Genomic DNA, 54,289 nt, shown 5'->3' with positions numbered 1-54,289 from the left:
CCGGGATCGCAAGGCGGTTATCAAAACCCTGGCCCGACTGATCATGGACAATGTCGAAGAGCTGGCGCTGCTGGAAACCCTGAACGTGGGCAAGCCCATTCAGGACTCGCTCAATATCGACATTCCCGGCTCGGCGGCCTGCTTTGAGTGGTATGCCGAAGCGGCCGACAAGCTCTATGGCGAAGTAGCGCCCACCGATGGCAATAACCTGGCGACTATCACCCGCGAGCCGGTGGGGGTGGTGGCGGCCGTGGTGCCCTGGAACTTTCCCCTCGATATCGCCGCCTGGAAACTGGGTCCGGCACTGATCAGCGGCAATTCGGTGGTGCTCAAGCCCGCCGAGCAGTCACCGCTGACCGCCCTGCGCCTGGCCGAGCTGGCCAAACAGGCCGGCCTGCCCGATGGTGTACTTAACGTGGTTACTGGTGACGGTCAGGTCGTGGGCAAAGCGTTGGGCCTGCACCAGGACGTGGACTGCCTGGCCTTTACCGGCTCCACACGGGTGGGCAAGCTGTTTATGGGTTATGCGGCCGAGTCCAACATGAAGCAGGTCTGGCCCGAGACCGGCGGCAAGAGCCCCAACCTGATCTTTGCCGACTGCGATCTCGACGGCGCGGTGGAAAACGCCATCAACGGTATCTTCTTCAACCAGGGCGAGGTGTGCTCGGCCAACTCTCGCATTCTGATCGACAACCGCATCAAGGCGCAATTTGTCGACAAGTTTCTTGCCGCTGCCGGCTCCCTCAAGGTGGGTGACCCGCTGGAGCCGGATACGCGGGTTGGCGCGCTGATCGACGTTAACCACGCCGAGCGGGTACGCGAATGCATTCGCAAGGCACAGGCCGAAGGCGCCCGCCTGCTGGCCGGGGGTGAGGGCGAGACCGGCACCACCCGGCTGGCGCCCACCGTGTTTGATGAGGTCACGCCCGACATGAGCATTGCCCGGGAAGAAGTGTTTGGCCCCGTGGTGGCGCTGATCGGTTTTGACAGCGAAGAGCAGGCAGTGAGCATCGCCAACGACTCCATCTACGGCCTGGCCGCCTCGGTATGGACCAATGATCTGAACCGGGCTCACCGGGTGGCGCGCAAGCTGCGGGCCGGCTCGGTGTCGGTCAACACCATGGACGCTCTCGATTTCAGCACGCCCTTTGGCGGCTACAAGCAATCGGGCTTTGGCCGGGATCTGTCCCTGCATGCCCTCGACAAGTTCACCCAGCTCAAGACCTCTTGGTTCAAGCTGAAGTAATTTTCGTTTCCGTCACGGCAGTACTACTTGTTGTTCCGCCCCGGCAGATGCCGGTGGCGGTTTTTTTATGCCTGCTTTACAGACACAAATATACCGGGCAAGCCCTTGCCGGCAATGCGGCTGGCGTTGTCATAGCCGATATGGGGTACCAGGGCGGTGACGATGCCAATGCTTTGCTCCATATGACGAGCGCACTGCTCACGATTGGCGGCAATGCCGCGAATGCACAGCCGGTCGAGCATGCGAATCGACGTGCTCAGCATGCGGCAGTTGTTGAGCAGGTTGTGGATGATCAGCGGTTCCATGGCGTTCAGCTGCAGCAGGCCGGCCTCGGCGGCCAGGCTTTGCTGCACTCTGTCACCGCTAGCTTCAGGCACTGGATGACCTCTGTTATGGCCAGGCTGAAGCGGTGGGGTAGACGTCGTTGCTGGACTGGGAGCGGTTAATATCGTTATAGGGGGAAGGTGCTACAAACCCAGGTTGGTGATCACCTCGCTGGCGTTCATCTTGTCCTCGACATGTGAGTGGGGGCAGTGTTAAAAAGCCGGAGTGAAGAGCCTCGAATGAGGACTTCACTCCGGCGATATTACAAAGAACGGATGTGTTTGTGGGGTCTTTTTACTCGGCTTGGGGCACTGCTTGCAGCGAGTCGGCTTTCTCGGCTTTGTGGGTGGCATACAGGGCGTACAGGCCCGACACCAGGGTCAGCAATACGGCGGCGGCGACGAAATAGCCCAAAGTGCCATAGCCACCCAGATCAAAGGCGTAACCTGCCAATACCGGGGCCACGGCGGTGCCGGCCATCACGGCGGAGCCGGCGGCGGCGGCAATGCGCCCCTTGGTGTCGGCCACACTGGCCAGGGCCATCATGCAGCTGTAGGTAAAGAAGTGGGCGGTAGACCAGAGCACCACGATGGCGGCGTAAACCGGGTAGCTGTCGGTCTGGGTCACCAGGTGAGTGATTACTCCGGTGCTGACGATGCCCAGGGCCAGCAGCCAGCCCCGGCTCAGGAACGTGCCGGCCCACAGCAGGATCACCGGACCCAGCAGGGAAGTGGCGCCGTGAATGCCGAACAGAAAACCCAGCGAGTCCGGGGTCATGCCAATGCGGCTGGTACCGATGTGCTCGGCGAACACCCACACCATGGTGTCACGAATAAAGTAGAAACCGACCATGGCGAGAATGGCCAGGGACACCGGCTTGAGCAGTACAGAGGTGGCAGACTGACCGGCGCTTTCCTGCTGTACCGCAGGCACGGGATGCTGGGGCAGCATCAGAATAAAGGGGAGCAGTAGCAGATGCACCAACGCCAGCACGCCCATGGCGCCAGCCAGCGACCAGTGACCGATGGCGGACGGTACCAGGTTAAGCAGTACCACCATCAGAATGGTGCCGATCAGTACGATTTTGTGAATGCTGTCGTCCGGGTTTTTATAACCTGCTACCACGGCGTTACCACAGGACAGGGCAATGCCGCTGCCGATGCCGGCAAATACAAAGGCGGCCACGCCCTGGGCATAGCTGTCGACAAACATCACCGCTACACTGCCGATAATGGCAATCAGGGTGGCCACCAGCGCCAGGGTGCGGCGCGGCGCCCTGCCGATAATGGGTGCTACCGCCAGTGAGGCGATACACATGGTGGCGATGTAGTAGGTGATCAGGCTGCCGGCGGCGGACTCGCCTACACCGAATTCGCTCATTACCGAGGTAAAAATAAAGGGCAATATCAGCAGCGGGGCCAGACCCACACCGTATATGGCGGCAAACGGCGCCAGGATGGATTTATCCAAGTAATTTCCTTTTATCATTTTCAACTTCTCCTTAAGTAACAAATTAACGGCGGTTGAAATGTTTTTATTATTCCATTGCCGTTTTTGAGCACGAGCTGGCCCACTGGGCCATGGGAAAATACATGGCCCGGTTAACAGAAGTTTTTAAATTCAGTGCCCGGTTAGTCCGGTGATATTTGATGTTTTTGCTGTTGAATTAATCAGTTATCGGAAGCCGATTGCTGCACCGATAACTCATGCCTTAAACAGCGGGCCGGTGACCGGCCCGCTACATGCTTTATTTGATTTTCAGGGCCTGCTCGTGAGCCTTTTGAATGACCTCTTCCTGGTGGGGCAGTACCGAATTGGTGTAACCCAGGGTGCTGCCAAAGACCTCAAAGGGGTTTTCGCTCATGAACTCGGCACCACACAGCCCTTCCAGCACACCCAGACCCATATAGGGGGTGGAAGCCAGGTCGTAACCGCCTTCCTGGCACATCACCAGACGGCCGCCACAGAGCCGGTCGGCGGCCGCAGCCACGGCGTTGCTCATGGCGCGGAAACCGTTGGGGGTGACGGCCATACGGCCGAGGGGATCGTAACAGCCCGCATCCAGGCCACAGGCCACGATAATGAAATCGGGCTTGAAGGCTTCAAGCGCCGGTACCACTACCCGGTTGATGACGTCGTTATAGACGGCGTTGCCGGAGCCCGGGGGCAGCGGCACGTTGAGGTTGTAGCCGGTGCCGTCGCCGTCACCGCGGTAGTCCAGGGTTCCGGTGTTTTCTTCCAGAAAGTAATAATCCTGGTGAATGGACAGGGTCAGCACGCTGTTGTCCTGCCAAAAGATCTCCTGAGCGCCGTTGCCGTGGTGTACGTCCCAGTCGATGATGGCCACCCGCTCGATGCCGGGATGGCTCTGGGCATGGCGGGCGGCCAGGGCGGCGTTGTTGAGCACGCAAAATCCGGCGCCCCGCTCGGTTTCGGCATGATGACCGGGCGGACGCACCAGCGCATAGGCGTTGTCCACCTCGCCCTTCATCACGCTGTCGACCGCCGCCATCACACCACCGGAAGACAGCAGGGCGATATCAAAGCTGTTTTCGGCAAACACCGCACCCGGGCCGGCCACACCGGCAGGCTTGCGACTTTGCTCGATCAGGGTTTCCAGGTAGCCCGGGGAGTGCACTCGCAGAATTTCTTTTGCCGTGGCAGGACGGGGTTTGATGGCGGTGAGCTGGTCGAGCACGCCCTGGGCCGACAGCAGGTTGTAAAACCGCTTTTTGATGTCGGGGCGGTCGGGGTTGGCGCCCGGCTCGATATAGAAAGGGGGAAATGCCTGGTTCAGGCTGTCGTACCAGAAATACTTTTCATGGAATACCAGGCCGGTGTTTCTCAACATGACTCTGCTCCGTGAGGTTGAGGGCGGGGGAAACCCCCGCCGTGTATCACTGTGGTATCGGGCTTACAGAAAGCTGTCCCGGTGCAGATCGCTGATGGTGGCCTCGATGCTTTCGCGCAGGGTGGCAACCAGGAAGTCGATGTGCTCCTTGGTCAGGGTCAGGGGCGGAGACAGCACGTTCATGTGCGCCAGCGGGCGAACAATCAGACCGCGCTGCTGACAATGGTCGGCAATACGGTTACCCACCTTGGCCTCGGGGGCGATTAGCTCCTTGGTTTCCTTGTTGGCCACGTTCTCGATACACATCATGAATTTGCGGCCGCGCACGTCGCCGACGATGGGCAGATCGAGCAGGGTCTTGAGCTGGTTCTCAAAGTAGGCGCCCATGTCACGCACATGGTCACACAGGTGCATGCGCTCCATGATTTCGATGTTTTTCAGACCGGCGGCACAGCTGACCGGGTGACCGGAGTAGGTGAAGCCATGAGTGAAGATGGCACCGTCTGCCTGAGGCTTGCTGATCACCTCGTAGATGTCGTCTGAGATGATGGTGGCACCCAGCGGCAGGTAGCCGGAGGTCAGGCCCTTGGCGCAGGTGATGATGTCCGGCACGAAGTCGAACTCATCATTGGATGCAAACATGTGGCCCAGGCGGCCAAAGGCGGTCACCACTTCGTCGGACACATAGAGCACGCCGTACTTGCGGCATACATCCAGAGTGCGCTTGTGGTAGCCCTCGGGCGGTACGATAACGCCGCCAGCACCCATGATCGGCTCGGCAAAGAAGGCGGCCACGTTGTCCGGGCCCAGCTCCAGGATCTTGTCTTCCAGCTCCTGTACCTTCTGGTCGCAGAACGCTTCCACACTCAGGCCGGCCGGACGACGGTAGGGGTTGGGGCAGGAAATGTGGTGAACCAGCTTTTCCTCGATGTCGAAGCCGATGTGGTCAAACTTCACACCGGTGATCGACATGGCCATGTAGGTGCTGCCGTGGTAACCGTCGATGCGGGAGATGATCTGCTTTTTGCTCTTCTTGCCGAGTTGGTTGAAGTAGAAATGGATCATGCGCACAGCGGTGTCGTTGGCCACGGAGCCGCCGCAACCGTAGAACACATGGTTCAGGTTGCCTGGGGCCAGCTCGGCCAGTTTGGCGGCCAGCTGTGCTGCGGGCACGGTGGTGTGGTGGCCAAAGCAGGAGTAGTAGGGGATCTTCCGCACCTGCTCGGCGATGGCCTCGGCCATTTCCTCGTTGCCATAGCCGATGTTCACACACCAGAGTCCGCCGATGCCGTCCAGGTAGCGCTTACCGTCACCGTCGACCACGTGTACGTTGTCGCTGTCGGCCAGTACCATGGAGCCGGTTTCCTTGAAGGTGGAAAAGTCGGTCCAGGGATGAATGTAGTGATCCCGATCCTGTTGCCATACTTGCTGCATGCTGGGGTTGGTAGGTTTGGACATTTTCAATAGCTCCTTTGAACGTACCTTGTTGTCGTTGCCGGCAACATGGGACTTCCCTTGGAAGTCGCGGGTCTGGCAGACCCTGTGATTAATAACTCATGGAACCGATGTTAAGAGTTATTGCGCTATTGTTAAAATATCTTTTTCCCCTTCCTTGGATTAATAAACTTTATTCAGAGGCCCGGCTTTCGGTGATTTCTTATAGGTTATTGATTTTTAGTGTGCGCTGATTTTTTGAGTCCGGTATATCTTGAGCGATTGATCACAAAAAATATCAAAGTGTCCTCGTTTGTTACAGGGTTGAAAATCCGGCGTATGTGAGATGGATCCTGTTAAGTATGAACAACCCTGAATGGCAAGGCGCAAAAGCAGGGGGGGGTGTACGAGGTGATGGGTATGTTGTGACCATACGGTCAAAACAAAAGCGGCGGCCACAGAGGCCGCCGTTGCTGCACCAGCAGGGGTTATTTGGCGTTCAGCACTTTTTCAATGGGCTCGGGCTCAAACAGTTTCTTTTTCATCACCACCTTGACCCAGAACACGCCGATCACCGAGACCAGGCCCAACACCATACCGGCGGCACCGAAGATTTGGCCATTCAGTTCCGGAGCAGGCGAGGCGTAGTACACGGCGTAGATCATGCCGGCAATACCAAGGATTTGGGGCAGCGGGTAAAAGGGTGTCTTGTAGGGCCGCTTCAGTTTCGGGTAGCGGCGACGTAATACCATGACGTTGACGTGGGTAATGATGTAGGCCAGTAGCCAGGCGATGGCTGCGGAGATCAGCAACAGGCCGATGGCATCCGGATCATCCCCCATGATCAGCATGGGCAGACCGGTAATGGCGGCGACGAACAGCACTGCTACCCAAGGTGTGTTGTTGGTGCGGCTGCGCTTGCTGAACTGGGGAAAGGCCTGGCCGTTTTTTGCCATGCCGTAGAGCATACGCGGAATGGCTGCCAGCGAGGTGTTAACCGTGCTGCAGGTGGCGGTAATGGCGGCAATGGCCAGAAAGGTCAGGCCGGTTTCCCCAAACACCGCCTGAGCGAAGTCGTAATGGGGCAGCGGCGAGCCGGCCAGCTGATCTGCCGGAATGTAAAACAACGCACCCAGGCAGTAGATGGCGATAGTCACGAAGATCACGGTCACCCCCAGGCTCATGGAGCGGGGAATATTGCGCTCCGGCTGCTTGGCGTCTTCCACCAGCGGGCACACAAACTCGGCGCCCACAAAGCCCCAGATGGCCAGCGCCACCAGGGCGAATACACCGGTACCCAATGGATTCCAGTCGCTGGTCAGATCAATGCCGGCGGTATGCGGATTGGCCATGCCACCCAGGGCGGAAAGACCCAGGGCCAGCAGCACCAGCACCATGATAAAGGCCAGTGCCGATTGCAACTTGGCGAACAGATCAATGCCCATCAGGTTGAGCACGGTAAACACGGCCAGCAGGCCAATGCCAATGCTCATGGGCGGAAATACGCCCGGATAGATCTTGTCGATAATAAAGTCGAGCAGCAGCAGCTCCGCCGACAGAGCGAACATGGCCACGACGATATAGCCGGAAAACACCGCCAGAATGGCCGGAAAGTGGCCGATGGACACCTCGGTATAACTGCTCAGGCTGCCGGCGCGGGGGATCATCAGCGACAGCTCGGAAAAAGACGCCACATAGGTTAGTGCCAGTATGTAACCAATGGCCAGGGGAATGATAAAACCGAGGCCGGCAATGCCGGCGCCCTGCAGCATCAGAACCATCACACCCTGGGATACGACCAGGCCCACGGCCACGGCCAGTAACGAACCCAGACCCAGGGTACGGCCAAAGCCGGTTTTTTGGTGAGTTTTGACCACACCCGGGGCGGCGGTCATGGTGACATTTTCGGACATAATTCCTTTACTCCTGAATGTGCAATCTGGCCGGCTTTGCCCACGTGTCCCTGCGCGCAACGGGTATGAACGGCGCCGGCCGGTTTTTGGGGGCTTATTCCCCTTGGGGAAGGCTCAGTTGCTTCAGCAGGCGGGCCATAAAGCGCTCGCCCAGCTCAAGCTGGCTGATTTCGATAAATTCGTCGGGACTGTGCCCTTGGGCCATGCTGCCCGGGCCGCACACCACGGTGGGCACGCCCAGTACCGAACTGAACAGGCCACCTTCGGTGCCAAAGCCGATGGTGTGGCCGCCGTTGGTTTGGGCCAGTTGCTGCACAAAGGCCACCACCTCGGCATCGCTGGCGGTGCTGAGACCGGGATATTCGGTGATGATGTCGATGTCGATGGCGCACTCGGGAACGGTGTTGCGCATTTCGGCCACCAGGGTCTCGGCGTAGTCGCCAAAGCGGGCCAGCAGGGCGCGGGGGGCTTCGCCGGCCACGTTGCGGATCTCAAACAGAAACTCGCAGTGGTTGGGCACAATGTTCAGGGCGGTGCCGCCCTCAATGGTGCCGGTGTGTACCGTGGTATAGGGAATGTCGTAGCCATCTTCAAAGGGGCCCTGCTCGCGCTTTTGTGCCGCCAGCTGCTCCAGCCAGCACACCAGGCGGGCAGCGTAGTTGACTGCATTGACGCCATAGGGGGCCATGCCGGAGTGATATTCCCTGCCGGTTACCCGCACCCGGGCGGCCAGCTTGCCCTTGTGGGCGGTGACCACCTTCATTTCGGTGGGCTCGCCAATAATGCACAAGGCCGGCTTGATGGGCAGCTCGGCCAGGTTTTCAATCAGCCGGCGTACGCCCACGCAGCCGATTTCCTCGTCGTAGGAAAATGCCAGGTGCACCGGGGTGTGCAGCTCGGCCCTGGCCAGTGCCGGTACCGCCGCCAGCACCACCGCCAGAAAGCCCTTCATGTCGGCGGTGCCACGGCCATAGGCGCGCTCATTGGCCAGGGTCAACTGGTGTGCAGGTTTGGTCCACTGCTGGCCGGCCACGGGCACAGTGTCGGTATGGCCGGAGAGCATGACGCCGGGCTTGCCAGCCGGGCCCAGGGTGGCGTAGAGGTTGGCCTTGTTGCCGGTCTCGTCGTGCACCAGATAGCTGTCGACGCCCTGCTCCTTGAGATAGCGCTGTATGTAGTCCATCAGCGCCAGGTTGGAGTGGGCGCTGGTGGTATCAAAACCAATCAGCTGTTGCAGAATATCGAGGGTAAGGGCGCTCGCCATAACGTCTCCGGTTGGGTTGTGACCGCTCAGCCGAGAGCGGTCCGGGTTTCTGGATGTAAATGGTATGTAATGGTTTTGTATAAAGTAAATATTTTTAACTTCTACTCTGAATAGTAAAATCTTATCCGCTGGTCATGGCCGGCCGGCGTACCCGCAGACAGCTGCAGTGCGCCTGGGCGCTGATCTTGTCGGCAATACTGCCCAGCAGCCGGCCCTGCATGTCGCCCTTGGGGCGGCTGCCAATCACGATGGCATCCACCTCCAGTTGCTCGGCCTGCTCCATGATCACCATCGCCGGCGTGCCCCGGCGCAGCAGGCTCTCGGCCTGTAGCCCCTGCTGGGCCAGCCGGCTTCGGCTCCGTTCCAGCACCTCTTCGGCGAAGGATTTCAGGCTCAGCTCCACCGGGCTGGCATCCTCAATGGGGCCAACCCGGATCTGGGTGTAGCGGCTGTTGGTATAGGAAAAGTGCCGGTACACGCTGATCAGGGTCAGCCGGCAGCCATGGCTTTTGGCCAGGCTGGCGGCCATGTCGAGGGCGGCCTCGGCGTCCGGCGAGTCGTCGAGGGCCACCAGCAGATGTCTGAACGCAGGTTGTAACTCTTTCATGGTGGTACTCCTTGTCAGGTGGCCAGCAGATCGCGCAGGAACAGCGCAATTTGCGGAAACAGCGCCAGCAGCACGGCGGTGATCAGCAGCATGACGATAAAGGGCGGCGTGCCGCGGATCACGTCCATATAGGGCCGTCGGAAAATGGCGATGGCGGTGAAGATGTCGCAGCCAAAGGGGGGGGTGGCGGAGCCGATGGCCACCTGCAGGGTGATCATGGTGCCCACCAGTACCGGATCCAGCCCGGAGGAGCGGATCAGCGGCAGAAAGATGGGGATCAGGATCAGCATGACCACGATGGGATCGACAAACATGCAGCCCACGAAGAAGGCGATGGCAATGCACACCAGTACCGTCATCGGACTGGCCTGCTCCAGGTGCAGCCCTTCAATAATGGTTTGCGGCACTTCTGCATAGGACAGTGCCCAGGAAAAGGCAGCGCCGGCGCCGATCAGAATAAACACCACGGCGGTGACCAGGCCGGTGGACAGGGCAATGGCGCCCAGATCTTTCCAGCGAATGGAGCGGAAGATCACTATTTCCAGCAGCATGGCATAGAGCACGCACACGGCAGCGGCTTCGCTGGGGCTGAACACGCCGCCATAAATGCCGCCCACAATGATGATGGGAAAGCCGGTGGGCCAGATGGCCCGGCGAATGGCCTGCCAGCGCTCGGCCCAGCTTGCCTTGGGCTCCACCGGAATCTTTTGGCGCCAGGCGTAGTAGACCGCATAGGCGGAAAACATCAGCAAAATCAGCAGGCCCGGACCGATGCCGGCGATAAACAGCTCCGAAATGGAGGTGCCGGTGAGCACGCCATAGATGATCATGCCGATGCTGGGGGGGATCAGAAAGGCGATGTCTGACGCATTGATGGCCAGCGCCATGGTAAAGTGATCGCTGTAGCCGGCTTTGAGCATGCGCGGGCGCATAGGGCCGCCCACCGCCACGACTGTTGCCTGGGTGGAGCCCGACACGGCACCGAACAGGGTGCAGGTGGTGGCCACTGTGACCGCCAACCCGCCTCTGAAGTGACCGACAAAGCGCATCACCAGATCGAGCAGGCGATCGGACGAGTGCCCCCGGGTAATAATGTCGGCAGCCAGAATAAACATGGGCACGGCGGTTAGCGCCGTGGGTTTTACCCCGCCCACCATCTGCTGAATGATGATGGTGGGGTTGAGCATGTCAAAGTAGAGAAAAAACGCCGCCAAGGTGGCGATCAGCAGCGGCATCAGCATGGGAAAACCCAGCAGCAACAACACCAGCATGGTGCTCAGCATTACCGTGGTCATGGAGATCTCCTTCTCTGATAACGATCAGAGCGATTGTTCCGGGTGCGAGTCGTCGTAGATGTCCAGCGCGTGAAATGACAGAAACACATCACGGCTTTGCAGGTTGCGGATAAAGGCCAGGCTGTATTGCAGGCCGCCGATAAAGAGCCCCAGGGGTACCACCAGCAGGGTCCAGTACAGAGGAATTTGCAGGGTGGCGGTGAGCATTCCCCGGCTGGCCATTTTGGCCACATAGAGCCAGGCGTAATAACTGAGCAGATAGAGGGTGGCGGCGGTGCTCAGGGTGATCACCAGCATCAGCCATTTTTTATGGCGGTTGCTGAGCATGTCGTAAAAGGCCGACATGCGAATATGGCGGCCCTGGCGGGTAACATAGCCTAGGCCCATAAAGGTGATCACCACCATCAGGATCTGGTTTAGTTCTTCGGAAAAATACAGACTCTGGCTGAACAGGTAGCGGCCAAAGACGTTAATGATGGTGTTCAGTGCCATCAGCAGCACGCCACCGGCCAGGCAGGTAATTTCCAGCCCCTGCAGGCCACGGTCGAGCCGGATCAGGCCACGTTCAAGCAAGTGCATCATGGCATCATCCTCGAATAGAGCCGCCATTGTGCTGAATGGCGGCGGTGAGGGAAGGATCAGTTCAGTCGCTGTTCCAGCTCGGCGCGTTCCGCCAGGAAGTCGGTGAGGATTTGCTGACCCTTGCCGTCGGTCATGTCGACAAACTTTTTGCGGGTCTGCTCGGCCCGGGCCCGAAAGGCATTACGCTCGCTTTCGTTCAGGCTGATGTAGGTCATTTCCGGCTTTTCCTTGAGAATGCGCTCGAGAAATTCCTGCTCCAGACGCGGCACCTCGTCCATCATGTAGTGGGTCACTTCGGTCATGGTGTCGCGGATCAGTTGCTGGCGCTCGGCGGGCTGATCCTGGAACCAGTCGTCACCGGTGATGATGGAGCTGGTAAACAGCTGGTGACGGGCGGAGATCAGGTAGTCGGTGACTTCAAAGAACTTGCTTTGATACACGGAGGAAATGGGCTGACCCACGCCGTCGATCATCTTCAGCTGCAGAGCACCGTAGATTTCGCCAAAGGGCAGGGGAGTGGGGCTGGCGCCCAGATCCTTGAAGGCTTCCACCTGCAGCGGTGACACCAGAATGCGCATCTTGAAGTTGTTGAGATCCGCCGGTGCGTGCACTTCCCGGTTGGCGGCCCAGGCGTCTTCCCCTTCGGAATAGATGCTCATCAGGCGCAGGCCGGTGCTGGCAAAGCTTTGCTCCATACCCTGGTAGACGGTGCTGGAGTCGGTCATCAGCTGTTTGTTGACCTCGTTGTTTTCCGACAGGATAAAGGGAATGGAAAACAGCTGGATCTCGGGTACAAAGGTGCCGAGGTGGCCAAGAGAAATGTTGGCAAACTGCAGGGCGCCGTCGGCCACCAGCTCGGTGGCATCTGCCGAGGTGCCGAGGGTGCCGCCGTAGTAAATCTTGACCTCAACATCGCCGTCGGTCTTGGCTTCAATACGCTTTTTGAATTCCTGGGCGTACATGTCCTGAATGTCGCCCTGGGATACCTCGATGGCGTACTTCCAGGTTTCGGCCTGGGCGCCGGTGGCGAGGCAGGCGAACGAGGCGGCGGTAACGACGGTTGAAAGGGATTTGAACAGTTCCATTGGTTACTTCTCCATATTGGCCAGAATCAATACAAGCCGCGGGCACGGACCGGTGTGCCCGCGGTATTTGGGCGGACGGTAGTTATTCGTCGCCCGGTACGCCAAAGGAGTCGGCACTGGCCGGATCCGCGGCGCGGGTAATGTAAGCCTGCATCTGGGGCTCATACTCCTGCCACAGCAGGCGCAGGTCGTGAATGGGGGCGACGTGCCAGTCCACCCGCAGATCCACCACCGGCCAGCTTGGCTCGGCGCTCATCAGCAGACCGGCAGAGCGCACCGGACCCAGCTCACCGCCGGCGGCCAGGCCCGCTTCCAGCGCCTGCAGCAGGCGCTCGGCCAGGTGGCCCTTGCTTTGTTCAAAGGCGGTGATCATGGCCTGAGGCACGTCGGTGTTGGCCAGCAGGTTGCCCATGGCCAGGCAGTTTTTGCCTTGCGCCATGGCATGAATGCCCAGAGACTGCGCGCCGCTGAAGGTAGCGCTTTCGCCTCTGGCATTGAGTACGCCCAGCTGGCGCCATTCCACGCTGGCGTCGGCACCGGCCTGGGCGCGCAGCACCTCTTCCGGGCCCACCCCTTCCTGCAGCAGATCGAGGGCCAGCGGGCCCAGTGCAGGGTTGGTCACGTTCTGGGTCAGGGCCACGCCCACGCCGTTGCGCACAAAGGCGCAGCGGCTGGCCACGGCAATGCTGGATGAGGTGATGGCACAGCCCATCATGCCGGTTTCGGGGCATACCCCGGCTACGGAAAAGGTCATGTCAGCCTCCTTATGCCTGGTCGTCAGGGATCACGGCGATCACGTCAATTTCCATCAGCCACTCGGGCTGGGCCAGACCGGCCACCACCAGGCCGGTGGAAATCGGGTAAACGCCCTTCAGCCATTTGCCCACTTCCCGGTACACCGGCTCGCGAAAACGGGGATCGGTAATAAAGGTGGTGGTCTTGACGATGTGGCTCATGTCGGAGCCGGCTTCTTCCAGCAGTTGCTTGACGTTCTTCATCGCCTGCTCGGCCTGGGCGCGGGGATCACCCAGGCCCACCAGATTGCCTTCAAAGTCGGTGCCGACCTGACCGCGCACATACACGGTGTTGCCGGCACGCACGGCCTGGCACAGGTCGTTGTCCAGAGTCTGGTTGGGGTAGGTTTCCTTGGTGTTGAACATGCGAATGCGAGTATGAGTGGCCATGAGACGCTCCTGTTAAAGACGAATAAACCGAACTGGTGAGGCCGGCTTAGTGCCGGCCCGGGTTAATGGGGTGTTCAGGCGACGCTTTCTTTCTTGGCACCGCGAATAAGGCTGACCTTGTTGTCCTCGCGCTGGTCGGCGTCCTTGTAGGCCGCGTATTTGCACTGGGTGGCGATGTGATCCGCAATGTGCTTGGCGTCGTGCCATACGCCCCAGATAAAGGTGGAGCCACGGCGGGATAGCCAGGGCAAGCCAATGAAATACACGCCCGGCTCCGTGGATACACCGCGCTTGTGCTGGGGCTTGCCCTTGTCGTCAAAGGCGTTCACATTCAGCCAGCTGTAGTCGGTGCTGAAACCGGTGGCCCAGATGATGGTGGTGATACCGGCCTCGGCCAGATCCAGCTCCAGGGTCGGGTTGGTCATGCATTCGGGATCCGGCAACAGCGTACGGGCTTGTGGCTCTTCCGGCAGATCCAGGCCGTTGCGGGCGATGTAGGCGTCGGCCGCATCCAGCAGTGCCAGGTAGTTGGCATCGCCGTTGCGAATGTTTTCCGCCAGATCCTTTTCAAAGGTCACCTTGCCGTTGGCAAAGGCACCGGTGCGACCCACCAGGTTCAGACCCTGTCTGGCCAGCTTGCGGAAGTCCACGGTGTGGCCGCCACGGGCGCCGCTCACGGCGATGGTGACGTGTTCGGTGCCTGGCTTCATGGCCTCGGCATCCCATTCGCCCAGTACACCCAGCCACCAGCAGAAGTCGCGGTTACGGTAGGCGCGGGGCGGACGGTCGTGGGGCCCCACCGACAGGTACACTGTCTTGCCGGCACGCTGCAGCTCATCGGCAATCTGCACACCGGAAGAGCCGGCGCCTACCACCATGATTGCGCCCTCGGGCAGTTGACCGGGGTTGCGATACTGGGAGGAGTGGATCTGGTGCAGGCTCTCGTCCTTGGGCGCAATCGGCGGAATGGCCGGACGCTGGAACGGACCGGTGGCGGCTACTACCCGGTTGGCCTGAATTTCACCGATGGAGGTGTCTACGGTAAAGCCCGGGCGGTCGGCGTTGCGGGTCACCTTTTTCACTTCCACACCGGTGCGTACCGGTGCATTGAATTTTTTGGCATAGGCCTCGAAGTAGGCCGCTACCCGCTCTTTGGGGGCAAAGGCGTCCGGGTTCAGATCGTCGAACTCCAGACCGGGAAAGCGGTCGTGCCAGGCTGGGCCGTTGGCGACCAGAGAGTCCCAGCGCTCGGTGCGCCAGCGTTCGGCAATGCGGTTGCGCTCCAGTACCAGGTGGGGCACGCCCAGCTTGGTGAGGTGTTCGCTCATGGCCACGCCGGCCTGACCGGCGCCTACTACGAGAGTATCTGTTGTGATTTTTTCCACGGTCATGTCGCTGTCCTTCTTGAATGACGGTTTGTTTCAGGTCGGTCGTGGCGGCCTGCTTCCTTTGTTGAGTTCAAGAGTACGGAGCAACGGCGTATCGGTAAAATATTATTAACATTACAATTACATTTGAAAAATTTATACTGAAAGTGTTTTTGTTGCCGAGAGAGAGTGGTGACTGTCATGGCATGCTGAACTGGTCGGTTTGTTACCGGGGGAGCAAGGGACACTTCACAGAGCTTTTCACACCCCGCTGTTTTTTATCAAAATCAGGCTGTTACCTTCTTTTAAGAGGGGTTTTGCGGTGTTTTTTACGGCATTCTTCACATCTGGGTTCACATTTATGTGTGACGCTATCTTTATTCCGCGTTTTCATAAGTTGCTGTTTTTAATGGTTATATTGTTGGTTTTTGCATATGGCGATTTGTGAGCCGGCATCCTTAACTGTGAAATGGAGTGATCGATAATTCATCGATCACAATAGTTCACAGTCTGGAGTAACAACGATGAGCGCAGTTTCCCGCATTGGCCTGGTCGGCCTTGGCTCTATGGGCATGGGCATGGCCAAGTCCCTGATCCGTGCCGGTTTTGACACCCTTGGTTTTGACCTTAACCCCGATGCCTGCGCCGCGTTGTCCGAGGCCGGCGCCGTGGCCGCCGGCCCGTCGGCGCTGCCCTACGCCGCCGAGCTCGACGCCCTGGTACTGGTGGTGGTCAACGGCGCCCAGGTAGAAAGCGTGCTGTTTGGCGAGCACGGCGTGGCCAAGGCCCTGCGTCCGGGCAGCCTGGTGGTGATCTGCAGCACCATGGCCGCCAGCCAGACCAAGGCCGTGCACCAGCGCCTGAGCGAGCTGAACCTGGAGCTGATTGATGCCCCCATCTCCGGCGGCGCCATCAAGGCCGCCGACGGCAAGCTGTCGGTCATGGCCTCGGGCAAACCCGAGTTGTTTGAGCGGGCCAAGGGCCTGTTCGATGCCATTGCCGAGCGACTCTATGTTATCGGCCCGGACATTGGCCAGGGCAGCACCGTGAAGACCATTCACCAGCTGCTGGCCGGCGTGCACATTGCCGCCGCCGCCGAAGCCATGGCCATGGCCGCCAAGGCCGACATTCCGCTGGACCTGATGTTTGACGTGGTTACCCACAGCGCCGGCAATTCCTGGATGTTTGAAAACCGGGTGCCGCACATTCTCGACGGTGACTACACCCCGCGTTCCAGTGTTGACATCTTCGTCAAGGATCTGGGCCTGGTGCTCGACACCGCACACCAGATGAAATTCCCCCTGCCACTGGCGTCGGCCGCCCACCAGATGTTCCTGGCCGCCAGCAACGAAGGCTTTGGCCGTGAAGACGACGCCGCCGTGGTCAAGATCTTCAAGGGCATTGAACTGCCGGAGGGTAAATAAATGAAACACCGTCTGGGCATTATTGCCGACGATTTCACCGGCGCCACCGACATCGCCGGTTTCATGGTGGCCAACGGCTGGCGGGTGACCCAGCTGATCGGTTACGGCCCGGCCGAGGTGCCCGCCGACGTGGACGCCATCGTGATTTCCCTGAAGAGCCGCTCCTGCGCCGTAGAGCAGGCGGTGGCCGATTCCCTGGCCTCGCTGGAACGGCTGCAGCAACTGGGCTGTGATCGCTTCTTCTTTAAATACTGCTCCACCTTTGACTCCACCGCCGAGGGCAATATCGGGCCGGTAACCGACGCCCTGCTGAAGGCGCTGGATCAGTCCTTTACCGTGATCTGCCCGGCACTGCCGGTGAACGGCCGCACCGTTTGCCACGGCAACCTGTTCGTGAACGGCCAGCCCCTGAACGAGTCGGGCATGAAGGATCACCCGGTGACCCCCATGCGCGATGCCAACCTGCAGCGGCTGATGGCCGCCCAGGCCGGCGGCAATACCGGCCTGGTGGACTACCACGCGGTGCTGGCGGGCGCCGAGGCGGTCAAGGCCAGACTGGCCGAGCTGCAGGCAAATGGCGTGAACTATGCGGTGCTCGATACCCTGACCATGGCCGATTTGCCGGTGCTGGGCGAAGCGGTGAGCGAGCTGAAGCTGGTGACCGGCGGCTCCGGCCTGGGTGCCGGCATGGCGGCCCATGCCACCGGCGGTGAAGGCGCCGCCGAAGCCCGGGAACTGGGCGCGCCTGTGGGGGAAGGCCGCGCCGTGGTGCTGTCTGGCTCCTGCTCATTGATGACCAATGCCCAGGTTGCCGCCTACCAGGCCCGGGCGCCTCACGCCGGAGTGGACGTGGCCCGTAGCCTGGACGACGCCGAGGCCTATGCCGCCGAACTGGCCGACTGGGTACAGGCCCAGCCTGCCGCGCCGGCCCCCATGCTGTATGCCACCCAGAGCCCCGAGGCCCTGGCGCGCATTCAGGCCGAATACGGCGCGGCCCGGGCCAGCGAGGCGGTGGAAGGGGTGTTTGCCCGCGTCGCCGCGCGCCTGGCCGACGCCGGCTTCAGCCGCTTTATCGTGGCCGGTGGCGAGACCTCCGGCATTGTGACCCAGGCGCTCAAGGTGTCCGGCTTCCATATCGGTCCGCAAATTGCCCCGGGTGTGCCCTGGGTACGGGCGCTGGACAAGCCGCTGTCGCTGGCGCTGAAGTCCGGCAACTTTGGCGACGAGGCCTTCTTCAGCAAGGCCCAGGAGTTTTTCCATGTCTGAGTATTCTTTGCGCCTGGAGCTGGTGAACATTGCCCGCTCCATGTTTGAACGGGGTTACAGCAGCGGCGGCGCCGGCAACCTCAGCCTGCGCCTGCCCGACGGCAACCTGCTGGCGACCCCCACCAACTCCAGCTTTGGCGATCTGGATCCGGCCCGCCTGAGCAAGGTGGACATGGACGGCAATCACCTGGACGGCGACAAACCGTCCAAGGAAGTGCTGATGCACATCGCCATGTACAAGGCGCGGCCCGACGCGGGCGGCATTGTGCACCTGCACTCGGCCTACCTGACCGCGCTGTCGTGCGTGGATGGCCTGGATCCGACCAACTGCCTGCCGCCCATCACCCCCTACTACGTGATGCGGGTGGGCAAGCTGCCGCTGGTGCCCTACATCCGTCCCGGCGATCCGCGCATGGCCGACGAGGTGGGCCGGCTGGCCGTTGACCACAGCGCCGTGCTGCTGGCCAACCATGGCCCGGTGATCTCGGGCAAGGACCTGCGTTCCGCCATGTTCAACGCCGAGGAGCTGGAAGACACCGCCCGGCTGTATTTCACCCTGCAAAACAGCAAAATGCGCACCCTGACCGATGAGCAGGTGGCGGAGCTGGAGCAGGTATTCAAAGGCAAGTTGTAAGGAGTCCCGTGATGCCGAAGTTTGCTGCCAATCTGTCGATGATGTTTACCGAAGTGCCCTTTCTGGCGCGCTTCAAGGCGGCCCGGGCCGCCGGCTTTACCGCCGTGGAATACCTGTTTCCCTACGCCGAAGACAAGGCCGCCATTGCCGCCGAGCTGAAGGCCCAGGGCCTGACCCAGGCGCTGTTCAACATGCCCCCAGGGGACTGGGAAGCGGGCGAGCGTGGCCTGGCCTCACTGCCCGGCCGTGAAAGCGAGTTCCGTGCCGGTGTGGCCACCGCCCTGGCCTACGCCGAGGCCCTGGGCTGCCGCCAGCTGCATGCCATGGCCGGTTTGCGCCAGGCCGGGGTCAGCGCGGAACAGCATGAAGCCACCTATGTGGCCAACATTCAGTATGCCGCCGACCAAGCCGCCAAACAGGATGTGCTGGTGCTGCTGGAGCCCATCAACAGCCGCGACATGCCCGGATATTTTCTCAGCACCCAGGTGCAGGCCGAGGCGCTGCTGGAAAAAATCGATCGCCCCAACGTGCGCATTCAGCTCGACTTCTACCACTGCCAGATCATGGAAGGGGATCTCACCCGCACCATCGACCGGCTGTGGGGCAAGTTCAGCCACATTCAGATCGCCTCCGTGCCTGAGCGGCACGAGCCGGATCAGGGTGAAATCAACTATCCCTGGTTGTTTGATTACCTGGATGCCAAGGGTTACGACGGCTACCTGGGCTGCGAATACCGCCCCCGCGGCAACACCGAAGCCGGGCTGGGCTGGTTCGCCCCCTGGGCCGACAAGGAGTAAGCCATGATTCCCGCCGAACGCCGAGGTTACATCTACCGCTATGTACACGAGCGCAACGTGGTGTCCATCAATGAGCTCGCCGCCGAGCTGAACGTGTCGCACATGACGGTGCGCCGCGACATTCAGCAACTGGAGGCGGAAGGCAAGGTGGTGCCGGTAAGCGGTGGGGTCAGGCTCAACGACGCGGTCAAGCAGGAGCTGGCCTATAGCGAAAAGGCCGGCATTCACCATCAGCGCAAGATGGCCATTGGCCAGGCGGCGGCGGATCTGGTGGAAGATGGTCAGGTGATTTACCTGGACGCGGGCACTACCACCTTTGAGGTGGCCAGGGGCATCGCCACTCGGGCTAATCTCACCGTGGTGACCAACGACTTCACCATTGCCCATTACCTGATGCAATACCCTCAGCTCACCCTGTTCCATACCGGTGGGCTGGTGGACGCCCGCAACCGCTCCTGTGTGGGGCAGGCGGCGGCCACCCTGCTTGAAGGGCTGAACCTGGATCTGGCCTTTATCAGCTCCAGCTCCTGGGACGCGGAGCGAGGCCTGTCGACACCATCCGAAAACAAGGTGATGGTCAAGCAGGCCCTGCTGCGGGTGGCCCGCCGACGCATTCTGGTGAGTGACAGCAGCAAATACGGCAAATACGGCATGTTTCGTATCTGCCCGCTGACGGCACTGACCGACATTATCAGTGATACCGACCTGGGCGAAGAGACGGCCGAGCCGTTGCGCGGCCAGGGGCTGCAGGTATCCCTGGTAAGCCGGAAGATACCGGCATAACCACAACAACTCGACCTCTGTATCACCATCCGGCGCCCGGCGCCGAGGAGAACTAGATGAACATCATTATTACCGGCGGCGCGGGCTTTCTGGGCCAGCGCGTGGCCAAGGCGCTGTTGCAGCAGAACGACATTGCCTTTGAGCGCCTGACCCTGGCAGACGTGATTGAGCCCAGCTCCCCCATTGCCGACGAGCGGGTGCACTGCGTGCGCGCCGACCTGGGCGACGAAGCCGCGGTGCGCGAACTGGTCAGCGCCGACACCGGCGTGATCTACCACCTGGCGGCCATCGTCAGCAGCCACGCGGAAGCGGACTTTGATCTGGGCATCAAGGTCAATATCGACGCCACCCGCTACCTGCTGGAAGCGGCCCGCCACCAGGCGCCGGGTTGCCGTTTTGTGTTCTCCAGCTCGCTGGCGGTGTTTGGCGGCGAGCTGCCCGAGGTGATTGAAGACAACACCGCCGTCTGCCCCCAGTCCTCCTACGGCATGGAAAAGTCCGTGGGCGAGCTGATGGTCAACGACTATGCCCGCAAGGGCTTTGTGGATGGCCGGGTGCTGCGCCTGCCCACCATCAGCGTGCGTCCGGGCAAGCCCAACAAGGCGGCTTCTTCCTTTGCCAGCGGCATTATTCGTGAGCCGCTGCAGGGTGAGGAGAGCGTGTGCCCGGTGGATCTGAGCCTGCCCATGTGGCTGTCTTCCCCGGCCACCGTGGTGGAGAACTTTCTGATGGCCGCCCGCGTGCCCGCCGAGGCCTTTGGCCCCAGCCGTACCGTCAACCTGCCCGGCATCACGGTGACCGTGCAGGAAATGATCGATGCGCTGCGCCGAGTGGCCGGCGACGAGGTGTGTGATCGCATTCGTTATGAAAAAGACGAAGGCGTGTCCCGCATCGTGGCCAGCTGGCCGGGCCGGTTCAATATCGCCCGTGCCCTGGGCCTGGGGTTTGTGCAGGATGCCGACTTTGACAGTGTGATTCGCCGCTTTATGGCAGATGATATGGAAGGAACCAAGTAATGACTGAAGCAAGCACCATGGCCCCGGTGATCGGCCTGGCCGTCGCCGTTGTGGTCCTGATTTTTCTGGTGGTCAAAACCCGGGTACACGCCCTGATCGCGATGCTGGCGGCGGCCAGTATCGCCGGCGCCCTGGGTGGCATGGCCGCCGGTGACATCGTCAACGTGATCACCAAGGGCTTTGGCGGTACCCTCGGCAGCATCGGTATCGTTATCGGCCTGGGCGTGATGATGGGCCGTATTCTGGAAGTGTCCGGTGCCGCCGAGCAGATCGCCTACAGTGCCATCAAGTGGCTGGGCAAAAAGAAGGAAGAATGGGCCATGGCCATTACCGGCTATATCGTGTCCATTCCCATCTTCGTGGACTCCGCCTTTGTGATCCTCTACCCCATCGCCAAGGCGCTGGCGGAGAAGGGCAAGCGCAACCTGCTGACCGTGGGTGTGGCCCTGGCCGGCGGCCTGGTGGTGACCCACCATACGGTACCGCCCACGCCGGGTCCGCTGGGCGTGGCCGGCCTGTTCGGGGTGGATGTGGGTGCCATGCTGCTGGCCGGTCTGACCCTGGCACTGCCCTGTGTGGTGGTGATCGTGCTGTACGCCAAGTGGCTGGCCAAGAAGTTTCCCGACTTCCATCCGCCTGCGGTGGCGGAAAGCCAGGATCTGGAAGAAACCTATAACCAGTATCTGGCGTCCAAGGCCGGCAAGGCGCTGCCCAGCCTGTTCCTGTCGCTGCTGCCCATTCTGGCCCCCATCGTACTGATCTTCATCAACACCATGCTGGGTACCCTGGCCAAGGTTGAGGGCTGGGAAGGCCTGGCCGACAACCCGGTGTCTCAGGCGTTTACCTACCTGGGCCACCCGGTGATCGCCCTGTCCATTTCGGTGCTGCTGGCGGTATACACCCTGGTGCCGAAGATGAACAAACACGACACCATGGAGCACCTGGAAGAAGGCCTGCAGAGCGCCGGTATCATTCTGCTGGTGACCGGTGCCGGTGGTGCCCTGGGTGCCGTGCTGCGTGAATCCGGTGCCGGCGCCATGCTGGGCGAACAGATCGCCAGCCTGCCGCTGCCGCCGGTGCTGATCCCCTTTATCGTGTCCACCCTGGTGCGCCTGATCCAGGGCTCCGGTACCGTGGCCATGGTCACCGCCGCCTCCATCTCGGCGCCCATTCTGGCCAATATTCCCGGCGTGAACATGCTGGTGGCGGCCCAGGCGGCGACCATGGGCTCGCTGTTCTTTGGCTACTTCAACGACAGCCTGTTCTGGGTGGTCAACCGCATGATGGGCATCAAGGACGTGAAGCAGCAGATCATCGTCTGGTCCATTCCCACCACCCTGGCCTGGGCAACCGGCCTGGTGGGCGTGCTGGTGCTCGACGCCGTGCTGTAAGGCGGGCGCGGTACGCACAATCAAAAAAAGAGGCCGAAAGGCCTCTTTTTTTATGGGAGTCGCCGGCAGGACTCAGGCGCGCGAGCGGGTGATGATGTCTTTCAGATCCGGACACAGGGGCGAAGGCAGCGCATCGGGGCTGAACCAGGCCACCGCCTCGGCGTCGTCATCGGCCACCGGGGTACCGCTTTGGTAATGGCCGCGCACCGCCACCATCACATAGTGGTGGGCCAGCTCGCCGGCCTCTTCGGCCAGCACATCGTAGCAGGCAAAGGGCGCGTCCATGTGCGCGGTGATGCCGGTTTCTTCCTGCAGTTCCCGTGCCGCGCCCATGCTCATGGTTTCTCCCCACTCCAGCTTGCCGCCGGGAAAGCCCCAGTGCCCGGCGTGGGGAGCGTGCTTGCGTTTGACCAGCAGCACTCGCTGCCGATGCCAGACCACGGCGATAACGCCGACCTTGGGTGCCTTCATGCTTGTTCCCTGGCTGAATGAATAGAAGGGGTATTGTGCCAAAGCCGGAATGGGGCTGGCGAATTTAATGGCGAAGCTCAGGAACGGCTGATCATGCGGTATACAAACAGCAGCACCAGGGCGCCGATCACCGCGGTGATCATGCTGCCCAGGTTAAAGCCGGTCACGCTGCCAAAGCCCAGCCGCACGCCAATCCAGCCCCCCACAAAGGCGCCGGCAATGCCGAGCAGGGTAGTCAGAATCAGGCCGCCGCCATCCCGTCCGGGCATGATCCATTTCGCCAGCACCCCGGCGATCAGTCCGAAAATAATCCAGCTCAGAATTCCCATGGTGCACTCCCTTGCCTCATGTTGAATGGTTAAAAGCATAGACCAGCAGGGCCCACAGCCGTCAGTGATGATGTTGCATGTCATTGAGAACGATCGTCATTTTAAGCAGCGGTGTGCTTTGGCCGACGCCACGCACGGCAATACCGGCGCCGGATGCCTCAGGCGCCGATCAGCGACCAGTGATTGTCCCATTGCCAGGGGGAGTAGAAACGGGTCTCTTCGCCATGGGTGTTGAGCCGGCTGATGCCGCCCTGGCCGCTGCCGAGCCAGATCTGGCCCTGATCCGCCGAGGCGCCGGACGCATCGGGCAGGGGAGCAATGCGCACCAGCTCGCCGCTGCGGCGGTGCCACAGGCCGTAGCAGTTACCCGGGGGCGAAGTCGCGGCAATGTAGTCGTCGGTAACCGCGATGCTGGCAATGTAATGATTGAAGCGGGCCCATTCCAGCGGTGTGCCGCCAAGGGGCATAAGCTCGCGGCCTCGGCGATGACGCACGATCAGTGGCGGAAAGTCGTCGGGGCTGCCGCGATACTGCTGGCCGCTAAACACCTCGCCGTCGGCGGTCACCGCCAGGTGGCGAATGGACAGGTGCCGGTCGGCCAGGCCGCGTTGCTCCAGCACCTCGCCCGTGGTGGCGTCGAGGTAACTCAGGCTGGGCTGCATGGTGCCGAGGTTTAACGGCTCGCGGCCCCGAGTGTGCACGCCGCCGACACCCACCACCAGGTTGCCATCGGGCAGCCGGCCTATTTCGTGGGGACCCAGGCCAAAGCCGGTAAACTCGTCCACCTTGGTGAGGTGGTCGTGCTCAAGGGTATACACGCCAATCACACCTTCGCTGCTGGCACGAACCCCTTCGGTGGTATAGAGCCGGCGGCCGTCGGCGCTGAACACGCCGTGACCGTAATAATGACGCTCGTTATCGGCCTCGCGCAGCTGCAGCAGCCGGCCCTGCTCATGGTTGAACAGCGCCAGGTAGCCGCCGGGTCGGCGGGCATGGCATACCGCCAGCGGCCGAGAGGGGTGAGCGGCCATGCCGTGCCCCCGGTCCGGCAGGGGCAGCTCGTAACGCAGGCTGCCGTCCAGGTTAAGCGCCTGCACCACATAGCGATGGCCCCCCGCGCGGCGACCGCCGCCCACCAGATAGGCCTGCCTGGTGGAAGGCAGGGCACAGCCTGCCAGTCCCAGGCTGCATAGTACCCCGGCGGCGGACAGCCCCTTCAGGAATTGCCGCCGTTGCATCAGTCACCGTCCGTGGCGTTAAAGCCCAAGCTGACTCCCAGGGCTTCGGGCAGGCGCAGCTTGAGCTTGCTGCCGAGGCGGTCAAAGGAAATTTTAAAACGCAGCAGGGTGGCGTAGTTGTCCCCTTGCAGCCAGTAGGCCAGGCTGTCCCCCTTTGGCAGGTGCTCCAGGGTGTCGGCAAAGGCGTCATCCAGCTCGGCAATCAGGGCGGTTGCATGCCGTTGTTCAAGGTAAGCTCGCACCCCGCCGGCCTGGTATTCCTGTTGCAGGCTGTGCAGGCTGGTGCGTAAAAAGTGCAGTGACTGCGCGCTGCGCCAGGCTTCGGCAAACAGCGGCCGCGGGTGGTCGACGGTGTTCAGGGGCAGATCCAGCTTCTTCTCTATGCGGTCAAAGCGGTGGGCCAGCTGGCCCAGGATTTGCGTCAGTACCACGGCTTCCCCACCCTGAAGCTGCATTTGCTCCAGTTGCTGGGCGTAGCCGGCCGTATGGTACCAGGCTTGTTGCAGTCGCCCTCCGCTGGCGACCAGCTCGGCGCTGATGCGGGGGAGCAGGGCACAGCGCTGCGTCTGGGAGAGATCTTCATACAACAGGTATTCCACCGCCCCCAGGGTCACGCTGGCGCCCTTGAGTACACCGGGCTGGCTGAGCTGACCGGCCAGCTGGCGGCCGGTGGTGTCTTTTTTGTCGGGCCACAGCTGAAACGCATAGCTCAGGCCGGCGGCGTCGAGGGGACCGCCGCTCTGTCCCTGGTGGGCTGTCCAGGCGGCAAAGGCGTCACGCCATTGTCCCTGCACGGTGACCAGGGACTGATCACCGCCACAATAGGCCTGAACATCGTGGTGTAGTTGCTCAAGCTCGCCGGCCAGGTGATCCGCCTGCTGGCGCATTAACGTCAGGTGGGCATCGGTCAGCCGCTCAAGGGCCGGATCCACCGGCGGCTGACTCTGGCAGGCGGTCAGCACTCCCAGGGCGGCGAGTGAAAACAGGCGAAGGTTCATAGCGACTCCAGAAAGGCGATAAGTTGTTTTCGTTCTTCGGCGCTGGCGGCCAGCACTCGGTTGCGGGCCGCTTCGGCCTCGCCACCGTGCCAGAGCACGGCTTCCAGCGGGGTACGGGCGCGGCCGTCGTGCAGGTAGCGGGCGGGCGAGCCCGCCACTTCATCGGCATAGCCCAGGCCCCACAGCGGCGGGGTACGCCACTCGCGACCGCTGGCCGCAAACTCGGGCCGGTTATCGGCCAGATCCTCACCCATGTCGTGCAGCAGCAGATCGGTATAGGGGTAGATGGTCTGGTGGCTCAGGGCCGGGCTGGCATGCTCACCCGTGGTGTAAGACGGCGTATGGCAGCTGGCACAGCCCAGGGCCAGGAACAACTGCTCGCCGGCCTGGACGTTCGGGTCGTCCAGGTTGCGTCGGGCGGGCACCGCCAGGTGCTGGCTGTAGAAGGTCACCGAGTCGAGAATGTCATCACTCACCTCGGGCTTGCCGCCATCCGGGTATTGCGCACAGGCTTGTGCGGCGGTGCAGTCGTCTGCGGGTACCAGGTTTGACGTCAGCCCCATGTCGCCGGCAAAGGCACCGGCGTTTTGCTGGCGCAGGCTGGGCTGGCCGGCCTTCCAGCCAAAGCGGCCGATCACGGTGGCGTTTTGGGCGTTGCTCCACACCCGGTTGGCATGGCCGCGGATGCCATCGTTATTGTGATCCTGCGGATCTTCCCGGGCCAGCAGTGCCGACTCGGGAATGGCTTCCAGCAGCCCCAGGCCAATCATGGGGGGCGCAATGCGGGCCGAGGTGAGCAACTGCTTGCCGGGCTCGCCATGGCCGGTTTGCTCAATGGTCAGGTGAGGACGGCGCAGTTCCACCCTGTCGCCGTCGTGAAAGCGCACGGTGTTGGTGCTGTAGTCGATGCGTACCTTGCCCTCGGGCACGGCGCCGGGAATGGCCATGTCCTGCAGCTGCCCGCCATAGACAGGATGGGGCACTACGCCAAGGGTGCGCAGGTAGTCGCGATGTTGTTCGCTCTCATCGGCGGGAATCGACATCCGTACCAGCATGCTTACCGCGTTGTCACCGTCAAAGGCGGGTGGATGGCCGCGGCCGTCCTTGACGTGGCAGCTCTGGCAGGCGTTGGTATTGAACAGCGGCCCCAGGCCGTCGCGGGCGTCTGTGGTGGCCGGGGCGGCGACCCAGGGATTGCGGAAAAAGCTGTTGCCTACCGAGAAGTCGAGCCGTTTGTCAAAACTCAGGTTGGCAGCGGGCATGGAAAAGGCGTTGGCGCCGGTTTTGGTGGTGGTGGTCTCGCCGCCGGGTTTGGCGGGATTGGCCTGGGCGCTCAAGGCAAGGACGGCGCCAAGCAGCAGGCCGGTGAGTCGAAACGACATAAGGACTCCAGAGCGAAAGGGCACCCGGGGCGTTAAGCGGTCAACACGGTGTGCAGACCGCGCCTGCTTCGGGTGCCGTCACGGGGCGGCCAGGCCACCCCTTATTGATTTTATTGTTATGGCCAGATGAGCTTAAAACTCGTGGTCGGCGGTATCCGGGCTCAGGTTGTTGATGCCGACGGTGTTGGCGGCGAGCTCAATGGCACGGGTTTGCTCCACCAGGGCGTCGATGGCGTCCTGCACCAGCCGGTTGCCCTCGGTATTGCCGGCGGCGATCAGCTGATCAAAGTGCACATTGTTCACCTCGGCAGACTGCACCAGCTGATAGACGGCCTGTTCGCTGGTACGGAACTGGTCGGCGATTTGCGCGGCGGCCAGATCGTCCTGTTGCGCTACCAGTTGCAGCAGCGACGGGCCCTGCAGGGTGGTGCCGTCAATGCGCTGATATTCACCAAACATCAGGTTGCTGATGCCTTTTTCGTTGTAGTAGTGCGAGTGATGGGTGTTATCGGAGAAGCAGTCGTGCTCGTCTTCCACCGAGTTGGCTACCAGGGCCACCTTCATGCGCTCGCCGGCCAGTTCACCCAGAGACAGGGAGCCCATGCCAAACAGCATGCGGCGCAGGCCTTCTTCCGCCGGCAGGGCGGTCAGCTCGGCGCGGTAGTTGTTTTGGCCCGGTTGCCACTGGCCCGCCATGTATTCGAGATCCTGGATCAGCAGCTGGCTGGCGGCCTGCAGGTAGTCGCGGCGGCGGTCACAGTTGCCGTTGGTGCAGTCCGCACCTAGGGCAAAGTCGGTCCAGGCGCGTTCACCGGCGCCGGCGCTGGTGCCGTTCAGATCCTGGCCCCACAGCAGAAACTCTATGGCGTGATAACCGGACGCCACGTTGGCCTCGGATCCCGCCAGCTCGTTCAGGCTGGCCAGCAGCTCGGGAGTGATGTGGCTGACGTCCAGCAGCTCACCGCCCACCTGCAGCCGGGTGCTGGCAATGATGTTGGCGGTGGCGCCGGGGTTGCCCAGCTCGTGTTGGTAACCCGGGGCCACGTAGTCGATCAGACCTTCGTCCAGGGGCCAGGCGTTGAGCTGGCCTTCCCAGTCATCCACGATGGCATTGCCGAAACGAAACACTTCCGACTGCTGGTAGGGTACCCGGGCGGCCAGCCAGGCGGTGCGGGCATCGGCCAGGGTCTGCTCACTCGGGTTGGCCAGCAAGGCGGCAATGGCCTGATCCAGACTTTGGGCGGCGCTGAGCGAGTCACTGTACACGGCCTGGGCGATATCGGCGTAGTGCTCCACCACCTGATCCTGGGTGACGGCGGGGTGGTTGGTCTGGGCGCAGGCGCTTAGCAGGCCAGCGATGGAAGCGGCGAGGGCAAGTTTGCGGAAGTGCATTTAATCATCCTTATGCATTTGAGAATCGTTTTTATTAGCCGGACGATTCTAGCGTCAGAATGGAAAAAGGTGCAAGGGTCTCGCCGTAAAAGCCCGTAGTCGCTGAGGGGATATTGCCCGCATTACCGCCGTTTAATCAGGGTTCATTCGGCGATGGGGGCGATCACCGCTTGCAGCAGGCGCTCGATGTCCTGAGCCGGCAGTCCTACCGACAGGCCGCGTTTACCGCCGGAGACCAGCACGGTGTCGTGGTCACTGGCGGAGGCGTCGAGCACGGTAGTCAGCCGTTTCTTCTGGGCAAACGGGCTGATGCCGCCGACCTTGAAGCCGGTGAGCCGCTCCGCCTTTTGCGGTGGCATCATCTCCAGTTTTTTCACCCCGGCGGCCTTGGCCAGGCGCTTGAGATTGACCTTGCCCGATGACGGCACCAGCGCTACCACGGCGCCCTGTTCACCCTCGGTCAGCAGGGTCTTGAAGACGCGCGTGAGCGGCACCCCCAGCTGCTCGGCGGCGTGGGCGCCAAAGTCGTCCTGGGCGGTGCATTCGTACTGGTACAGGGTAAAGGCGGCCTTGTGCTTTTCCAGAAACAGAATGGCGGGGGTCATGGCGAAGTCCGGTAAACAAATGAAGGGAAAATTATGCAGGGAATGAAAAGGCGTGAAAAGGGCAGGAATCCCGGATTGTAATAATGAATATGCGGTACTGCTGTTCATCGTTTGTTGCACATGATACTTAAAGATGACGGCCACATGAGGTGGCCGTTTTGCTTGTTTAAAGGAGAGTCGTTGCCATGTTGGCCGTGTTAACCCAGTTATTTCCGTTGTGGGCGTTGTTGTTGTCTGTGCTGGCCTTTATGCAGCCGCAGCTGTTTGTGGGCATCAAGGGGCAGATAGTGCCGCTGCTGACCCTGATCATGCTGTGCATGGGCCTGACCCTCAACCTGAACGATTTTCGCCGTGTGATGCAAAACAGAAAGGCGGTGCTGGTGGGGGTGTTGTTACAGTTCTCGCTGATGCCACTGATCGCCCTGCTGGTGGGCCGTGTGCTGGGCTTTGGACCCGAGCTGATGGTCGGCATGCTGCTGGTGGGCAGTGTGGCCGGGGGCACCTCGTCCAACGTGATGTGCTACCTGGCCAAGGGGGATACCGCCCTGTCTATTTCCATGACCGCCATCTCCACCCTGCTGGGTGTGGTGATGACCCCGCTGCTGGTGGATCTGCTGGTAGGCCAGAGTGTGGATGTGCCGGTGCAGTCCATGTTGCTCAGCCTGCTGCAGGTGGTGGTGGCGCCCGTGGTGCTGGGGGTGGTGCTCAATGCCGTGGCCGGCAACCTGGTTCGTCGGGTGGAGCCGGTGCTGCCGCTGCTGTCCATGCTGGCCATCGTATTTATCATCTCCATCGTGGTGGCGCTCAATGCGGAGAAAATGGCACAGATTGGCCCCGTGGTGGCGCTGGCCGTGGTATTGCATAACAGCTGCGGCCTGGTGCTGGGCTACGGGGTTACCGCCATGTTCGGCTTTGACAAGCGGGTCTGCCGCACCATTGCCTTTGAAGTGGGCCTGCAGAACTCCGGGCTGGCCACGGCGCTGGCAATGAAGTTCTTTACCCCCGCCGCCGCCCTGCCGGGCACCCTGTTCAGCGTCTGGCACAATATTTCCGGCTCCCTGCTGGCGGGTTACTGGAGTAAAAAGCCCGTTGCCGACGCCGCCGTAAACACGCCTGCCAGCGCCTGATTAGGTAATAACATAAAGACAAAAAATGCCGGGATGTGCCCGGCATTTTGGTTTTGGCTATCGGTGTCAGCCGGTATTTCGCATGCCTGCGGCGATGCCGGCGATGGTAACCATTAGCGCCTGATCCAGCACCGGGTGAATATCACCCTGCTCCCGGGAGCGCTTGAGCAGCTCGGCCTGCAGCACGTTGAGCGGATCGGTATAGGGGTTGCGCAGCTTGATGGATTCCTGAATCCAGGGCTCGTTGGACAGCAGCTCCGATTTTTCCTTCAGTTGCAGCACCAGTTTGGTGCTGGCGCGGAGCTCGTCCCGCAGCCGTTTGCCCAGCGGCTTGAGCTCCTCGGGCACCAGTACGCTGTCGTAATAGGCGGCCAGGCCGAGATCGGCCTTGAGGAACACCATTTCCAGCATGTCGAGGCGGGCCCGAAAGAAGGGCCAGCCCTGGTTCATGGCACGGAGGGTGGCTTCGTGGCCGTCTTCCACCACCTTTTCCAACCCCTTGTGGGCGCCCAGCCAGGCCGGCAGCATCAGCCGGTTCTGGGTCCAGGCAAAGATCCAGGGAATGGCGCGCAGGCTTTCCACGCCACCGTTGGGCTTGCGCTTGGCCGGGCGGGAGCCCAGCGGCAGCTTGCCCAGTTCCAGCTCGGGGGTGGCGGCGCGGAAATAGGGCACGAAGTCGGGCTCGCCACGAATGAGTGAGCGGTAATGGGCACAGGATACTTCCGCCATGGCGTTCATCAGCGCCCGCCATTCTGGTTTGGGCTCGGGGGGCGGCAGCAGGTTGGCCTCGAGCACGGCACTGGCGTAAATGGCCAGGCTGTCGATGGCCACCTGGGGCAGGCCGAACTTGAAGCGAATCATCTCGCCCTGCTCGGTGACTCGCAGCCCCCCCAGGGTAGAGCCCGGCGGCTGGGCCAGAATGGCCTGGCGGGCCGGGCCGCCCCCCCGGCCCAGGCTGCCGCCGCGGCCGTGGAACAGGGTCAGGGCCACCTTTTCCTTCGCGCTGATGGCCACCAGTTTTTCCATGGCGCTGTACTGGGCCCAGCCCGCGGCCATCATACCGGCGTCCTTGGCGGAGTCGGAATAGCCGATCATCACGTACTGGCGGCCCTGCATATAACCCCGGTACCAGGGCAGTTGATACAGCCGTTCGATCACGGCGGCGCCGTGGTTGAGATCGTCCAGGGTTTCAAACAGCGGCGCCACCGGCAAGGTAAAGTCGACCCCGCATTCCTTCAGCAGCAGCTGCACCGCCAGTACGTCCGACGGTTCGCCGGCCATGGAGATGATGTAGATGCCAAAGGCATCCCGCGGATGACGGGAAATCACTCGGCAGGTATCGAGCACTTCCCGAGTGTCGTCGGAAGGCTGCCACTGACGCGGCAGCAGCGGTCGGCGGGAGTTGAGCTCGTTAAGCAGAAACGCCTGCTTGTCGGCCTCGCTCCATTCGGCGTAGTCGCCCAGCCCCAGGTAGCGGGTGATTTCGGCCAGGGCCTGGGTATGGCGCTCGCCGTCCTGGCGAATGTCGAGCTTGAGCAGGTGAATGCCGAAACAGGCCACCTTGCGGATCACATCCAGCAGCAGGCCGTCGGCAATCTTGTTCAGGCCGCATTCCTGCAGTGAGCGATAGCACAGCTCCAGGGGCCGGCGCAGCTGCTCGCTGTCGGTGATCAGATCCCGGGCATCGGTCTTCTGGCCCTGCACTCGAGCGTTGAGGTGCAGCAGGGTCTCACGCAGATCTTCTCGCAGCCGGCGCAGCACCGCCCGATAGGGCTCGTCGTGTTCGCCGCTTTCGATATAGAGCTCACGGCTGGCCTCGGACATCGACAGCTCCGACACCAGCTCCTGAATGTCATTGAGGAACAGCGAGCTGGCCATCCAGCGGCCCAGCAGCAGCACCTCTTCGGTGACCTTGGCGGTGACGAAGGGGTTGCCGTCGCGGTCGCCGCCCATCCAGGAGGTAAAGCGCACCGGCGCCGCGTCCAGGGGCAGGCGCTCGCCCAGTTCGTGTTCCAGGCGCTCGTCGAGCTGGCGCAAAAAGCGGGGCAGGGCGGGCCAGAGGCTGTTTTCAATGACGGCAAAGCCCCATTTGGCTTCATCCACCGGGGTGGGGCGCTGGGCGCGGATTTCGTTGCTGTGCCAGGCTTGGGTGATCAGCTGATCCACCCGGGCCAGCAGGCCGGCCTTTTCTTCTTCCGGTAGCTCCAGCTCCAGCGCCGCCAGGCAGTCGTTAAGCTGGACATGCTTGTGAATAAAGGTGCGGCGGGTTACCTCGGTGGGATGGGCGGTCAACACCAGATCGATGTCGAGTGAGGCAACCGCATCGCGAATGTCCGCTTCGCTGACGTTGGCTCCCTTCAGCCGCTCAAACACCTGATCGAGGGGGTTGGGGCCGGCGTCCTGACGATAGCCCCGGGAAATGGTGTGAAACTGCTCGGCCACGTTGGCCAGGTTGAGAAACTGACTGAAGGCGCGGGCCACCGGCAGCAGCTCGTCATCGCTCAGTTGCTTGAGGGTGGTCAGCAACTGCTGCTGATCCTCGTCATTGCCCTGGCGGGCCGACTTGGCCAGCTGGCGAATGGTTTCTATCTTGTCGAGAAAGGCCTGTCCGTGATGCTCGCGAATGGCATCGCCCAGCAATTGACCCAGCAGGCCCACATTGGCCCTGAGTGCCGCATGATTATCCATATCTGCCTCTTTTGTCAGTTTATTACAAAATGGTCACGTTTCCGTGTTTCATTCAGCCAGCTTTCCCGCAGGCGGTCAATGCTGCGGCATGCCGCAGCTCACATTTTGTAATTTAGTTACTTAAGCAGAAGCGACTCACCAGGCGTTGCAGCACCGCTACCGTGGGTTGGACGAAAGACAGGTCCAGGTATTCGTCGGGCTGGTGGGCCTGGGCGATATGGCCGGGGCCGAGCACTATGGTCTGGCAGCCCAGCTGATTGATAAAGGGGGCTTCGGTGCAGTAGTTCACCGCTTCCGCCGGGTGGCCGGTCAGTTCGGCGGCGGCGCGCACCAGCTCGGCGTCTGGATCGGTGCCGTAGGGCGGAATGGGCTCGTGCAGGTGGGTCAACTCCAGGGCATCGGGGTATTGCTCCTTGATCGGGGCCAGGGCATGGTGTAGCAGGCCGAGCAGTTCGTCGGGGCCCACGCCGGGAATGGGACGCATGTCAAAGTGCAGCTCGCAGCAGGCGCAGATGCGGTTGGGGCTGTCGCCGCCGTGAATATGGCCCAGGTTGAGGGTGGGCTGGGGCACCTTGAAATGGGGGTTGGCGTATTTTTCTTTCAGCTGGCGCTGCAGGTCCAGCAGCCGGCCCATCACCTGATTCATGATCTCCAGGGCGTTGACGCCGTTGGCGGGATCCGAACTGTGGCCGCTTTTGCCGGTGACGCGAATGGCTTCCGACATATGGCCCTTGTGCATCATCACCGGCACCAGGCCGGTAGGCTCGCCGATCACCGCGTAGTCGGGCTTGATCGCCATGGCGCTGGCAATGGCACGGGCGCCGGCCATGGTGGTTTCCTCATCGGCGGTGGCGAGAATGCGAATGGGCTTGTCGAGCTTGCTTAGGTCCATGTCTTTCAGCGCTTCCACAATAAAGGCAAAGAAGCCCTTCATGTCGATGGTGCCCAGGCCATAGATGCGGTTGCCTTCTTCGGTAAGCTTGAAGGGGTCCTTGTTCCAGCGGCCCGGATCAAAGGGCACGGTGTCGGTGTGGCCGGCCAGCAGCAGGCCGCCATCGCCCTGGCCTTTGGTGGCCAGCAGGTTGAATTTGCCCGGCAGGTCGGGCAGCTCGGTGATTTCCACCTCAAAGCCGAGCTGGCTGAACCAGTCACCCAGCAGGCGAATCACCTGCTCGTTGCTCTGATCCCAGCTGCTGTCGGTGCTGCTGATGGAAGGCAGCGCGATGATGTCTCGGTACATGTCCAGCAGGTTGAATGATGCCATGGGGCCTCCGTCAAAGTTCATTCAAATTTAAATTCAACACAATTGCATAAATATGTTTTTGTTGCTAGTCTGCCGTTCAGTCAATATTCGGTAACCGGTGGTGATTTTTGGCCCTGCATCCTGCTTGCCCGCCAAAGGGCGATGATGGCGCCACACCGTTTTGCCTCAGGGTGACACAGGCCCTGCTAACACGCTAGGCTGACGCCTGCATATTTATAACGAGCTGAATCGAGATTACGGACGCGACCATGTTGAAAGCTGCAATCATAGGTGCCAGTGGTTACACCGGCGCCGAGCTGGCCGGACTGATCCACGGCCATCCCCACCTGGAACTGGCCGGACTCTATGTGTCCGAGGGCAGTCAGGATGCCCACAAGCCCTTTGCCAGCCTGCACCCGCGCTGGCGTGGCGTGATCGATTTGCCGCTGCTGCCGCTGGATGACGAAGCCCTGAGCCGCATTCATACTGAAGCCGATCTGGTGCTGCTGGCCACCGCCCACGAAGTGAGCCACGATCTGGCCCCGGGCTTTCTGGCCAAGGGCCTGCCGGTATTTGACCTGTCCGGTGCCTTTCGCGTGCCCGGTGAGGGCTTTTACGACAAGTTCTACGGTTTTGCCCACCAGCATACCGACTGGCTGGCCAATGCCGCCTACGGTCTGGCGGAATGGAACCAGGACGCCATTCGGGCCGCCAGCCTGATCGCCGTGCCCGGTTGCTACCCCACCGCTTCCCTGAGTGCGCTCAAGCCGCTGGAGCAGGCCGGGCTGATTGCCGACGGCAACCGCCCCATCATCAGCGCCGTGTCCGGCGTCAGCGGTGCCGGCCGTAAGGCCAGTATGGCCAACAGTTTTTGTGAAGTCAGCCTCAAGCCCTACGGCGTGTTCAACCACCGCCATCAGCCCGAGATCAGCCATCATCTGGGCACCCAGGTGGTGTTCCAGCCGCATCTGGGCAACTTTATTCGCGGCATTCTGGCTACCGTCTATGTGCAGCTGAAGGACGACGTTACCGACGAACAGATTGCCGCCGCCTACCACCAGGCCTACGACGGCCAGCGCATTGTGCGGCTGGCGGGGCAGTGGCCCCAGATCAACGACGTGGCGGGAACGCCCTTCTGCGATCTGCACTGGAGCCGGGACGGCAACCAGCTGATCGTGGTATCGGCCATCGACAATCTGCTGAAGGGCGCCGCCAGTCAGGCCATTCAGTGCATCAACATTCATCAGGGATTCTCGCCGCTGGCGGGTCTGGTCAAGGAGTAACAACGCATGTCTGAGCAACAACCGCTGGTGGTTAAACTGGGTGGCACCCTGCTGGAAAGCGACAAGGCGCTGGAAGCGCTGTTTTCCACCCTGAAAGCCTTTGTGAACGAATCCAACCGCCAACTGGTGCTGGTGCACGGTGGTGGCGTGCTGGTGGACAATCAGCTCAAGGCCATGGGCCTGACCTCCACCAAGAAAAACGGCCTGCGGGTGACCCCCTTTGAGCAGATTCCGGTGATCGCCGGCGCCCTGGCCGGCACCGCCAACAAGCTGCTGCTGGCCCAGGCCATTGCCCACGAGATTCCGTCCGTGGGCCTGTGCCTGGCCGACGGCGGCCTGTGCCGGGTCAGTCAGCTGGATCCCGAGCTGGGTGCGGTGGGCCAGATTGAAGGTGGCGACGCCACCCTGGTGACCAGCCTGCTAAGCGGCGGTTTCCTGCCCATCGTCAGCTCCATCGGCATTACCTTTGATGGCAAGCTGATGAACGTCAATGCCGATCAGGCCGCCACCGCCATTGCCGAAATTCTCGATGCCGAGCTGGTAATGCTGTCTGACGTCAGCGGCATTCTCGACGGCAAGGGTCAGCGTATTGCCCACCTGACCGAGGCCGATGCCTTTGAACTGATGGACAAGAACATCATCAAGGACGGCATGGCGGTCAAGGTCAAGGCGGCGCTCAAGGCTACCAAGACCCTGGGCCGGCCGGTGGCCGTGGGCAGCTGGCGTTACCCGGAGCAGCTGCTGTCGTTGCTGGCCGGTGAGTCCGAGCACGGCACCCGTATTTCTCATTAAGGAAGCCCCATGCAGCATTTACTGAGCCTGAAGGACTACAGCAAGGAGCAGATCGAGCAGATCCTCGAGCTGGCCAAAGACGTCAAGGCCAATCCGACCAAGTACGCCGAGGCCCTCAAGGGCAAGAGCGTGGTGACCCTGTTTGAGAAGCCGTCGTTGCGTACTCGGGTGACCTTTGACATCGGCGTGAACAAGCTGGGCGGCCATGCCGTGTACCTGGACAGCCAGAATGGCGCCATGGGCAAGCGGGAAACCGTGCAGGACTTCGCCGCCAACCTGTCGCGCTGGTGCGACGCCATCGTGGCCAGGGTCTACGACCACCAGACCCTGGTGGAGATGACCGAGCACGCCTCCGTGCCGGTGATCAACTCCCTGTGCAACCTCTATCACCCGTGTCAGGCGCTGGCGGACTTTCTGACCATCTCCGAGCACTTTGATGATCTGAGCCAGGTGCACCTGGCCTATGTGGGTGACGGCAACAATGTGACCCACTCGCTGCTGCTGTGCGGCGCCATTCTGGGCACCACCGTCACCGCGGTGAGCCCCCGTGGCCACAACGTGGACGCGCAGATCCTGAAGGAAGCCGAGGCTCTGGCCGCCGTCAGCGGCGCCAAAATTCGAGTGACCGACAGCCTGGACGATATTGACGGGGTGGACGTGATCTATACAGACACCTGGGTCTCCATGGGTGATAATACGCCGCTGGAGCAGGTGAAGGAGATCTACATGCCTTACCAGATCAACCAGGCCCTGCTCGACAAAACCGGAGCAAAAAAGGTGCTGCATTGCCAGCCCGCCCACAGGGAGTGGGAAATCACTTCCGAGGTCATGGATGGCCCAGCCTCCCTGATCCTCGACCAAGCCGAAAACCGCATGCACGCCCAGAACGCCGTGCTGCTGACATTGATGAAGGGATAATTGTTAATGAGCCAATTCAAAAAGATCGTGCTGGCCTATTCCGGCGGCCTGGATACCTCCGCCATCATTCCGTGGCTGAAGGAAAACTACGAAGGATGTGAAGTGGTGGCGTTCGTGGCCGATGTGGGTCAGGGCGCGGAAGATCTGGAAGGCGTGGAAGAAAAGGCCATCGCTTCCGGTGCGTCCAAGTGCATCGTGGCCGATCTGAAAGACGAATTTGTCAGCGACTACGTTTACCCCACCCTGACCACCGGCGCCATCTACGAAGGCACCTACCTGCTGGGTACCTCCATGGCCCGTCCGGTGATCGCCAAGGCCATGGTGGAAGTGGCCCTGGCCGAAGGCGCCGACGCCATCTCCCATGGCTGTACCGGCAAGGGTAACGACCAGGTACGCTTTGAAGGCGCCGTGGCCGCCCTGGCCCCGCAGCTGGCCGTGATCGCCCCGTGGCGGATCTGGGATATGCGCAGCCGTGAAGACCTGCTCGACTACCTGGCCGAGCGCAACATCAAGACCACCGCCAGCGCCACCAAGATCTATTCCCGTGACGCCAACGCTTGGCACATCTCCACCGAAGGTGGCGAGCTGGAAAGCACCTGGAACGAGCCGTCCGAACAGGCCTGGACCTGGACCGTGTCGCCCGAGCAGGCTCCGGACAAGGCCGAAACCGTGTCGCTGACCGTAGAAAAGGGCCGCATCGTGGCCGTGGACGGCAACGCCATGACCCCGTATCAGGTGCTGACCCACCTGAACGAGCGCGCCGCCAAGCATGGCGTGGGCCGGGTGGATATCGTGGAAAACCGTCTGGTGGGCATGAAGTCCCGCGGTTGCTATGAAACTCCCGGTGGCACCGTGATGATGGCTGCCCTGCGCGCCATTGAAGAGCTGGTGCTGGACAAGCCGACCCGCGCCTGGCGCGAAAAGGTGGGCGCCGAGTTTTCCCACCTGGTGTACGACGGCCGCTGGTTCACCCAGCTGTGCAAGGGCCTGCTGGCCTCTGCCGAAGCCATTGCCGAAGACGTATCCGGTGAAGTGGTACTGAAGATGTACAAGGGCCAGGTGACCGCTATTCAGAAGCAGTCTCCCAACAGCCTGTACTCCGAAGAGTTCGCCACCTTTGGCGCGGACGAGGTGTACGATCAGAGCCATGCCGAAGGCTTTATCCGTCTTTACTCTCTGGCCAGCCGCATCAAGGCGCTGAAAGACCAGCAGAAGTGATGGAATAAAAAAGGGGGCCCTTTGGCCCCTTTTTTATCCAGCTTTAAGCTATAAGCTGTCAGCTGTAAGAAAAAACACGATATATTCACCATTTTTACAGCCATGCCGTACCGGCGGGCGGAAGACATTATCTTCCAGCCACTCGGGCTGCTGATAGCTTACAGCTTAAGGCTGATAGCTATGTTTTAGATAGGAGTAACAGAATTATGGCACTTTGGGGTGGACGTTTTACTCAGGCCGCGGATACCCGCTTTAAGCAGTTCAACGACTCGCTGCGGTTCGATTACCGGCTGGCTGAGCAGGACATTGTGGGCTCGGTAGCCTGGTCCCGTGCCCTGGCCAAGGTGGGCGTGTTGACTGCCGAGGAGCAGCAGCGGCTGGAACAGGCGCTGAACGAACTGAAAGCGCGGGTGGTGGCCGATCCGGAGCAGATCCTGAAATCCGACGCGGAAGACATTCACTCCTGGGTGGAAGGGGAGCTGATTGCCGCCGTGGGTGATCTGGGCAAGAAGCTGCACACCGGCCGCAGCCGCAACGATCAGGTCGCCACCGATCTCAAGCTGTGGTGCAAGGCCCAGGTACCGCTGCTGCTGGAAAAAATCGATGCCCTGCAAAACCAGCTGGTGACCGTGGCCCGGGAGCAGCAGGGCACCGTGCTGCCCGGTTACACCCATCTGCAGCGCGCCCAGCCGGTGACCTTCTCGCACTGGTGCCTGGCCTATGTGGAAATGCTGGAGCGGGATTACAGCCGTCTGCAGGACGCCGCTGCCCGCCTGAACACCTGTCCGCTGGGCTCCGGCGCCTTGGCCGGCACCGGCTTTCCGGTAGACCGCTTTGAACTGGCGACGTCCCTCGGCTTTGACGGCCCCACCCGCAACAGCCTGGACTCGGTCTCCGATCGGGATCACGTGCTGGAGCTGATCAACTGCGCCGTCAACTCCATGATGCACCTGTCCCGCTTTGCCGAAGATCTGATCTTTTACAACTCCGGTGAGGCCGGCTTCCTCGAGCTGTCCGACGCCGTGACCTCCGGCTCTTCCCTGATGCCCCAGAAGAAAAACCCGGATGCGCTGGAGCTGATCCGCGGCAAGACCGGCCGGGTGTTCGGCGCCTACGCCGGCATGATGATGACCCTGAAGGCCCTGCCGCTGGCTTACAACAAGGACATGCAGGAAGACAAGGAAGGTCTGTTCGACGCCCTCGACACCTGGTACGACTGCCTGGAAATGTCCGAGATGGTGCTGCACGATCTCAAGGTCAACGAAGACAAGACTCGGGAAGCGGCCCAGGGCGGCTACTCCAACGCCACCGAAATGGCCGACTACCTGGTGTCCAAGGGCATTCCGTTCCGGGAAGCCCACCACATTGTGGGTGCCATAGTAGTGCACGCCATCGGCAAGAAACTGCCGATGGAAGAGCTGCCGTTGGAAGACTTCAAACAGTTTAGCGACGTGATTGAAGACGACGTCTACCCGCGCCTGACTCTGGAGTCCAGCCTGGCCAGCCGCTGTGCCCTGGGTGGCGTGGCCCCGGAGCAGGTGGAAGTGGCCCTGACCAACGCCGAGCAGCACCTTCAGGCTCGCCGGTAAGCTTCATTATCACGACATGCACCAAAGAGCCCGTAAGGGCTCTTTTTGGATCTTTATTTCCCACTCCTGCCGCTCCACTCCTCTCGCTTGTCACTGGTTAAAAAATAACAGAGCAGACTTGCAACACGGCACCATTACCGTATAATGCCGCTCGCTTGGTTAACTTTACCAAGTAGCCGAAAGGCTTCGGTCAGGTAGCTCCTGACCCATTACAGGCCCCCGATATGGTGGGCACCGTTGTTAAATCGCACCCCCTCTTTATTTAAAAGAGCAGGCGGTGTTGATTTTATGTTCTTTATCCAATTGGAGCTCTGGTAATGCAGAACCAAAGAATTCGTATCCGCCTGAAGGCGTTCGATCATCGCCTGATCGACCAGTCTACTGCGGAGATCGTAGAAACTGCCAAGCGCACCGGCGCCCAGGTTCGCGGTCCCATCCCGCTGCCGACTCGCAAAGAGCGCTACACCGTACTGGTATCTCCACACGTGAACAAAGATGCACGTGATCAGTACGAAATTCGTACTCACAAGCGTCTGGTCGACATCGTTGAGCCCACCGACAAAACTGTCGATGCGCTGATGCGTCTGGATCTGGCTGCTGGCGTAGACGTCCAGATCAGCCTGGGCTAATAACGGAAAGAGGTTTTATCAATGGCAATCGGTCTAGTAGGTCGTAAGCTGGGTATGACCCGTGTCTTCACCGAAGACGGCGTGTCCATCCCGGTCACCGTTATCGAAGTAGATGCCAACCGTGTTACCCAGGTGAAAACACTGGAACAGGATGGCTATGCTGCCATCCAGGTGACCGCTGGCACCAAGAAAGCTAACCGCATCACCAAGCCGGAAGCTGGCCACTTCGCCAAAGCCGGTGTTGAAGCGGGTCGCGGTCTGTGGGAATTCCGCCTGGGTGAAGGCGAAGGCGACAGCATCGAAGTTGGTGCCGAGCTGAAAGTCGACATCTTTGCTGATGTCAAGAAAGTAGACGTTACCGGTACTTCCAAGGGTAAAGGTTTCGCTGGTGCTGTTAAGCGCTGGAACTTCCGCACTCAGGACATGACTCACGGCAACTCTCTGTCTCACCGTGCTCCGGGTTCTATTGGTCAGAACCAGACTCCGGGTCGCGTGTTCAAGGGCAAGAAAATGGCCGGTCACATGGGTGCTGAGCGGGTAACCACTCAGAACCTGGAAGTGGTTCGCGTTGATGTTGATCGTAACCTGCTGCTCATCAAAGGTGCAGTCCCGGGTGCGACTAACGGCAACGTCATCGTTAAACCTGCCGTTAAAGCGTAACGTCTGAGGAGATAGTAATGGAATTGGTAATGAAAGACGCGCAAGGCGCTCTTGAAGTTTCCGAAACTACCTTCGGGCGTGAGTTCAACGAAGCTCTGGTGCATCAGGTTGTTGTGGCCTATGCCGCCGGTGCTCGTCAAGGTACTCGTGCTCAGAAGACCCGTTCCGAAGTGTCCGGCGGCGGCAAGAAGCCGTGGCGCCAGAAGGGCACCGGCCGGGCCCGTGCCGGTACCATCCGCTCTCCGATTTGGCGTTCCGGTGGTGTGACTTTTGCAGCCAAGCCGCAAGATCACAGCCAGAAGGTCAACAAGAAGATGTACCGTGGTGCCATCAAGAGCATCCTGTCTGAACTGGTACGTCAAGAGCGTCTGATCGTGGTAGAGAAGTTCGGTGTGGAAGCGCCGAAGACCAAAGAACTGGTTGCCAAGCTGAAGCAGTGGGATCTGAACGACGTTCTGATCATCACCGGCGAAGTGGACGAGAACCTGTTCCTGGCCGCCCGCAACCTGTACAAGGTTGACGTGCGTGACGTGGCCGGTATCGACCCGGTTTCTCTGATCGCGTTCGACAAGGTACTGGTAACTGCCGACGCAGTTAAGCAAATCGAGGAGATGCTGGCATGATCCGTGAAGAGCGTATTCTGAAAGTTCTGAAGGCGCCGCATATCTCTGAAAAAAGCACCATGGTTGCCGAGAAGACCAACACCATCGTGTTCAAGGTCGCCAAGGATGCTACCAAAGCCGAAGTTAAGGCTGCGGTCGAGAAGCTGTTCGAAGTTGAAGTTAAAGATGTTCGCACTCTGCTGGTAAAGGGTAAAACCAAGCGTACCGGCATGCGTGTTGGCCAGCGTTCCGATTGGAAAAAGGCCTACGTGACCCTGAAAGAAGGTCAGGACATCGACTTCATCGGCGGTGCCGAGTAAGAGAGGAGTAATTCAAAATGGCAATCGTAAAATGTAAGCCTACTTCTCCGGGTCGCCGTCATGTCGTCAAGATCAGCAACCCGGAACTGTACAAAGGCAAGCCGTTTGCAGCCCTGCTGGACAAAAAGTCCAAGTCTGGTGGCCGCAACAACAACGGTCGCATCACCACCCGTCACATCGGTGGTGGTCACAAGCAGCACTACCGTATCATCGACTTCAAGCGCAACAAGGACGGTATTCCGGCCAAGGTTGAGCGTCTTGAGTATGATCCGAACCGCTCTGCCAACATCGCTCTGGTGCTGTACGCAGACGGTGAGCGTCGTTACATCCTGGCCCCGAAAGGCGTTCAGGCTGGCGATCAGCTGTTCTCCGGTGACGCTGCTCCGATCAAGGCCGGCAACTGCCTGCCGATGCGCAACATTCCCGTGGGCTCTACCGTTCACGCGATTGAAATGAAGCCTGGCAAAGGCGCGCAGATCGCCCGTTCCGCCGGTACTTACGCCCAGATCCTGGCTCGCGAAGGCAACTACGTGACCCTGCGTCTGCGCTCTGGTGAAGTGCGCAAGGTGCTGGCCGAATGCCGTGCCACCCTGGGTGAAGTTGGCAACGCTGAGCACATGCTGCGTCAGCTGGGTAAAGCCGGTGCACAGCGCTGGCGTGGTGTTCGCCCGACCGTACGTGGTGTGGCGATGAACCCGGTAGACCACCCGCACGGTGGTGGTGAAGGTCGTACCTCTGGTGGCCGTCACCCGGTTACCCCCTGGGGTAAACCGACCAAGGGCGCCAAGACCCGTAAAAACAAGCGTACCGACAAGTTCGTGGTACGTCACCGTAACAAGTAATAGTTTTTTAGAGGTATCACCATGCCACGTTCTCTCAAGAAAGGTCCGTTTATCGACCTGCACTTGCTGAAGAAGGTAGAGAAAGCGGTGGAAAGCGGGGATAAAAAGCCAATTAAAACCTGGTCCCGTCGTTCAATGATCATTCCGAACATGATCGGTTTGACCATCGCTGTCCATAATGGTCGTCAGCACGTACCTGTCTACGTTTCCGATGAAATGATCGGTCACAAGCTGGGTGAATTTGCACCGACTCGTACTTATCGCGGCCATGTCGCTGATAAGAAGGCCAAGAAGCGTTAAGGGGTAAAAGATGGAAGCTATAGCTAAACACCGCTTTGCTCGTACTTCTGCCCAGAAGGCGCGCCTGGTAGCCGATCAAGTTCGCGGCTTGTCCGTAGACAAGGCACTGAATGTCCTGGCGTTCAGCCCCAAAAAGGCTGCCGTTCTGGTCAAGAAGGTACTGGAATCTGCCATTGCTAATGCCGAGCACAACGAAGGTGCGGATATCGATGAGCTGAAGGTGACCAAGATCTTCGTTGACGAAGGTCCCACCATGAAGCGTATTCGTCCTCGTGCCAAGGGCCGCGCGGACCGTATCATGAAGCGTACCAGCCACATCACTGTGGTTGTGTCCGACCGCTAAGAGGCTAGGAGATAAGCAATGGGCCAGAAAGTACACCCGAATGGTATTCGCTTAGGTATCACCAAGCCTTTTAATTCGACCTGGTTTGCGAATACCAAGGACTTCGCTGACAACCTGCACAGCGATTTTCAGGTACGTCAGTTCCTCAACAAGGAACTGAAGAACGCCTCCGTTTCTCGCGTCGTTATCGAGCGTCCGGCCAAGAGCATCCGTGTGACCATTCACACCGCTCGTCCCGGCGTGGTTATCGGCAAGAAAGGCGAAGACGTTGAAAAACTGCGCAAGCACGTCGCCAAACTGGCTGGCGTACCTGCTCAGATCAACATTTCCGAAGTGCGTAAGCCTGAGCTCGACGGTCAGCTGGTTGCCGATTCCATCGCGTCCCAGCTGGAGCGTCGCGTAATGTTCCGTCGTGCCATGAAACGCGCGGTTCAGAACGCCATGCGCATTGGCGCCAAGGGCATCAAGGTAGAAGTGAGCGGTCGTCTGGGCGGCGCTGAAATCGCGCGTACCGAATGGTACCGTGAAGGTCGTGTGCCTCTGCACACCCTGCGTGCCGACATCGATTACGCAACTTCTGAAGCATCTACCACTTACGGCATCATTGGCGTGAAGGTTTGGATCTTCAAGGGTGAGGTACTGGGCGGCCTGCAGGCCGTTGCTCAAGAGCCTCAAGCCCCGTCCAAGCCCAAGCGCAAAGGCCGCGGTAAGTAAGGAGACTCGGATATGTTGCAACCAAAACGTACGAAATTCCGTAAAGTCCACAAAGGCCGTAACCGCGGTGTGGCGACCTCAGGTAACCAGGTATCCTTTGGTTCCTTTGGTCTGAAAGCGACCACTCGTGGACGTATCACTGCTCGCCAGATCGAAGCAGCGCGTCGTGCCATGACTCGTCACGTCAAGCGTCAGGGCAAGATCTGGATCCGTATCTTCCCGGACAAGCCGATTACCGAGAAGCCCCTGGAAGTACGTATGGGTAAAGGTAAGGGTAACGTGGAGTACTGGGTAGCACAGATCCAGCCGGGTCGTGTTCTGTACGAAATGGATGGCGTACCGGAAGCGCTGGCTCGTGAAGCCTTCGCCCTGGCTGCTGCCAAACTGCCCGTAAGAACCACTTTTGTAACTCGGACGGTGATGTGATGAAAGCACAAGATCTGCGTGAGAAGAGTGTTGAAGAGCTGAACCAGGAGCTGCTGAACCTGCTGCGTGAACAGTTCAACCTGCGCATGCAAGCGAGCACTGGCCAGCTGGCTCAGACTCACAACCTCAAAACGGTACGTCGCGACATCGCGCGTGTTAAGACTGTTCTGAATGAAAAGGCAGGTGCCTAAGATGAGCGAACAAACCATTCGTACTCTGCAGGGCCGTGTAGTCAGCGACAAGATGGACAAGTCCATCACTGTGGCTATCAACCGCTTCGTGAAGCACCCGATCTACGGGAAGTACATCAAGCGTACTACCAAACTGCACGTTCATGATGAGAACAACGAGTGCAAGGCCGGCGACGTCGTGACCATTCGCGAATGCCGTCCTCTGTCCAAGACCAAGTCCTGGACCCTGGTAAAAATCATTGAGCGTCCGGTCAAGGCCTAACGTTCTCTGATATACTAACCCGGTCAAACGGCCCAGCGATGGGCCGTTTGTTTTTTACGCTACCTTTTCGGGATTGGCAGTGCTATAATGCCGCGCCTTCTTTGGCAGCCAACATGCCCTGAAAGGGGTTTTAACGTAGTAATTTTAGCGGAGCACTAACATGATCCAAATGCAAAGTATGCTGGACGTGGCCGACAACTCCGGCGCGCGCAGCGTAATGTGTATTAAGGTCCTGGGTGGTTCGCACCGCCGTTACGCCGGCATCGGCGACATCATCAAAGTTACCGTTAAGGAAGCAATTCCGCGCGGTAAGGTTAAAAAAGGTGATGTAATGAACGCGGTGGTCGTACGCACCCGTAAAGGCGTTCGTCGTCCGGACGGCTCTGTCATCCGTTTCGACCGTAATGCGGCCGTGATTCTTAACAACAATCACCAGCCGATCGGTACTCGTATTTTTGGCCCGGTGACTCGTGAGCTTCGTTCTGAGAAGTTCATGAAGATTGTTTCACTGGCACCTGAAGTACTGTAAGGAGTCAAACGATGGCAGCTAAAATCCGTCGCGATGACGAAGTCATCATTCTTACCGGCAAGGACAAGGGCAAGCGTGGCACTGTCACCCAGGTCCTGACCGAGGAAGGTAAGGTTCTCGTCTCTGGTATCAACATGGTCAAGAAGCACCAGAAGCCCGTGCCCCAACTGGGTCAGGCTGGCGGCATCATCGACCAGGAAGCACCGATTGACGTATCTAACGTAGCGCTGTTCAACTCTGCCTCTGGCAAGGCTGACCGCGTAGGTTTCCGGATTGAAGACGGCAAAAAAGTCCGTTTCTTCAAATCCACCGGCGAACTTGTGAAGTAATTGGAGTAATACGATGGCGAAACTGCATGATTACTACAACGAAACTGTAGTAAATGAACTGAAAAGCCAGTTCGGGTACAAGTCTATCATGCAAGTCCCTCGGATTGAGAAAATCACCCTGAACATGGGTGTGGGTGAAGCCCTGGCTGATAAAAAGATCCTGGATAATGCTGCTGCCGATCTGGCCGCCATTTCCGGTCAAAAGCCGCTGGTCACCAAAGCTCGTAAATCCGTTGCTGGCTTCAAAATCCGTGAAGGCTACCCCATTGGTTGTAAAGTAACTCTGCGCGGCGAGCGTATGTGGGAGTTCCTGGAGCGTCTGATTTGCATCTCTATCCCCCGGATCCGTGACTTCCGTGGCCTGAACCCTAAGTCGTTCGATGGTCGTGGTAACTACTCCATGGGCGTGCGTGAGCAAATCATCTTCCCTGAAATCGATTATGACAAGGTAGATCGTGTACGTGGTCTGGATATCACCATCACTACCACTGCCCAGTCAGACGAAGAAGGTCGTGCTCTGCTGGCTGCCTTTGACTTCCCATTCCGTAAGTAAGGTGTAGGGTTATGGCAAAACAATCAATGAAAGCTCGCGAAGTCAAGCGCGCAAAGCTGGTTGCCAAATATGCAACCAAGCGTCAGGCACTGAAAGACATCATTTCCGACGTCAAGACTTCTGATGAAGACCGTTGGGACGCAGTGCTCAAGCTGCAGCAACTGCCCCGTGACGCAAGCCCCTCTCGTCAGCGTAACCGCTGCAACATCACCGGTCGTCCGCACGGTTTCCTGCGGAAGTTCGGTTTGAGCCGCATCAAGGTGCGCGAACTGATGATGAAGGGTGAAATTCCGGGCCTGAAGAAGGCTTCTTGGTAAGCGAACACGGGAGTAATACACAATGAGCATGCAAGATCCGATCGCGGATATGCTGACCCGCATCCGCAACGGTCAGGCAGCCAACAAAGTTGCTGTCTCCATGCCTTCCTCCAAGGTCAAGGTAGCGATTGCCAAGGTCCTGAAAGAAGAAGGTTATATCACTGACTACGCTGTCTCTGCTGACGCCAAGGCCGAACTGGAAGTTACTCTGAAGTATTTCCAGGGCACCCCCGTGGTTGAACTGCTGCAGCGTGTAAGCCGCCCCGGTCTGCGCATCTACAAGAAGCGCGACGAACTGCCGAAGGTTATGGCCGGCATGGGTGTGGCCATCGTTTCCACGTCTCAAGGTGTGATGACCGACCGTGCCGCGCGTAAAGCCGGTATGGGTGGTGAGATCATCTGCTACGTTGCTTAAGGAGTAGATATGTCTCGCGTTGCTAAGGCACCTATCGAAATTCCTGCCGGCGTAGAAGTGACGTTGAACGGTCAGGAAATCACCATCAAGGGTGGCAAGGGTACGCTGAACCGTACCATCAATGCCGCCGTTGAAATCAGCCAGAACGACAACCAGTTGACCTTTGCCCCCCGTGAAAACGTGGAAGGCGCCAATGCCCAGGCCGGTACCGCCCGTGCCCTGGTCAACAACATGGTTATCGGTGTTACCCAAGGCTTCGAACGCAAGCTGCAGCTGGTTGGTGTGGGTTATCGTGCTCAGATGAAAGGCAATGCTATTGCCCTGTCTCTGGGTTTCTCTCATCCGGTTGAGCATGCGCTGCCTGAAGGCGTATCCGCTGAGTGTCCTTCCCAGACTGAGATCGTTCTCCAGTCTGCCGACAAGCAGCTGATCGGCCAGGTTGCTGCCAACATTCGTGCGTACCGCAAGCCGGAGCCCTACAAGGGCAAGGGTGTTCGCTACTTTGGCGAGCAGGTTCGCAGCAAAGAGGCTAAGAAGAAGTAAGGTAACACTATGGACAAAAAAGCAGCTCGTATCCGTCGTGCTACCAAAGCACGCAAAAAGATGCTGGAACTGGGTGCTACTCGCCTGGTGGTTCACCGTACTCCGCGCCACATCTATGCCCAGGTTATTGCACCGAACAGCACCGCTGTTCTGGCTTCCGCGTCTACCGTCGAGAAGTCTGTTCGCGAACAGGTGAAATCAACTGGTAACATCGATGCCGCCGCGCTGATCGGTAAAATCATCGCTGAGCGCGCGCTCGAGAAAGGTGTTAAAGAGGTCGCTTTTGACCGTTCCGGTTTCCAATATCACGGTCGTGTAGCCGCCCTGGCTGCTGCTGCCCGTGAAGCTGGTCTTCAGTTCTAAGGGTGGAGTCGAAAATGGCAAAAATCGAAGCTCAAGCCGGTGAACTGCAAGAGAAGCTCATTGCAGTAAACCGTGTATCAAAAGTTGTAAAAGGTGGTCGTATCTTCTCCTTCACCGCTCTGACTGTGGTAGGTGACGGTAACGGTCGCGTTGGTTTTGGTTACGGCAAGGCCCGTGAAGTACCCGCCGCCATTCAAAAGGCGATGGAACAGGCTCGTCGCAACATGCACACCGTTGGCCTGAACAACGGCACCCTGTTCCACCCGGTTAAGGGTCGTCACTCTGGCTCCAACGTGTACATGCAGCCTGCTTCCGAAGGTACCGGTATCATTGCCGGTGGTGCTATGCGCGCCGTTCTGGAAGTGGCCGGCGTGCACAACGTACTGGCCAAGACCTACGGTTCCACCAACCCGAACAACGTAGTTCGCGCTACCATCGACGCTCTGGCTCATATGAAGTCGCCCGAGCAGGTCGCTGCCAAGCGTGGTCTGAGCGTTGACGAAATTCTGGGGTAATGCGCCATGGCTAACAAGACTGTTAAAGTAACTCAGACTCGTAGCTCCATCGGTCGTCTGCCTAAGCACAAGGCAACGCTGCGTGGCCTCGGTCTGCGTCGCATTGGTCACACCGTTGAGCTGGAAGACACAGCTTGCGTACGCGGTATGATCAACAAGGTTTACTACATGGTTAAGGTAGAGGAGTAATCGCATGCGTTTGAATACTCTGTCTCCTGCCGCCGGCTCCAAGCCTTCCGCCAAGCGCGTGGGTCGTGGTATCGGTTCCGGTCTGGGCAAGACCGGCGGCCGCGGCCACAAGGGTCAAAAGTCCCGTTCCGGTGGTAAGGTTCGCAACGGTTTTGAAGGCGGTCAGATGCCGCTGAAACAGCGTCTGCCGAAGTTTGGTTTTACTTCGCGCAAGGCCCTGGTCAGCGCTGAAGTCCGTCTGAGCGAACTGGCGAAAGTTGAAGGCGACGTGGTGGATCTGAACACCCTGAAACAGGCTGGCGTTCTGACCAAGAACATCCAGTTTGCCAAGGTTGTACTGTCCGGTACCATTGACCGTCAAGTGACTGTGGTTGGTCTGGGTGTCACCAAAGGTGCCCGTGCTGCCATCGAAGCCGCCGGCGGTAAAATCGAGGAATAATAAGTACTATGGCCAAGAAACCAGGATTAGAAGCTAAAAACGCACAGGGCGGGCTGAGTGAACTGAAAAGCCGTCTGCTTTTCGTTCTGATCGCGATTGTCGTGTTCCGCGCCGGCTCCTACGTGCCTATTCCTGGTATTGACGCCGCCGTACTTGCCGACTTGTTCCAGCAACAACAGGGTACCATCATTGAAATGTTCAACATGTTCAGTGGTGGCGCCCTGGAACGAGCGTCCATACTGGCGCTGGGGATAATGCCGTATATTTCTGCGTCCATTATCATTCAGCTGCTGACTGTGGTTCACCCTCCCTTGGCCGAGCTCAAGAAGGAAGGTGAAGCGGGTCGCCGCAAAATCAGTCAGTACACTCGGTATGGCACGCTGGTTCTGGGCACCATTCAGGCCATCGGTATTGCCACCGGTCTGCCGAACATGATGCCGGGCTTGGTGATTAATCCAGGTCTTGCTTTCTACTTTACGGCAGTGGTGAGTCTGGTCACCGGCACCATGTTTCTCATGTGGCTGGGTGAGCAGATTACCGAAAGAGGCATTGGTAATGGTATCTCGTTGATTATTTTCACGGGTATTGTTGCCGGCCTGCCTTCGGCCATCGGTGCCACGGCAGAGCAGGCGCGTCAGGGGGAATTGCACATTCTGTTGCTGTTGCTGCTGGCCGTGATCGTGTTTGCTGTGACTTACTTCGTGGTATTTGTTGAACGTGGCCAGCGCCGCATTGTGGTGAACTATGCCAAACGTCAACAAGGCCGCCAGGTGTTCGCGGCACAGAGTACACACCTGCCCCTGAAAGTGAACATGGCGGGGGTTATTCCAGCGATTTTTGCATCCAGCATTATTCTTTTCCCGGGCACCGTGGCCTCTTGGTTCGGTCAGGGCGAAGGGTGGTTTGCCAACCTGCTGCAGGAGCTGTCGCTCACGCTGCAACCCGGCCAGCCGCTGTACGTAATGTTGTATGCCGCTGCCATCATCTTCTTCTGTTTCTTCTATACCGCGCTGGTGTTCAATCCGCGCGAGACGGCAGACAACCTGAAGAAGAGCGGTGCCTTCATTCCGGGTATTCGCCCGGGTGAACAGACAGCGCGCTACATTGATAAAGTAATGACTCGCCTGACCCTGGTCGGTGCTCTGTACATTACCTTTATCTGTCTGGTTCCACAGTTCCTGATGACAGCCTGGAACGTCCAGTTTTACTTTGGCGGAACCTCGCTGTTAATTATTGTGGTCGTCATCATGGATTTCATGGCTCAGGTGCAAACCCACATGATGTCTCATCAGTATGGCGATGTCCTGAGAAAAGCGAACCTGAAGGGCTACAACCGTTAAGGTTCGGTTATTTACGGAGTTAAGCAATGAAAGTCCGTGCTTCCGTTAAGGCTATTTGCCGTAACTGCAAGATCATCAAGCGTCACGGTGTGATTCGCGTGATCTGCACCTCTGACCCCAAGCACAAGCAGCGTCAGGGTTAAGGCTAAAAAAGTTACGGTTTAGCTTGAAAATTGAAGGCAGGCTGGCTAAAGTAGCCAGCCACCTTCGTTAGGTGAAAAGTTCAGCCATTACGTATCCTCGACGGGCTTTGTAATGGCTTTTTATTCGTTAATATGTAGGAGTGCATAGTGGCCCGTATCGCTGGCATTAACATTCCTGACCATAAACATGCCGTCATCGCTTTGACCGCTATTTATGGCGTCGGTCGTACCCGCTCCAAGGCCATCTGCGCCGCAGCCGGTATCGCCGAGAATGTGAAAATTAAAGAATTGGATGAAGCTCAGGTAGAATCTCTGCGTGAGCAAGTGGCCAAGTTCACCGTTGAAGGTGACCTGCGTCGCGAAGTTTCCATGAACATCAAGCGTCTGATGGACCTGGGTTGTTACCGTGGCCTGCGTCATCGTCGCAGCCTCCCCGTTCGCGGTCAGCGCACCAAGACCAATGCTCGTACGCGCAAAGGTCCTCGTAAACCGATCAAGAAATAACGGGAAGGTAGAACATGGCTAAAACTCCGGCTCGTAGCGCTCGCAAGCGCGTCAAAAAGCAGGTGAGCGATGGTATCGCCCACGTTCATGCTTCTTTCAACAACACCATCGTAACCATCACCGACCGTCAGGGTAATGCTCTGTCTTGGGCAACTGCCGGTGGTTCAGGTTTCCGTGGTTCCCGCAAGTCCACCCCGTTCGCAGCCCAGGTTGCTGCCGAGCGTGCCGGTGAAATTGCCAAGGAATACGGCGTTAAGAACCTGGAAGTAATGGTTAAAGGTCCGGGTCCGGGCCGCGAGTCATCCATCCGTGCGTTGAATGCTGCGGGTTTCCGCATCACCAACATCACCGATGTGACTCCCATCCCGCACAACGGTTGTCGTCCTCCCAAGAAGCGCCGCGTATAACGCTTCTTGTAGGATAGTTGGAGAAAGAACATGGCAAGATATCTGGGTCCCAAGCTCAAACTGAGCCGTCGCGAGGGCACTGACCTCTTCCTGAAGTCAGGTGTTCGCGCGATCGATTCAAAATGTAAAATTGATACCGCACCCGGTCAGCACGGCGCTCGCAAGCCCCGTCTGTCCGACTACGGTGTACAGCTGCGTGAAAAGCAAAAAGTTCGTCGTATCTATGGCGTTCTGGAAAAGCAATTCCGCAACTACTACAAAGAAGCTGCGCGCCTGAAAGGCAACACTGGTGAGAACCTGCTGCAGCTGCTGGAAGGTCGTCTGGACAACGTTGTGTACCGCATGGGCTTTGGCGCCACCCGCGCCGAGTCTCGCCAGCTGGTGAGCCACAAGGCCATCATGGTAAACGGTCAGGTTGTTAACATTCCTTCCTTCCAAGTTTCTCCCGAAGACGTAGTCAGCGTTCGCGAGAAGGCCAAGAAGCAAGCCCGGATCAAAGCTTCCCTGGAGCTGTCCGGTCAACGTGAAAAGCCGACTTGGGTAGAAGTTGACGCTACCAACATGCAAGGCACTTACAAGCGCCTGCCTGAGCGTAGCGACCTGTCTGCCGAGATTAACGAACAGCTGATCGTCGAGCTTTACTCCAAGTAAAGCTAGCTTCTAAGAGAGGACACAATGCAGGGTTCTGTAACAGATTTTCTTAAGCCGCGTCTGGTTGATATTGAACAGATCAGCCAGACTCATGCCAAAGTGACTCTCGAGCCGCTGGAGCGTGGCTTTGGTCATACATTGGGTAATGCGCTGCGTCGTATTCTGCTTTCTTCCATGCCAGGCTGTGCCATCACCGAAGTTGAACTCGACGGTGTGCTGCACGAGTACAGCAGCAAGGAAGGTGTCCAGGAAGATATTCTGGAAATCCTGCTCAACCTCAAAGAGGTTGCCATCAAGCTGGAAGGCAAGGACGAGGTTACCCTGTCACTGACCAAAACTGGTGCAGGTCCCGTAACTGCAGGCGACATCACTCATGGTGATGACGTCGAGATCGTTAACCCAGAGCACGTCATCTGTCATCTGACCGGGGACGACGCCGACATCAGCATGCGTCTGAAAGTACAGCGCGGCCGTGGCTATGTTCCTGCCGCCGCCCGCGCTCACACCGAAGACGACGAGCGTCCGATTGGCCGCCTGCTGCTGGATGCGGCCTACAGCCCCGTGGTTCGTATCGCCTACAATGTAGAGGCGGCCCGTGTTGAACAGCGTACCGACCTGGACAAGCTGGTTATCGACATGGAAACCAACGGCACCCTGGATCCGGAAGAAGCCATCCGCCGCGCAGCCACCATTATGGCTGAGCAGCTGGAAGCCTTCGTGGACCTGCGTGACGTCAGCGAGCCGGAAGAGAAAGAAGACAAACCTGAGTTCGATCCTATCCTGCTGCGTCCTGTCGACGATCTGGAACTGACAGTTCGTTCCGCGAACTGTCTGAAGGCAGAAGCGATCCATTACATTGGTGATCTGGTACAGCGTACCGAGGTGGAGCTGCTGAAGACTCCCAACCTGGGTAAAAAATCTCTTACCGAGATTAAAGACGTGTTGGCGTCTCGTGGTTTGTCTCTGGGCATGCGCCTGGAGAACTGGCCGCCTGCCAGCATCGCTGATGAATAAACCGGATCACGGGTTTTACCGATTTAGTTAGGAAGGATTAGGTCATGCGCCATCGTAAGAGTGGTCGTCAACTGAACCGGAACAGCAGCCACCGTCAGGCCATGTTCCGCAACATGGCCAGCTCCTTGGTTCGTCATGAAGTTATCAAGACGACTCTGCCCAAGGCAAAAGAGCTGCGTCGTGTGGTTGAACCTCTGATCACACTGGCCAAGAGCGACAGCGTTGCTAACCGTCGCCTGGCATTTGCCCGCACTCGCGACAGCGAAGTGGTTGGCAAACTGTTCAACGAACTGGGACCTCGCTACCAGGAGCGTCCGGGTGGTTACACCCGCATCCTGAAGTGTGGTTTCCGCGCTGGTGACAACGCCCCTATGGCTTACATTGAGCTGGTAGGTCGCGATGTTGACGCGCAAGAAGCAGCCGCTTCTGAAGAGTAAGCAATAAAAGCCGGGTTCGCCCGGCTTTTTCTTTTTATACCTTTTGCCAGACCGCTTACGTTAAGCTACCGTTTCCTTACTCCTTACTCCTTACTCCTTACTCCTTACTCCTTACTCCTTACTCCTTACTCCTTACTCCTTACTCCTTACTCCTTACTCCTTACTCCTTACTCCTTACTCCTTACTCCTGGTTTTACCCTGGCCTTATGGATTTTTGGTGCAGGGGAGGGGGCTATCCTCTGTTGTAGAAGTAACCAAATAGCATTTTTAAGCCCCTGTCTGTGTATAACTCTGTGGTTAATATGTGCTTTTGCTGGGTTGTTGAGCTGTTGGTGCGAAAGGGCGAGTTTTTTACAAAAAAGCCCTTGCGCAAAATCGGCGGCTCCCTATAATGCGCCCTCACTGACACGGCGGAACACGCCGACGGTCACAAGGGTTGAAACAACACGAAACAAAGTTTGATTCAACGCTTGACGAACACCAAGGATTGCGTAGAATACGCAGCCCTGACCCGCTGAAGGGTCAACGCTCTTTAACAATTTATCAAGCAAACTGTGTGGGCACTCGCAGGATGTT

General features: G+C 59.4%; 65 protein-coding genes (1 of these 65 cut by a window edge). 42 read left to right on the top strand and 23 right to left on the bottom strand.

What is annotated here, in order from left to right:
* Positions 1-1,246 carry the 3' portion of an aldehyde dehydrogenase gene (locus tag B6S08_RS12465; RefSeq protein ID WP_094201136.1) on the top strand. 239 nt of this gene lie to the left of the window's left edge, so the window shows 1,246 of its 1,485 coding nt (coding positions 240-1,485); its start codon lies beyond the left edge, outside the window; the stop codon is at positions 1,244-1,246.
* Positions 1,247-1,311: 65 nt separating this feature from the next.
* Here the strand turns inward: B6S08_RS12465 and B6S08_RS12460 are convergent, their stop codons facing one another.
* From B6S08_RS12460 to B6S08_RS12400, 13 genes are all read right to left on the bottom strand, one after another.
* Positions 1,312-1,623 carry a hypothetical protein gene (locus tag B6S08_RS12460; protein WP_211284228.1) on the bottom strand — a complete coding sequence of 104 codons (312 nt, stop codon included), beginning with the start codon at positions 1,621-1,623 and terminating at the stop codon, positions 1,312-1,314.
* Between the two features lie 241 nt (positions 1,624-1,864).
* Positions 1,865-3,040 (bottom strand): MFS transporter, encoded by a 1,176-nt coding sequence (locus B6S08_RS12455; RefSeq protein WP_169716404.1) that lies wholly within the window; start codon positions 3,038-3,040, stop codon positions 1,865-1,867.
* A 277-nt stretch (positions 3,041-3,317) separates the two neighbouring features.
* A complete protein-coding gene (locus B6S08_RS12450; RefSeq protein ID WP_094201134.1) occupies positions 3,318-4,421 on the bottom strand; it encodes a class II histone deacetylase in 1,104 nt (367 codons plus the stop codon).
* Between the two features lie 63 nt (positions 4,422-4,484).
* Positions 4,485-5,879, bottom strand: coding sequence for an aminotransferase (locus B6S08_RS12445; RefSeq protein ID WP_094201133.1), 1,395 nt, complete (start codon positions 5,877-5,879; stop codon positions 4,485-4,487).
* A 464-nt stretch (positions 5,880-6,343) separates the two neighbouring features.
* Positions 6,344-7,768 carry an APC family permease gene (locus B6S08_RS12440; RefSeq protein WP_094201132.1) on the bottom strand — a complete coding sequence of 475 codons (1,425 nt, stop codon included), beginning with the start codon at positions 7,766-7,768 and terminating at the stop codon, positions 6,344-6,346.
* A 94-nt stretch (positions 7,769-7,862) separates the two neighbouring features.
* Positions 7,863-9,032, bottom strand: a complete 1,170-nt coding sequence (gene argE / locus B6S08_RS12435; protein WP_094201131.1) for an acetylornithine deacetylase — start codon at positions 9,030-9,032, stop codon at positions 7,863-7,865.
* A gap of 121 nt (positions 9,033-9,153) precedes the next feature.
* Positions 9,154-9,639 carry a universal stress protein gene (locus B6S08_RS12430; protein ID WP_094201130.1) on the bottom strand — a complete coding sequence of 162 codons (486 nt, stop codon included), beginning with the start codon at positions 9,637-9,639 and terminating at the stop codon, positions 9,154-9,156.
* 14 nt (positions 9,640-9,653) lie between these two features.
* Entirely contained in the window at positions 9,654-10,934 is a 1,281-nt protein-coding gene (locus B6S08_RS12425; protein WP_094201129.1) for a TRAP transporter large permease, read from the bottom strand.
* 24 nt (positions 10,935-10,958) lie between these two features.
* Positions 10,959-11,516: a TRAP transporter small permease gene (locus B6S08_RS12420; RefSeq protein ID WP_094201128.1), complete on the bottom strand. Its 558-nt coding sequence runs from the start codon at positions 11,514-11,516 to the stop codon at positions 10,959-10,961.
* 56 nt (positions 11,517-11,572) lie between these two features.
* The gene (gene dctP, locus B6S08_RS12415; protein WP_094201127.1) at positions 11,573-12,601 is read right to left on the bottom strand and encodes a TRAP transporter substrate-binding protein DctP; all 1,029 of its coding nucleotides are present in this window, start codon (positions 12,599-12,601) and stop codon (positions 11,573-11,575) included.
* An 82-nt stretch (positions 12,602-12,683) separates the two neighbouring features.
* Positions 12,684-13,355, bottom strand: a complete 672-nt coding sequence (locus B6S08_RS12410) for a DUF1028 domain-containing protein (protein WP_094201126.1) — start codon at positions 13,353-13,355, stop codon at positions 12,684-12,686.
* 10 nt (positions 13,356-13,365) lie between these two features.
* A complete protein-coding gene (locus tag B6S08_RS12405) occupies positions 13,366-13,785 on the bottom strand; it encodes a RidA family protein (protein ID WP_094201125.1) in 420 nt (139 codons plus the stop codon).
* A gap of 74 nt (positions 13,786-13,859) precedes the next feature.
* Entirely contained in the window at positions 13,860-15,176 is a 1,317-nt protein-coding gene (locus B6S08_RS12400; RefSeq protein WP_094201124.1) for a flavin-containing monooxygenase, read from the bottom strand.
* A 500-nt stretch (positions 15,177-15,676) separates the two neighbouring features.
* Between B6S08_RS12400 and ltnD the strand changes: the two genes are divergently transcribed.
* The 7 genes from ltnD to B6S08_RS12365 are packed head-to-tail and all read left to right on the top strand — an operon-like array spanning position 15,677 to position 22,463.
* Entirely contained in the window at positions 15,677-16,576 is a 900-nt protein-coding gene (gene ltnD / locus B6S08_RS12395) for an L-threonate dehydrogenase (protein ID WP_094201123.1), read from the top strand.
* Entirely contained in the window at positions 16,577-17,842 is a 1,266-nt protein-coding gene (gene otnK, locus B6S08_RS12390) for a 3-oxo-tetronate kinase (protein WP_094201122.1), read from the top strand.
* Positions 17,835-18,476, top strand: a complete 642-nt coding sequence (gene otnC / locus B6S08_RS12385) for a 3-oxo-tetronate 4-phosphate decarboxylase (protein WP_094201121.1) — start codon at positions 17,835-17,837, stop codon at positions 18,474-18,476. Before otnK ends, otnC begins: the two co-directional genes overlap by 8 nt.
* Positions 18,477-18,487: 11 nt before the next feature.
* Positions 18,488-19,273: a 2-oxo-tetronate isomerase gene (otnI, locus tag B6S08_RS12380; protein WP_094201120.1), complete on the top strand. Its 786-nt coding sequence runs from the start codon at positions 18,488-18,490 to the stop codon at positions 19,271-19,273.
* Positions 19,274-19,276: 3 nt separating this feature from the next.
* Complete coding sequence (locus tag B6S08_RS12375; protein WP_094201119.1) at positions 19,277-20,056, top strand: DeoR/GlpR family DNA-binding transcription regulator; 780 nt, start codon at positions 19,277-19,279, stop codon at positions 20,054-20,056.
* Between the two features lie 56 nt (positions 20,057-20,112).
* Positions 20,113-21,072: a D-erythronate dehydrogenase gene (gene denD / locus B6S08_RS12370; RefSeq protein ID WP_094201118.1), complete on the top strand. Its 960-nt coding sequence runs from the start codon at positions 20,113-20,115 to the stop codon at positions 21,070-21,072.
* Positions 21,072-22,463 carry a GntP family permease gene (locus B6S08_RS12365; protein WP_094201117.1) on the top strand — a complete coding sequence of 464 codons (1,392 nt, stop codon included), beginning with the start codon at positions 21,072-21,074 and terminating at the stop codon, positions 22,461-22,463. Before denD ends, B6S08_RS12365 begins: the two co-directional genes overlap by 1 nt.
* Positions 22,464-22,535: 72 nt before the next feature.
* Here B6S08_RS12365 and B6S08_RS12360 read toward each other — a convergent pair whose 3' ends face one another.
* The 7 genes from B6S08_RS12360 to ybaK form a co-directional block, all read right to left on the bottom strand.
* Positions 22,536-22,934, bottom strand: a complete 399-nt coding sequence (locus tag B6S08_RS12360; protein ID WP_094201116.1) for an NUDIX hydrolase — start codon at positions 22,932-22,934, stop codon at positions 22,536-22,538.
* Positions 22,935-23,011: 77 nt separating this feature from the next.
* Entirely contained in the window at positions 23,012-23,263 is a 252-nt protein-coding gene (locus B6S08_RS12355) for a GlsB/YeaQ/YmgE family stress response membrane protein (protein WP_094201115.1), read from the bottom strand.
* A gap of 158 nt (positions 23,264-23,421) precedes the next feature.
* The gene (locus B6S08_RS12350; RefSeq protein ID WP_094201114.1) at positions 23,422-24,501 is read right to left on the bottom strand and encodes a DUF1513 domain-containing protein; all 1,080 of its coding nucleotides are present in this window, start codon (positions 24,499-24,501) and stop codon (positions 23,422-23,424) included.
* Positions 24,501-25,499 carry an imelysin family protein gene (locus tag B6S08_RS12345; RefSeq protein ID WP_094201113.1) on the bottom strand — a complete coding sequence of 333 codons (999 nt, stop codon included), beginning with the start codon at positions 25,497-25,499 and terminating at the stop codon, positions 24,501-24,503. Before B6S08_RS12345 ends, B6S08_RS12350 begins: the two co-directional genes overlap by 1 nt.
* Positions 25,496-26,881, bottom strand: a complete 1,386-nt coding sequence (locus tag B6S08_RS12340; RefSeq protein WP_094201112.1) for a di-heme oxidoreductase family protein — start codon at positions 26,879-26,881, stop codon at positions 25,496-25,498. Before B6S08_RS12340 ends, B6S08_RS12345 begins: the two co-directional genes overlap by 4 nt.
* Before the next feature lie 132 nt (positions 26,882-27,013).
* On the bottom strand, positions 27,014-28,273 hold the full coding sequence (locus B6S08_RS12335; protein ID WP_094201111.1) for an imelysin family protein: 1,260 nt from the start codon (positions 28,271-28,273) through the stop codon (positions 27,014-27,016).
* Positions 28,274-28,416: 143 nt separating this feature from the next.
* Positions 28,417-28,878: a Cys-tRNA(Pro) deacylase gene (gene ybaK / locus B6S08_RS12330; protein WP_094201110.1), complete on the bottom strand. Its 462-nt coding sequence runs from the start codon at positions 28,876-28,878 to the stop codon at positions 28,417-28,419.
* A 185-nt stretch (positions 28,879-29,063) separates the two neighbouring features.
* Here ybaK and B6S08_RS12325 point away from each other — a divergent pair, with 185 nt between their 5' ends.
* A complete protein-coding gene (locus B6S08_RS12325) occupies positions 29,064-30,005 on the top strand; it encodes a bile acid:sodium symporter family protein (protein WP_094201109.1) in 942 nt (313 codons plus the stop codon).
* A gap of 66 nt (positions 30,006-30,071) precedes the next feature.
* Here the strand turns inward: B6S08_RS12325 and ppc are convergent, their stop codons facing one another.
* Together ppc and argE (B6S08_RS12315) are read right to left on the bottom strand one after the other, a co-directional pair.
* The gene (ppc, locus tag B6S08_RS12320) at positions 30,072-32,693 is read right to left on the bottom strand and encodes a phosphoenolpyruvate carboxylase (protein WP_094201108.1); all 2,622 of its coding nucleotides are present in this window, start codon (positions 32,691-32,693) and stop codon (positions 30,072-30,074) included.
* 112 nt (positions 32,694-32,805) lie between these two features.
* Positions 32,806-33,957: an acetylornithine deacetylase gene (gene argE, locus B6S08_RS12315; RefSeq protein WP_094201107.1), complete on the bottom strand. Its 1,152-nt coding sequence runs from the start codon at positions 33,955-33,957 to the stop codon at positions 32,806-32,808.
* A gap of 248 nt (positions 33,958-34,205) precedes the next feature.
* Between argE (B6S08_RS12315) and argC the strand changes: the two genes are divergently transcribed.
* From argC to rplQ, 33 genes are all read left to right on the top strand, one after another.
* Positions 34,206-35,219, top strand: coding sequence for an N-acetyl-gamma-glutamyl-phosphate reductase (gene argC, locus B6S08_RS12310; protein ID WP_094201106.1), 1,014 nt, complete (start codon positions 34,206-34,208; stop codon positions 35,217-35,219).
* A gap of 6 nt (positions 35,220-35,225) precedes the next feature.
* A complete protein-coding gene (gene argB, locus B6S08_RS12305) occupies positions 35,226-36,011 on the top strand; it encodes an acetylglutamate kinase (RefSeq protein WP_094201105.1) in 786 nt (261 codons plus the stop codon).
* A 9-nt stretch (positions 36,012-36,020) separates the two neighbouring features.
* On the top strand, positions 36,021-36,929 hold the full coding sequence (locus B6S08_RS12300; RefSeq protein ID WP_094201104.1) for an ornithine carbamoyltransferase: 909 nt from the start codon (positions 36,021-36,023) through the stop codon (positions 36,927-36,929).
* Positions 36,930-36,935: 6 nt separating this feature from the next.
* A complete protein-coding gene (locus tag B6S08_RS12295; protein WP_094201103.1) occupies positions 36,936-38,147 on the top strand; it encodes an argininosuccinate synthase in 1,212 nt (403 codons plus the stop codon).
* Between the two features lie 206 nt (positions 38,148-38,353).
* A complete protein-coding gene (argH, locus tag B6S08_RS12290) occupies positions 38,354-39,736 on the top strand; it encodes an argininosuccinate lyase (protein WP_094201102.1) in 1,383 nt (460 codons plus the stop codon).
* Between the two features lie 317 nt (positions 39,737-40,053).
* A complete protein-coding gene (rpsJ, locus tag B6S08_RS12285) occupies positions 40,054-40,365 on the top strand; it encodes a 30S ribosomal protein S10 (RefSeq protein WP_014290685.1) in 312 nt (103 codons plus the stop codon).
* A 21-nt stretch (positions 40,366-40,386) separates the two neighbouring features.
* On the top strand, positions 40,387-41,025 hold the full coding sequence (gene rplC / locus B6S08_RS12280; protein ID WP_014290684.1) for a 50S ribosomal protein L3: 639 nt from the start codon (positions 40,387-40,389) through the stop codon (positions 41,023-41,025).
* A gap of 17 nt (positions 41,026-41,042) precedes the next feature.
* Positions 41,043-41,648: a 50S ribosomal protein L4 gene (gene rplD / locus B6S08_RS12275; protein WP_094201101.1), complete on the top strand. Its 606-nt coding sequence runs from the start codon at positions 41,043-41,045 to the stop codon at positions 41,646-41,648.
* A complete protein-coding gene (gene rplW, locus B6S08_RS12270; protein ID WP_014290682.1) occupies positions 41,645-41,947 on the top strand; it encodes a 50S ribosomal protein L23 in 303 nt (100 codons plus the stop codon). Before rplD ends, rplW begins: the two co-directional genes overlap by 4 nt.
* Before the next feature lie 17 nt (positions 41,948-41,964).
* On the top strand, positions 41,965-42,789 hold the full coding sequence (gene rplB, locus B6S08_RS12265) for a 50S ribosomal protein L2 (protein WP_094201100.1): 825 nt from the start codon (positions 41,965-41,967) through the stop codon (positions 42,787-42,789).
* A gap of 21 nt (positions 42,790-42,810) precedes the next feature.
* A complete protein-coding gene (gene rpsS, locus B6S08_RS12260; RefSeq protein WP_014290680.1) occupies positions 42,811-43,089 on the top strand; it encodes a 30S ribosomal protein S19 in 279 nt (92 codons plus the stop codon).
* Between the two features lie 10 nt (positions 43,090-43,099).
* A complete protein-coding gene (gene rplV, locus B6S08_RS12255) occupies positions 43,100-43,432 on the top strand; it encodes a 50S ribosomal protein L22 (protein ID WP_014290679.1) in 333 nt (110 codons plus the stop codon).
* 18 nt (positions 43,433-43,450) lie between these two features.
* Positions 43,451-44,146, top strand: coding sequence for a 30S ribosomal protein S3 (gene rpsC, locus B6S08_RS12250; RefSeq protein ID WP_014290678.1), 696 nt, complete (start codon positions 43,451-43,453; stop codon positions 44,144-44,146).
* Between the two features lie 12 nt (positions 44,147-44,158).
* Positions 44,159-44,572, top strand: coding sequence for a 50S ribosomal protein L16 (rplP, locus tag B6S08_RS12245; protein ID WP_014290677.1), 414 nt, complete (start codon positions 44,159-44,161; stop codon positions 44,570-44,572).
* A complete protein-coding gene (rpmC, locus tag B6S08_RS12240) occupies positions 44,572-44,763 on the top strand; it encodes a 50S ribosomal protein L29 (protein ID WP_094201099.1) in 192 nt (63 codons plus the stop codon). Before rplP ends, rpmC begins: the two co-directional genes overlap by 1 nt.
* 1 nt (position 44,764) lies before the next feature.
* Positions 44,765-45,025: a 30S ribosomal protein S17 gene (rpsQ, locus tag B6S08_RS12235; RefSeq protein ID WP_019935859.1), complete on the top strand. Its 261-nt coding sequence runs from the start codon at positions 44,765-44,767 to the stop codon at positions 45,023-45,025.
* 160 nt (positions 45,026-45,185) lie between these two features.
* Entirely contained in the window at positions 45,186-45,554 is a 369-nt protein-coding gene (gene rplN, locus B6S08_RS12230) for a 50S ribosomal protein L14 (protein ID WP_014290674.1), read from the top strand.
* Positions 45,555-45,565: 11 nt separating this feature from the next.
* Positions 45,566-45,883 (top strand): 50S ribosomal protein L24, encoded by a 318-nt coding sequence (gene rplX, locus B6S08_RS12225; RefSeq protein ID WP_094201098.1) that lies wholly within the window; start codon positions 45,566-45,568, stop codon positions 45,881-45,883.
* Between the two features lie 13 nt (positions 45,884-45,896).
* Positions 45,897-46,436: a 50S ribosomal protein L5 gene (rplE, locus tag B6S08_RS12220; RefSeq protein ID WP_094201097.1), complete on the top strand. Its 540-nt coding sequence runs from the start codon at positions 45,897-45,899 to the stop codon at positions 46,434-46,436.
* Positions 46,437-46,447: 11 nt separating this feature from the next.
* Entirely contained in the window at positions 46,448-46,753 is a 306-nt protein-coding gene (rpsN, locus tag B6S08_RS12215; protein WP_094201096.1) for a 30S ribosomal protein S14, read from the top strand.
* Positions 46,754-46,775: 22 nt separating this feature from the next.
* Complete coding sequence (gene rpsH / locus B6S08_RS12210) at positions 46,776-47,168, top strand: 30S ribosomal protein S8 (RefSeq protein ID WP_094201095.1); 393 nt, start codon at positions 46,776-46,778, stop codon at positions 47,166-47,168.
* A 9-nt stretch (positions 47,169-47,177) separates the two neighbouring features.
* Positions 47,178-47,711, top strand: coding sequence for a 50S ribosomal protein L6 (rplF, locus tag B6S08_RS12205; RefSeq protein ID WP_094201094.1), 534 nt, complete (start codon positions 47,178-47,180; stop codon positions 47,709-47,711).
* A 9-nt stretch (positions 47,712-47,720) separates the two neighbouring features.
* Complete coding sequence (gene rplR / locus B6S08_RS12200) at positions 47,721-48,074, top strand: 50S ribosomal protein L18 (RefSeq protein ID WP_094201093.1); 354 nt, start codon at positions 47,721-47,723, stop codon at positions 48,072-48,074.
* Positions 48,075-48,088: 14 nt separating this feature from the next.
* Complete coding sequence (rpsE, locus tag B6S08_RS12195; RefSeq protein WP_094201092.1) at positions 48,089-48,589, top strand: 30S ribosomal protein S5; 501 nt, start codon at positions 48,089-48,091, stop codon at positions 48,587-48,589.
* A gap of 6 nt (positions 48,590-48,595) precedes the next feature.
* The gene (gene rpmD / locus B6S08_RS12190; protein WP_094201091.1) at positions 48,596-48,778 is read left to right on the top strand and encodes a 50S ribosomal protein L30; all 183 of its coding nucleotides are present in this window, start codon (positions 48,596-48,598) and stop codon (positions 48,776-48,778) included.
* A 4-nt stretch (positions 48,779-48,782) separates the two neighbouring features.
* Positions 48,783-49,217 (top strand): 50S ribosomal protein L15, encoded by a 435-nt coding sequence (rplO, locus tag B6S08_RS12185; protein ID WP_094201090.1) that lies wholly within the window; start codon positions 48,783-48,785, stop codon positions 49,215-49,217.
* Between the two features lie 8 nt (positions 49,218-49,225).
* On the top strand, positions 49,226-50,557 hold the full coding sequence (gene secY, locus B6S08_RS12180; RefSeq protein ID WP_014290664.1) for a preprotein translocase subunit SecY: 1,332 nt from the start codon (positions 49,226-49,228) through the stop codon (positions 50,555-50,557).
* Between the two features lie 26 nt (positions 50,558-50,583).
* A complete protein-coding gene (gene rpmJ, locus B6S08_RS12175) occupies positions 50,584-50,700 on the top strand; it encodes a 50S ribosomal protein L36 (protein ID WP_014290663.1) in 117 nt (38 codons plus the stop codon).
* A 147-nt stretch (positions 50,701-50,847) separates the two neighbouring features.
* On the top strand, positions 50,848-51,204 hold the full coding sequence (rpsM, locus tag B6S08_RS12170; protein WP_014290662.1) for a 30S ribosomal protein S13: 357 nt from the start codon (positions 50,848-50,850) through the stop codon (positions 51,202-51,204).
* Between the two features lie 14 nt (positions 51,205-51,218).
* The gene (gene rpsK / locus B6S08_RS12165) at positions 51,219-51,611 is read left to right on the top strand and encodes a 30S ribosomal protein S11 (RefSeq protein ID WP_014290661.1); all 393 of its coding nucleotides are present in this window, start codon (positions 51,219-51,221) and stop codon (positions 51,609-51,611) included.
* A gap of 30 nt (positions 51,612-51,641) precedes the next feature.
* Positions 51,642-52,262: a 30S ribosomal protein S4 gene (rpsD, locus tag B6S08_RS12160; protein WP_094201089.1), complete on the top strand. Its 621-nt coding sequence runs from the start codon at positions 51,642-51,644 to the stop codon at positions 52,260-52,262.
* A 24-nt stretch (positions 52,263-52,286) separates the two neighbouring features.
* Entirely contained in the window at positions 52,287-53,276 is a 990-nt protein-coding gene (locus B6S08_RS12155; protein ID WP_094201088.1) for a DNA-directed RNA polymerase subunit alpha, read from the top strand.
* A gap of 44 nt (positions 53,277-53,320) precedes the next feature.
* Complete coding sequence (gene rplQ, locus B6S08_RS12150) at positions 53,321-53,713, top strand: 50S ribosomal protein L17 (RefSeq protein WP_094201087.1); 393 nt, start codon at positions 53,321-53,323, stop codon at positions 53,711-53,713.
* Between the two features lie 386 nt (positions 53,714-54,099).
* On the opposite strand, the gene B6S08_RS18485 is transcribed toward rplQ, so the two are convergent.
* Positions 54,100-54,289, bottom strand: a 190-nt coding sequence (locus B6S08_RS18485; protein WP_211284221.1) for a hypothetical protein, incomplete at its 5' end; no start/stop codon positions are given.

The organism is Oceanimonas doudoroffii (assembly GCF_002242685.1).
In the GTDB taxonomy this organism is placed as follows: domain Bacteria; phylum Pseudomonadota; class Gammaproteobacteria; order Enterobacterales; family Aeromonadaceae; genus Oceanimonas; species Oceanimonas doudoroffii.
The sequence above is the reverse complement of the archived record's forward strand: the minus strand, read 5'-3'. Positions and strand labels throughout refer to the sequence as shown.

What these genes read in the sequence shown, in the direction of transcription:
- B6S08_RS12450 (WP_094201134.1), bottom strand. Translation starts at nt 4,421, where the DNA reads ATGTTGAGAAACACCGGCCTGGTATTCCATGAAAAGTATTTCTGGTAC.
- B6S08_RS12445 (WP_094201133.1), bottom strand. Translation starts at nt 5,879, where the DNA reads ATGTCCAAACCTACCAACCCCAGCATGCAGCAAGTATGGCAACAGGAT.
- B6S08_RS12440 (WP_094201132.1), bottom strand. Translation starts at nt 7,768, where the DNA reads ATGTCCGAAAATGTCACCATGACCGCCGCCCCGGGTGTGGTCAAAACT.
- argE (WP_094201131.1), bottom strand. Translation starts at nt 9,032, where the DNA reads ATGGCGAGCGCCCTTACCCTCGATATTCTGCAACAGCTGATTGGTTTT.
- B6S08_RS12430 (WP_094201130.1), bottom strand. Translation starts at nt 9,639, where the DNA reads ATGAAAGAGTTACAACCTGCGTTCAGACATCTGCTGGTGGCCCTCGAC.
- B6S08_RS12425 (WP_094201129.1), bottom strand. Translation starts at nt 10,934, where the DNA reads ATGACCACGGTAATGCTGAGCACCATGCTGGTGTTGTTGCTGCTGGGT.
- B6S08_RS12420 (WP_094201128.1), bottom strand. Translation starts at nt 11,516, where the DNA reads ATGATGCACTTGCTTGAACGTGGCCTGATCCGGCTCGACCGTGGCCTG.
- dctP (WP_094201127.1), bottom strand. Translation starts at nt 12,601, where the DNA reads ATGGAACTGTTCAAATCCCTTTCAACCGTCGTTACCGCCGCCTCGTTC.
- B6S08_RS12410 (WP_094201126.1), bottom strand. Translation starts at nt 13,355, where the DNA reads ATGACCTTTTCCGTAGCCGGGGTATGCCCCGAAACCGGCATGATGGGC.
- B6S08_RS12405 (WP_094201125.1), bottom strand. Translation starts at nt 13,785, where the DNA reads ATGGCCACTCATACTCGCATTCGCATGTTCAACACCAAGGAAACCTAC.
- B6S08_RS12400 (WP_094201124.1), bottom strand. Translation starts at nt 15,176, where the DNA reads ATGACCGTGGAAAAAATCACAACAGATACTCTCGTAGTAGGCGCCGGT.
- ltnD (WP_094201123.1), top strand. Translation starts at nt 15,677, where the DNA reads ATGAGCGCAGTTTCCCGCATTGGCCTGGTCGGCCTTGGCTCTATGGGC.
- otnK (WP_094201122.1), top strand. Translation starts at nt 16,577, where the DNA reads ATGAAACACCGTCTGGGCATTATTGCCGACGATTTCACCGGCGCCACC.
- otnC (WP_094201121.1), top strand. Translation starts at nt 17,835, where the DNA reads ATGTCTGAGTATTCTTTGCGCCTGGAGCTGGTGAACATTGCCCGCTCC.
- otnI (WP_094201120.1), top strand. Translation starts at nt 18,488, where the DNA reads ATGCCGAAGTTTGCTGCCAATCTGTCGATGATGTTTACCGAAGTGCCC.
- B6S08_RS12375 (WP_094201119.1), top strand. Translation starts at nt 19,277, where the DNA reads ATGATTCCCGCCGAACGCCGAGGTTACATCTACCGCTATGTACACGAG.
- denD (WP_094201118.1), top strand. Translation starts at nt 20,113, where the DNA reads ATGAACATCATTATTACCGGCGGCGCGGGCTTTCTGGGCCAGCGCGTG.
- B6S08_RS12365 (WP_094201117.1), top strand. Translation starts at nt 21,072, where the DNA reads ATGACTGAAGCAAGCACCATGGCCCCGGTGATCGGCCTGGCCGTCGCC.
- B6S08_RS12360 (WP_094201116.1), bottom strand. Translation starts at nt 22,934, where the DNA reads ATGAAGGCACCCAAGGTCGGCGTTATCGCCGTGGTCTGGCATCGGCAG.
- B6S08_RS12355 (WP_094201115.1), bottom strand. Translation starts at nt 23,263, where the DNA reads ATGGGAATTCTGAGCTGGATTATTTTCGGACTGATCGCCGGGGTGCTG.
- B6S08_RS12350 (WP_094201114.1), bottom strand. Translation starts at nt 24,501, where the DNA reads ATGCAACGGCGGCAATTCCTGAAGGGGCTGTCCGCCGCCGGGGTACTA.
- B6S08_RS12345 (WP_094201113.1), bottom strand. Translation starts at nt 25,499, where the DNA reads ATGAACCTTCGCCTGTTTTCACTCGCCGCCCTGGGAGTGCTGACCGCC.
- B6S08_RS12340 (WP_094201112.1), bottom strand. Translation starts at nt 26,881, where the DNA reads ATGTCGTTTCGACTCACCGGCCTGCTGCTTGGCGCCGTCCTTGCCTTG.
- B6S08_RS12335 (WP_094201111.1), bottom strand. Translation starts at nt 28,273, where the DNA reads ATGCACTTCCGCAAACTTGCCCTCGCCGCTTCCATCGCTGGCCTGCTA.
- ybaK (WP_094201110.1), bottom strand. Translation starts at nt 28,878, where the DNA reads ATGACCCCCGCCATTCTGTTTCTGGAAAAGCACAAGGCCGCCTTTACC.
- B6S08_RS12325 (WP_094201109.1), top strand. Translation starts at nt 29,064, where the DNA reads ATGTTGGCCGTGTTAACCCAGTTATTTCCGTTGTGGGCGTTGTTGTTG.
- ppc (WP_094201108.1), bottom strand. Translation starts at nt 32,693, where the DNA reads ATGGATAATCATGCGGCACTCAGGGCCAATGTGGGCCTGCTGGGTCAA.
- argE (WP_094201107.1), bottom strand. Translation starts at nt 33,957, where the DNA reads ATGGCATCATTCAACCTGCTGGACATGTACCGAGACATCATCGCGCTG.
- argC (WP_094201106.1), top strand. Translation starts at nt 34,206, where the DNA reads ATGTTGAAAGCTGCAATCATAGGTGCCAGTGGTTACACCGGCGCCGAG.
- argB (WP_094201105.1), top strand. Translation starts at nt 35,226, where the DNA reads ATGTCTGAGCAACAACCGCTGGTGGTTAAACTGGGTGGCACCCTGCTG.
- B6S08_RS12300 (WP_094201104.1), top strand. Translation starts at nt 36,021, where the DNA reads ATGCAGCATTTACTGAGCCTGAAGGACTACAGCAAGGAGCAGATCGAG.
- B6S08_RS12295 (WP_094201103.1), top strand. Translation starts at nt 36,936, where the DNA reads ATGAGCCAATTCAAAAAGATCGTGCTGGCCTATTCCGGCGGCCTGGAT.
- argH (WP_094201102.1), top strand. Translation starts at nt 38,354, where the DNA reads ATGGCACTTTGGGGTGGACGTTTTACTCAGGCCGCGGATACCCGCTTT.
- rpsJ (WP_014290685.1), top strand. Translation starts at nt 40,054, where the DNA reads ATGCAGAACCAAAGAATTCGTATCCGCCTGAAGGCGTTCGATCATCGC.
- rplC (WP_014290684.1), top strand. Translation starts at nt 40,387, where the DNA reads ATGGCAATCGGTCTAGTAGGTCGTAAGCTGGGTATGACCCGTGTCTTC.
- rplD (WP_094201101.1), top strand. Translation starts at nt 41,043, where the DNA reads ATGGAATTGGTAATGAAAGACGCGCAAGGCGCTCTTGAAGTTTCCGAA.
- rplW (WP_014290682.1), top strand. Translation starts at nt 41,645, where the DNA reads ATGATCCGTGAAGAGCGTATTCTGAAAGTTCTGAAGGCGCCGCATATC.
- rplB (WP_094201100.1), top strand. Translation starts at nt 41,965, where the DNA reads ATGGCAATCGTAAAATGTAAGCCTACTTCTCCGGGTCGCCGTCATGTC.
- rpsS (WP_014290680.1), top strand. Translation starts at nt 42,811, where the DNA reads ATGCCACGTTCTCTCAAGAAAGGTCCGTTTATCGACCTGCACTTGCTG.
- rplV (WP_014290679.1), top strand. Translation starts at nt 43,100, where the DNA reads ATGGAAGCTATAGCTAAACACCGCTTTGCTCGTACTTCTGCCCAGAAG.
- rpsC (WP_014290678.1), top strand. Translation starts at nt 43,451, where the DNA reads ATGGGCCAGAAAGTACACCCGAATGGTATTCGCTTAGGTATCACCAAG.
- rplP (WP_014290677.1), top strand. Translation starts at nt 44,159, where the DNA reads ATGTTGCAACCAAAACGTACGAAATTCCGTAAAGTCCACAAAGGCCGT.
- rpmC (WP_094201099.1), top strand. Translation starts at nt 44,572, where the DNA reads ATGAAAGCACAAGATCTGCGTGAGAAGAGTGTTGAAGAGCTGAACCAG.
- rpsQ (WP_019935859.1), top strand. Translation starts at nt 44,765, where the DNA reads ATGAGCGAACAAACCATTCGTACTCTGCAGGGCCGTGTAGTCAGCGAC.
- rplN (WP_014290674.1), top strand. Translation starts at nt 45,186, where the DNA reads ATGATCCAAATGCAAAGTATGCTGGACGTGGCCGACAACTCCGGCGCG.
- rplX (WP_094201098.1), top strand. Translation starts at nt 45,566, where the DNA reads ATGGCAGCTAAAATCCGTCGCGATGACGAAGTCATCATTCTTACCGGC.
- rplE (WP_094201097.1), top strand. Translation starts at nt 45,897, where the DNA reads ATGGCGAAACTGCATGATTACTACAACGAAACTGTAGTAAATGAACTG.
- rpsN (WP_094201096.1), top strand. Translation starts at nt 46,448, where the DNA reads ATGGCAAAACAATCAATGAAAGCTCGCGAAGTCAAGCGCGCAAAGCTG.
- rpsH (WP_094201095.1), top strand. Translation starts at nt 46,776, where the DNA reads ATGAGCATGCAAGATCCGATCGCGGATATGCTGACCCGCATCCGCAAC.
- rplF (WP_094201094.1), top strand. Translation starts at nt 47,178, where the DNA reads ATGTCTCGCGTTGCTAAGGCACCTATCGAAATTCCTGCCGGCGTAGAA.
- rplR (WP_094201093.1), top strand. Translation starts at nt 47,721, where the DNA reads ATGGACAAAAAAGCAGCTCGTATCCGTCGTGCTACCAAAGCACGCAAA.
- rpsE (WP_094201092.1), top strand. Translation starts at nt 48,089, where the DNA reads ATGGCAAAAATCGAAGCTCAAGCCGGTGAACTGCAAGAGAAGCTCATT.
- rpmD (WP_094201091.1), top strand. Translation starts at nt 48,596, where the DNA reads ATGGCTAACAAGACTGTTAAAGTAACTCAGACTCGTAGCTCCATCGGT.
- rplO (WP_094201090.1), top strand. Translation starts at nt 48,783, where the DNA reads ATGCGTTTGAATACTCTGTCTCCTGCCGCCGGCTCCAAGCCTTCCGCC.
- secY (WP_014290664.1), top strand. Translation starts at nt 49,226, where the DNA reads ATGGCCAAGAAACCAGGATTAGAAGCTAAAAACGCACAGGGCGGGCTG.
- rpmJ (WP_014290663.1), top strand. Translation starts at nt 50,584, where the DNA reads ATGAAAGTCCGTGCTTCCGTTAAGGCTATTTGCCGTAACTGCAAGATC.
- rpsK (WP_014290661.1), top strand. Translation starts at nt 51,219, where the DNA reads ATGGCTAAAACTCCGGCTCGTAGCGCTCGCAAGCGCGTCAAAAAGCAG.
- rpsD (WP_094201089.1), top strand. Translation starts at nt 51,642, where the DNA reads ATGGCAAGATATCTGGGTCCCAAGCTCAAACTGAGCCGTCGCGAGGGC.
- B6S08_RS12155 (WP_094201088.1), top strand. Translation starts at nt 52,287, where the DNA reads ATGCAGGGTTCTGTAACAGATTTTCTTAAGCCGCGTCTGGTTGATATT.
- rplQ (WP_094201087.1), top strand. Translation starts at nt 53,321, where the DNA reads ATGCGCCATCGTAAGAGTGGTCGTCAACTGAACCGGAACAGCAGCCAC.